Annotated in this window: 39 protein-coding genes; 25 read left to right on the top strand and 14 right to left on the bottom strand. The window is 44.8% G+C overall.

The window, feature by feature from the left end:
- The 4 genes from QUB70_RS12525 to QUB70_RS12510 all read left to right on the top strand — a co-directional run.
- On the top strand, window positions 1-517 hold a 517-nt coding region (locus QUB70_RS12525; protein ID WP_332980678.1), incomplete at its 5' end, for an RNA-guided endonuclease InsQ/TnpB family protein.
- Window positions 518-782: 265 nt separating this feature from the next.
- Window positions 783-1,853, top strand: a complete 1,071-nt coding sequence (locus QUB70_RS12520) for a DUF6745 domain-containing protein (protein ID WP_332980677.1) — start codon at window positions 783-785, stop codon at window positions 1,851-1,853.
- 163 nt (window positions 1,854-2,016) lie between these two features.
- The gene (gene sat / locus QUB70_RS12515; RefSeq protein WP_332980676.1) at window positions 2,017-3,198 is read left to right on the top strand and encodes a sulfate adenylyltransferase; all 1,182 of its coding nucleotides are present in this window, start codon (window positions 2,017-2,019) and stop codon (window positions 3,196-3,198) included.
- 313 nt (window positions 3,199-3,511) lie between these two features.
- Window positions 3,512-5,701: a caspase family protein gene (locus tag QUB70_RS12510; RefSeq protein WP_332980675.1), complete on the top strand. Its 2,190-nt coding sequence runs from the start codon at window positions 3,512-3,514 to the stop codon at window positions 5,699-5,701.
- 301 nt (window positions 5,702-6,002) lie between these two features.
- On the opposite strand, the gene QUB70_RS12505 is transcribed toward QUB70_RS12510, so the two are convergent.
- From QUB70_RS12505 to QUB70_RS12495, 3 genes are all read right to left on the bottom strand, one after another.
- Window positions 6,003-6,212 carry a Uma2 family endonuclease gene (locus tag QUB70_RS12505; RefSeq protein WP_332980679.1) on the bottom strand — a complete coding sequence of 70 codons (210 nt, stop codon included), beginning with the start codon at window positions 6,210-6,212 and terminating at the stop codon, window positions 6,003-6,005.
- A gap of 175 nt (window positions 6,213-6,387) precedes the next feature.
- Window positions 6,388-7,920: a right-handed parallel beta-helix repeat-containing protein gene (locus QUB70_RS12500; protein WP_332980674.1), complete on the bottom strand. Its 1,533-nt coding sequence runs from the start codon at window positions 7,918-7,920 to the stop codon at window positions 6,388-6,390.
- Window positions 7,921-8,486: 566 nt separating this feature from the next.
- Window positions 8,487-9,827, bottom strand: a complete 1,341-nt coding sequence (locus QUB70_RS12495) for a valine--pyruvate transaminase (protein ID WP_332980673.1) — start codon at window positions 9,825-9,827, stop codon at window positions 8,487-8,489.
- A 474-nt stretch (window positions 9,828-10,301) separates the two neighbouring features.
- Between QUB70_RS12495 and QUB70_RS12490 the strand changes: the two genes are divergently transcribed.
- Window positions 10,302-11,141, top strand: a complete 840-nt coding sequence (locus QUB70_RS12490; RefSeq protein ID WP_332980672.1) for a Tab2/Atab2 family RNA-binding protein — start codon at window positions 10,302-10,304, stop codon at window positions 11,139-11,141.
- A 121-nt stretch (window positions 11,142-11,262) separates the two neighbouring features.
- On the opposite strand, the gene QUB70_RS12485 is transcribed toward QUB70_RS12490, so the two are convergent.
- Window positions 11,263-11,463, bottom strand: a complete 201-nt coding sequence (locus QUB70_RS12485; protein WP_332980670.1) for a hypothetical protein — start codon at window positions 11,461-11,463, stop codon at window positions 11,263-11,265.
- Window positions 11,464-11,983: 520 nt separating this feature from the next.
- Here QUB70_RS12485 and QUB70_RS12480 point away from each other — a divergent pair.
- On the top strand, window positions 11,984-12,856 hold the full coding sequence (locus QUB70_RS12480) for an S-methyl-5'-thioadenosine phosphorylase (protein WP_332980668.1): 873 nt from the start codon (window positions 11,984-11,986) through the stop codon (window positions 12,854-12,856).
- 79 nt (window positions 12,857-12,935) lie between these two features.
- On the opposite strand, the gene QUB70_RS12475 is transcribed toward QUB70_RS12480, so the two are convergent.
- Window positions 12,936-14,162 carry a tetratricopeptide repeat protein gene (locus QUB70_RS12475; RefSeq protein ID WP_332980666.1) on the bottom strand — a complete coding sequence of 409 codons (1,227 nt, stop codon included), beginning with the start codon at window positions 14,160-14,162 and terminating at the stop codon, window positions 12,936-12,938.
- A gap of 76 nt (window positions 14,163-14,238) precedes the next feature.
- Here QUB70_RS12475 and QUB70_RS12470 point away from each other — a divergent pair, with 76 nt between their 5' ends.
- Window positions 14,239-14,730: a WbuC family cupin fold metalloprotein gene (locus QUB70_RS12470; protein WP_332980665.1), complete on the top strand. Its 492-nt coding sequence runs from the start codon at window positions 14,239-14,241 to the stop codon at window positions 14,728-14,730.
- 94 nt (window positions 14,731-14,824) lie between these two features.
- On the opposite strand, the gene QUB70_RS12465 is transcribed toward QUB70_RS12470, so the two are convergent.
- The 4 genes from QUB70_RS12465 to QUB70_RS12450 all read right to left on the bottom strand — a co-directional run bounded on the left by QUB70_RS12465 (window position 14,825) and on the right by QUB70_RS12450 (window position 22,419).
- Window positions 14,825-15,328, bottom strand: a complete 504-nt coding sequence (locus QUB70_RS12465; RefSeq protein ID WP_332980664.1) for a hypothetical protein — start codon at window positions 15,326-15,328, stop codon at window positions 14,825-14,827.
- A gap of 222 nt (window positions 15,329-15,550) precedes the next feature.
- On the bottom strand, window positions 15,551-17,338 hold the full coding sequence (locus QUB70_RS12460; protein ID WP_332980663.1) for a PAS domain-containing sensor histidine kinase: 1,788 nt from the start codon (window positions 17,336-17,338) through the stop codon (window positions 15,551-15,553).
- Between the two features lie 27 nt (window positions 17,339-17,365).
- On the bottom strand, window positions 17,366-20,536 hold the full coding sequence (locus tag QUB70_RS12455; protein WP_332980662.1) for a sensor histidine kinase: 3,171 nt from the start codon (window positions 20,534-20,536) through the stop codon (window positions 17,366-17,368).
- 251 nt (window positions 20,537-20,787) lie between these two features.
- The gene (locus QUB70_RS12450; protein WP_332980660.1) at window positions 20,788-22,419 is read right to left on the bottom strand and encodes a serine/threonine-protein kinase; all 1,632 of its coding nucleotides are present in this window, start codon (window positions 22,417-22,419) and stop codon (window positions 20,788-20,790) included.
- Window positions 22,420-23,491: 1,072 nt separating this feature from the next.
- Here QUB70_RS12450 and pheT point away from each other — a divergent pair.
- A complete protein-coding gene (pheT, locus tag QUB70_RS12445; RefSeq protein WP_332980659.1) occupies window positions 23,492-25,954 on the top strand; it encodes a phenylalanine--tRNA ligase subunit beta in 2,463 nt (820 codons plus the stop codon).
- 164 nt (window positions 25,955-26,118) lie between these two features.
- Here the strand turns inward: pheT and QUB70_RS12440 are convergent, their stop codons facing one another.
- Window positions 26,119-26,346, bottom strand: coding sequence for a hypothetical protein (locus QUB70_RS12440; protein ID WP_332980658.1), 228 nt, complete (start codon window positions 26,344-26,346; stop codon window positions 26,119-26,121).
- A 161-nt stretch (window positions 26,347-26,507) separates the two neighbouring features.
- On the opposite strand from QUB70_RS12440, the gene QUB70_RS12435 reads away from it, so the two are divergent.
- From QUB70_RS12435 to QUB70_RS12395, 10 genes are all read left to right on the top strand, one after another.
- Window positions 26,508-26,777 (top strand): YciI family protein, encoded by a 270-nt coding sequence (locus QUB70_RS12435; protein WP_332980655.1) that lies wholly within the window; start codon window positions 26,508-26,510, stop codon window positions 26,775-26,777.
- Window positions 26,778-26,790: 13 nt separating this feature from the next.
- Entirely contained in the window at window positions 26,791-29,820 is a 3,030-nt protein-coding gene (locus QUB70_RS12430) for a hypothetical protein (RefSeq protein ID WP_332980653.1), read from the top strand.
- On the top strand, window positions 29,820-33,482 hold the full coding sequence (locus tag QUB70_RS12425) for a helicase-related protein (RefSeq protein ID WP_332980651.1): 3,663 nt from the start codon (window positions 29,820-29,822) through the stop codon (window positions 33,480-33,482). Before QUB70_RS12430 ends, QUB70_RS12425 begins: the two co-directional genes overlap by 1 nt.
- Before the next feature lie 228 nt (window positions 33,483-33,710).
- Complete coding sequence (locus QUB70_RS12420) at window positions 33,711-34,169, top strand: peroxiredoxin (RefSeq protein ID WP_332980648.1); 459 nt, start codon at window positions 33,711-33,713, stop codon at window positions 34,167-34,169.
- A gap of 293 nt (window positions 34,170-34,462) precedes the next feature.
- Entirely contained in the window at window positions 34,463-34,933 is a 471-nt protein-coding gene (locus QUB70_RS12415; protein WP_332980647.1) for a DNA phosphorothioation-associated protein 4, read from the top strand.
- Window positions 34,934-34,943: 10 nt separating this feature from the next.
- Window positions 34,944-35,999, top strand: coding sequence for an endonuclease/exonuclease/phosphatase family protein (locus QUB70_RS12410; protein ID WP_332980646.1), 1,056 nt, complete (start codon window positions 34,944-34,946; stop codon window positions 35,997-35,999).
- A gap of 145 nt (window positions 36,000-36,144) precedes the next feature.
- Entirely contained in the window at window positions 36,145-36,333 is a 189-nt protein-coding gene (locus QUB70_RS32695) for a DUF6888 family protein (RefSeq protein WP_442927778.1), read from the top strand.
- Complete coding sequence (locus QUB70_RS12405; protein ID WP_332980644.1) at window positions 36,320-36,535, top strand: DUF6887 family protein; 216 nt, start codon at window positions 36,320-36,322, stop codon at window positions 36,533-36,535. Before QUB70_RS32695 ends, QUB70_RS12405 begins: the two co-directional genes overlap by 14 nt.
- A gap of 61 nt (window positions 36,536-36,596) precedes the next feature.
- Window positions 36,597-36,833, top strand: a complete 237-nt coding sequence (locus QUB70_RS12400; RefSeq protein WP_332980643.1) for a hypothetical protein — start codon at window positions 36,597-36,599, stop codon at window positions 36,831-36,833.
- A complete protein-coding gene (locus tag QUB70_RS12395) occupies window positions 36,826-37,185 on the top strand; it encodes a type II toxin-antitoxin system RelE family toxin (protein ID WP_242723688.1) in 360 nt (119 codons plus the stop codon). The genes QUB70_RS12400 and QUB70_RS12395 overlap by 8 nt, the downstream gene beginning before the upstream one ends.
- A gap of 66 nt (window positions 37,186-37,251) precedes the next feature.
- On the opposite strand, the gene QUB70_RS12390 is transcribed toward QUB70_RS12395, so the two are convergent.
- On the bottom strand, window positions 37,252-38,844 hold the full coding sequence (locus tag QUB70_RS12390; protein WP_332980639.1) for a DGQHR domain-containing protein: 1,593 nt from the start codon (window positions 38,842-38,844) through the stop codon (window positions 37,252-37,254).
- Window positions 38,845-39,091: 247 nt separating this feature from the next.
- Here QUB70_RS12390 and dndB point away from each other — a divergent pair, with 247 nt between their 5' ends.
- On the top strand, window positions 39,092-40,213 hold the full coding sequence (gene dndB, locus QUB70_RS12385) for a DNA sulfur modification protein DndB (RefSeq protein ID WP_332980638.1): 1,122 nt from the start codon (window positions 39,092-39,094) through the stop codon (window positions 40,211-40,213).
- A gap of 19 nt (window positions 40,214-40,232) precedes the next feature.
- Here the strand turns inward: dndB and QUB70_RS12380 are convergent, their stop codons facing one another.
- Window positions 40,233-40,844, bottom strand: a complete 612-nt coding sequence (locus QUB70_RS12380) for a hypothetical protein (RefSeq protein WP_006632975.1) — start codon at window positions 40,842-40,844, stop codon at window positions 40,233-40,235.
- Window positions 40,845-41,064: 220 nt separating this feature from the next.
- Between QUB70_RS12380 and QUB70_RS12375 the strand changes: the two genes are divergently transcribed.
- The 3 genes from QUB70_RS12375 (at window position 41,065) to QUB70_RS12365 (ending at window position 44,462) form a co-directional block, all read left to right on the top strand.
- Complete coding sequence (locus QUB70_RS12375; RefSeq protein ID WP_332980636.1) at window positions 41,065-42,033, top strand: HNH endonuclease; 969 nt, start codon at window positions 41,065-41,067, stop codon at window positions 42,031-42,033.
- Window positions 42,034-42,055: 22 nt separating this feature from the next.
- Complete coding sequence (dndC, locus tag QUB70_RS12370; RefSeq protein ID WP_332980635.1) at window positions 42,056-43,771, top strand: DNA phosphorothioation system sulfurtransferase DndC; 1,716 nt, start codon at window positions 42,056-42,058, stop codon at window positions 43,769-43,771.
- 127 nt (window positions 43,772-43,898) lie between these two features.
- The gene (locus QUB70_RS12365) at window positions 43,899-44,462 is read left to right on the top strand and encodes a GxxExxY protein (RefSeq protein WP_332980634.1); all 564 of its coding nucleotides are present in this window, start codon (window positions 43,899-43,901) and stop codon (window positions 44,460-44,462) included.
- 109 nt (window positions 44,463-44,571) lie between these two features.
- Here QUB70_RS12365 and QUB70_RS12360 read toward each other — a convergent pair whose 3' ends face one another.
- The gene (locus tag QUB70_RS12360) at window positions 44,572-44,817 is read right to left on the bottom strand and encodes a hypothetical protein (RefSeq protein ID WP_332980633.1); all 246 of its coding nucleotides are present in this window, start codon (window positions 44,815-44,817) and stop codon (window positions 44,572-44,574) included.
- Here QUB70_RS12360 and dndD point away from each other — a divergent pair.
- From dndD to dndE, 3 genes are all read left to right on the top strand, one after another.
- Entirely contained in the window at window positions 44,792-46,789 is a 1,998-nt protein-coding gene (gene dndD, locus QUB70_RS12355; protein WP_332980631.1) for a DNA sulfur modification protein DndD, read from the top strand. The genes QUB70_RS12360 and dndD overlap by 26 nt on opposite strands.
- A 310-nt stretch (window positions 46,790-47,099) precedes the next feature.
- Entirely contained in the window at window positions 47,100-47,489 is a 390-nt protein-coding gene (locus tag QUB70_RS12350; RefSeq protein ID WP_332980629.1) for a GxxExxY protein, read from the top strand.
- Window positions 47,490-47,569: 80 nt separating this feature from the next.
- A complete protein-coding gene (dndE, locus tag QUB70_RS12345) occupies window positions 47,570-47,971 on the top strand; it encodes a DNA sulfur modification protein DndE (RefSeq protein ID WP_332980626.1) in 402 nt (133 codons plus the stop codon).
- A gap of 62 nt (window positions 47,972-48,033) precedes the next feature.
- Here the strand turns inward: dndE and thiD are convergent, their stop codons facing one another.
- Window positions 48,034-48,843: a bifunctional hydroxymethylpyrimidine kinase/phosphomethylpyrimidine kinase gene (thiD, locus tag QUB70_RS12340; RefSeq protein WP_332980624.1), complete on the bottom strand. Its 810-nt coding sequence runs from the start codon at window positions 48,841-48,843 to the stop codon at window positions 48,034-48,036.
- Window positions 48,844-48,963 lie beyond the last annotated feature (120 nt).

The following is a 48,963-nucleotide window of genomic DNA, read 5'->3' as shown; positions in this document are numbered from 1 at the left end:
TCATCAAAAGATTGGTAATAAACGCCAAGCGTATCAATGGAAAGTTGCTAACAAGATTGTGTCTCGCAACACCGATGCGATCGCCCTAGAAAATTTAAACATCTCTGGGATGATGCGCCGATGTAAGGTGAAAACTAATGAAAAAACTGGGAGATTCCTGAAAAATGGACAATCTAGAAAGAAGGGTTTGAATCGTTCTATCTGTGATGCAGGTTGGGGTGAATTGATTTTGAAGATTGAGTATCTTGCTGTGAAGCAAGGAAAAATTACTATTAAAATCAATCCCAAACACTCTAGCCAAGAATGCAGAAATTGCGGTCATATTGACAAGTCGAATAGAGATGGAGAAAAGTTCATCTGTGTCGAATGTGGCTATCACGAACACGCCGATATTGGTGCTGCAAAAACTATCAGAGATAGAGCTTTTTTAATGGTACGCGGGGACTCCGCGAAACCTGGTACTATGTACCTAAACGCCCAAAAGATATCACCGCGCTCACGCGAGCAAACGCGGTGAGTTTGGGAACCTGAGTAATCAGGATATTAAGGTTGCAAAATCTTAAGAATCTCAGTCGCTGTCTTCGCTGAGAGTGTCAAACAATCGTATTTAGGATTCCTCAACTCGCTTTCTATCTCGACGCGATGTTTGTTTCCACCGACTTAATGGTTCTATCCGCCCCAAGTAGGGTAAGGTGCGCAGTTCGCACCCTACAGATAGAGTGTGTGCGTAAGTCCTGTTAATTAATTTTTGTCACTCCAAATCAAATAATATAGCTGTACCAATGATTGCAATTACTCCCGAACAAACAGCGCTAATTCCGATTTATCGCGAGAAGTGGCGGCAAATTGGACTTTCGATCGCACCGATCGATCGCCCGCAAGCGACAGCCGCCATCCACACCGCCTACAACTTCATCGGCTGTCCCGCACCGGAAATTATTTTCTGTGACAGCCCTTACATAGCTTTGCAAGCAGTTGAACCGCTAAGGATACGCGATTCCGGTCTGGAAACAGGCAGCGAAATCAGAAACAAAATTCACAATGAATTGTACGATATATTAAGGAGTCAACTGGGCAGGGAACTGGAAAATAAGATTTACAGCAAACTCTACAACCCGCTGTACGCTCAACTGATGAATCAACTGCACGTTCATGTTAAAGATGAACTTTACATCAAATTAGCAAGGAAGTTGGGCGGGAGATTTCAGAGATTTTTTATCGATCAGACTTATCATAATAACAGCATAGTTTCCGAACTTTCAGCCTGTCACGGAAGTTGGGTTGAATTTTGTATAGACGTGTTAAATTTGGAGATCGATCGCTCTTTGTATGCAGCCTTTAAATCCCTAACCGAAAACTGCGGCAGGATTTACCCGTTTGAGAAAATGTGCTTTGTGTGCGATCGCCCGATTCAAATTCATTTTGACAGCGAATATTTGCTCCACGCAGAAGGTCAACCAGCGGTTGAATTTGCTGACAAGTTCAGCGTATACTCTTATCGCGGCGTCCTGCTGCCGGCAACAATCGGTCAAGTTCCGCCGCAGTCTTGGCAAGCTTCATGGCTGCTAACAGAAAAGAATGCCGAAGTGCGGCGAGTTTTGATTCAGGCGATCGGCTATCCGAGAATTTGTCAAGAATTGCAAGCAATAGAATTGGATACTTGGCAAGAATATACTTTGTTAAAAATTGATAATAATATTGACATAGAGCCAATTTATTTGTTAAAGATGACTTGTCCGAGTACGGGACACATTCACGTTTTGCGAGTGCCGCCAAAAGTCCGATCGGCTAAAGAAGCGATTAGCTGGGTAAATTGGGGAATAGATCCAGAAGAATTTCAAGTGCAGACTTGAAGGGAAAGTTGAGAGTTTTTAGTGCGCGAGTTTACAGTTAAAGAATTACAGCGCCACAAAAGCAGCGTTCTGTACAATTCCATAAGAATTAAAAAATGTAGAATTGCAGCCACCGCTTGATACTATGTACTCTGGCAGCTAAAACCAAATAATTCAAATCGACATGAGCCAGCATCCAGACCGCATTGCGCCTCACGGCGGCATCCTGGTCAACCGCATTGCCACACTAGACCAAAGACAAGAATTTTTCGACAAAGCAGAGTCCCTGCCGCGAGTCCAGTTGTCGGATCGATCGATCTCCGACCTGCAAATGATCGCCATCGGCGCCCTGAGTCCCCTCAAAGGGTTCATGAACGAAGCTGATTATCGATCGGTCGTCAAACAAATGCGCCTCTCCAACGGCCTCCCTTGGTCGGTGCCCATCACCCTCTCGGTAACAGAAGCAGTCGCTGCCCCCCTGAAAGCAGGAACTTTAGTGCGCCTCGACTCCCCCGCAGGCGAATTTGTCGGGCTCTTGGAGCTCGCAGAAAAATACCATTACAGCAAAGAAGAAGAAGCCCTCAACGTCTACCGCACCGACGACCTCAAACACCCGGGCGTCCAAGTAGTAGACAAATCCGGGCCAGTTAACCTCGCAGGCGACGTTTGGCTGCTGGAACGCGAACTAGACCCCCGGTTTCCCCAATACCAAATTGACCCGGCGAAATCGAGAATGCTGTTCAAAGAAAAAGGATGGAAAACCATAGTCGGTTTCCAAACCCGAAACCCCATCCACCGGGCACACGAATACATCCAAAAATGCGCCTTAGAAACAGTAGATGGCTTGTTCCTGCACCCGCTAGTGGGGACGACAAAAGATGACGACATCCCCGCTGACGTGCGGATGCGCTGCTACGAAATTCTGCTAGAAAAATACTATCCAAAAGACCGCGTAATTTTGGCAATTAATCCGGCGGCGATGCGCTACGCCGGGCCGCGAGAAGCCATTTTTCACGCTTTAATCCGCAAAAACTACGGCTGCACTCACTTTATCGTGGGGCGCGATCACGCTGGAGTTGGGGATTATTACGGCACTTACGATGCCCAATACATTTTTGACGAATTTGAGCCGGGAGAATTGGGAATTGTGCCGATGAAATTCGAGCACGCTTTCTATTGCACGCTGACGGAACAAATGGCTACAACTAAAACCAGTCCCAGCACTCCCGAACAGCGGGTGCATTTGTCTGGAACCAAAGTTCGGGAAATGCTGCGGGCTGGAAAATTGCCGCCGCCGCAGTTTTCCCGGCCGGAAGTCGCCGCTGAATTAGCCAAGGCAATGAATATTTTCAATTACGAGATTTAAATCTTGAACCTTGGTGTTGGCGGCATTCTGAATAGTTTTGAATTTTGAGTTTTGAGTTTTAAATTTTAAAGTTTAAACTTACAGCGTATTCCAGGTTTGTGAAGTGTAGGGACACCGCGAATGCCTGAGCCCCTACGGGGAAGCTCGCGATAGGCGGTGTACTTCATAAATGTGGAATCTGCTGTAAAACTCAAAAGTTAAAAAATAAAAAACATTTTAATACTAAACACTCATAATCTAATTAAATCCCCGAAAATTAGTGAGGGGAATTTAACTTAAAAATTGACAACTAAAAATCCAAAGCTATTTAAAAATGGGACTGAAGCGGCGGGAATTTTTGCAGCAAGCTGGCCGGATGCTGGGCGCGATCGGAATCAGCGAGATCCTGTGGCTGCGGTTGGGCGATCGCTACCTCCAAGCTTTAGCCCAGCCGACAGCCCGCAAATTGGCTTTGTTGGTTGGCGTTGACAAATATCCAGACTCGCCCCTGCGCGGCTGCGTCACGGATGTGGAATTGCAGCGGGAACTGCTGAGATATCGGTTTGGATTTGCGCCGTCGGACATTCTGACTTTGACTGACGCTCAAGCTACGAGGGAAAATATCGAGACGGCTTTTGTGACTCACTTGACTCAACAAGCAAAACCTGGCGACGCGGTAGTTTTTCACTTTAGCGGCTGCGGTAGCCGAGTCAGTTCGATCGAGTCTCCCGGAAAAATGCAAAACAGTTTGGTGCCGGCGGATGACGTTTTGCCGCTGTTGGCCAACGGGGCGGTGAACGATATTTTAGAGGAAACGCTGCTGCTGTTGGTGCGATCGCTCGCGACAGAAAATGCGATCGCCATCCTCGACACCAGCTACTCCTATCCGGGTTTCCCCAAAAACGGCAACTTTCGCATTCGCTCCCGCCCCCGCCCCACCGTCGGGCAGCCAAGCCTCGCAGAATTAACGTTCGCCGAAGGTCTCAAATCCCGTCCAAATCTCCGTCCGACGGCCACCGTACTTGCTGCGGCGGCCAATTCCCAAATCGCGGCCGAACAAGAGTGGAACGGATTTAGTGCAGGTTTGTTTACCTACGCCCTGACTCAAACTCTGTGGTGGGCAACTCCCGCCAGCAGCTTCAGCGTCAGTTTCAGCCGCGCCGCGGGTACAGTCGAGCAAATCACGGGGTTATCGCAGCAACCGCAAATTCCCCCTCACGATTTAACAGCACCGCCGGCGGTTAATTTTGCAAATTTAATGTTGAATTCCCCTGCTGATGGGGCTGTGACGGCGGTGGAAGAGGGCGGCAAAACTGTGCAGTTGTGGCTGGGCGGGTTGTCGTCGGGAGTTTTGGAGTCGGCAGCGGGTTCTGTGTTTGCTGTGGATTCCTCCGAGGGCGCGAGGCTTTTGCTGCGGGGACGCACGGGCCTTTCTGCTAAAGCTCAAATTTTAGATAAGCCCGATCGAACAAACAGCCAATTAACAGTCGGCGAACTGGTGAGGGAAGAAATTCGGGTATTGCCGCGAAACATCGGTTTGACAGTAGCTTTGGACTCGGGTTTGGAACGCATCGAGCGGGTGGACGCCACCAGTGCTTTCTCGACTGTGCCGCAAGTTTCGGCTGTCTTGAGCGAGCAACCGGCTGACTTTCGGTTCGGCAGAGTCCCGGAAACGGCTGTCGCTCAAACTTCTTCGGCCTATGAGCCTGCTTTGGATCGAGGCCGCTACGGTTTGTTTTCTTTGGGCCAAATGCCGATTCCCGACACTCAGGGCGACGGGGGAGAAGCAGTTAAGGTGGCGGTGCAGCGGTTGACTCCGCAGTTGAAAGCGCTGCTGGCTCTTAAGTTGCTGCGGCTGACTGCAAATGAGGGGTCTTCGCGCCTGAAGGTGCGGGCGGTTCTGGCAACTCTGGCGCCGCAAGCGCGGGCGGTGGCGCAGCGGGAGCCTGTGCGGGCCGATCGCACTTACCGCCTCGAACCCCTGAGCGCGGAAAGCGAGAAATCGGCAAGCAATTATATACCAAACATAAAAACCGGCAGCCGAATTCAGTACAGATTGTATAACGACGGCGATCGCCCGGTTTACTTTGCGGTGTTTTGCTCGGACAGCGCGGGACGGCTGTCAGTGTTCGGCGCTGAGGGCAAAGACCCTGTGGGGGAGAGGTCGCGGGCGATCGCTCCGGGGGAGAATTCGATCGTGCCTGCGGCTGGGTCGATCCTCTTCGAGGGCTTCGCTAACGGGTGGGCGGTATCTGGGGCGATCGGGCTTGCGGAAACTTTTTTTATATTTAGTGAGAGTCCGTTCGATCGAACTCTTGCTGCAATAGAAGCCGAAATGCAGCAAACGAGGGATGCTTTACCAATTCGAGTATTGTTGAATCCTTTAAATGTGGCGCGGGCGGTGCTCGAAGATTTGCACGCGGCTAGCATTCCGGGGGTGCAGAAAGTGGGGATATCGACGGATGATTTGGCTTTGGATGTGAGTGTTTGGGCGACTCTGAGTTTTGTTTATCGGGTGGTTTAATTTGGGAATCGGGACTTGGGAATGTTTTCTATAACTCACATTTTGCACCATTGTCAAGAACAGGCTTTCCGGCCTGTTCCACAATAGACCTCTTGCAAAAATCCTTTTAATCAAATTCTGGAACGGGATCTGGGGCCCATTCCACAAGAAAAAAAATTTTGTGGGACGGGCCGGAGAGCCCGTCCTAGTTATTTTTGCAAGAGGTCTAATAAAATTTATCTCTTGTGGAACAGGCATCTTGCCTGTTCCTAAGCAAGTAATTGAGAATGGTGCAAAATATCAGATAACCTATAATCCGAATCTATCCGAGTACAAAATCGATATTCATTTCCACATCAGGAAAGGCGAGCGACGCAACTTGTTGACCCCGCCAAAACTTTTGGATTAAACTGTAACCATTAGGAGTTGGCTGGCGGTAAACTTCTAAGCATTGTGCCTCTATATCTAAGAGCCAGACTTCTTGAATGAGCGATCGAGCGTAAATAAGCTGTGTTGCATCTAGATTGCCTATGGTATTAGAGAGGGAGAGGGTCCGATGGGGATCGGGGGAGAGGATTTGACGATTGTTCGATCGAGACTCGAAATATACAATTTAAATGCACAACAGCTTAATTAATTTTGTTTAGGTACTTAATACAACTATTAACAATTAATTATTACAGACACAACTTATTTTAATGAAGGGTTTATTGGGGTAAATCAGGAAATTGAGGTGGGAACTTACCCTGCCACCAAAAATGGGGTTTTTCTCCATTGGGAAAAGCTCCAACTGTCATCTGAGATGTTTTAGAATTAGCAGTTAATGGGGTTGGGTTACTGACGGGAGATTTTAAGTAAAAATTCCCTTCTTCAGGATTAACAAATAGAGGTTCTTCTCTGACCGCAGCAGTTCCATTCGTTCCATAGATATTCGCATAGTTATCAGGAAGCCATCCAGCATAAATCGGACGGGTGGTGTTATGTTCTCCAAAGATTAAGTTGTGGCTAATCTCAATATCTTTTTGACGAAAAATCTTTTCGATGTCAGAGTTAGCCGCCAAATAGCGATCGCTATAACCGATTTGAAATCCCCTATTATTGCTAAAAATATTATTCTTGATTTCAACATTTTGAAGATTATCAGAAAATAAATATAACCCTCCAGTAATCCAAAAAAAGCTTTCTCCTGGGTTCGGTTTACCATAACCATTATGATGAACCGTATTATTATAAATTTTAATATTATGCCGTAACCCATCATTTCCCCATCGGGCAAAGAGAATTCCGGTTCCCCAGTTATCATAAATTAAGTTATGGTGAAATCGAATATTTTTTGCTTCTGAACCTCCTTCTACTGCTAAAGCAAACCCTGCCCCATTACAATCATGAACAACATTATTAAAGACCTCAACATCTTCTAAGACTCCCAACCAACTATCAACATATAATCCTTGTCGTGCCATGTGGTGAATATAGTTATGATGGACGGTTCCATATTTACTCTTTTCTTTAACATCAATCCCTTCTTTTTTCCCATCCTTAACTAAGTTATAAGCAACTTCAAAATTTTCAACCCCACCGATTGAAATTGCTTCATGGGGAGCTTCTGAAAAATCATTTAAAAAGTCAGCCATCTTCAGGTCGTTTGCATTAATAACCGTATTTCCCATTACTTTATAGTGATCGCCCCACCAAACACCAATACCTGGAGAAAACGTATTTTCTGTTTTATTATTATAAAGGTTAATAAAATGGCTATTTCTAACTGTAATCCCAGAATTATGAGAATTAATAACTTCTAAATCTTCGACTTGAATATAACTAACATTTTGTAACAAAAATGCACCTTGATCGTGAGGATAATGGGATTTATTAGCAGAGGGAGGCTCTACTTTAACTGCATCCGCATCAATAATAACCCGTTCTTCAGGATAAGTTCGATAAGTAATCCAAGCCTTTTCTGTACCTGAATTTTTAGCTTGAATTTGTTCGGTGAGGCGATAAGTTCCAGCCCGAATATAAACTGTTTCACCCGCTTTTAATACCCACGCTGCGTGATTAATTGTTGACCAAGGATGCTCGTGTGAACCGTTATTTGTATCGCTGCCATTTGGTGCAACATAAAAAACATGAGGATGGGTTGGTGCTAAAGTTTGCGATGTCCAGCACTCACCACTAATCGCCAATAGAAATACTGCTAATACTAACGTGATGAACTTATGAACGGTTTTTCTAATCATGAAGTTTTTTTAGGTAGCATTTAATCATCACTGTTTAAACATTAAAGCACTTTCGTAATTTTGTAAATCTAGTAAGTAGATAGGCGCTGTAAAACACAATTATGTTAAAAATTGTAAGGTCTCCAAATGCCTTAAGCGTGGCTAAGTTAGCCCTGTTTACATATTGTTACATAGCTCGGTTTAATCCCGCTTACCTACTTACCCGATCGCCCTCGGACAGAATACCAGCTTTGCCCATTAAATGATATTCTTCTACGGTCAACAACCTTTTGAGTAATTGCACTGCCATAACCCACCGCGCTGCTAATTGTTATTTCAATTGTAGTCGATCTGCAAAGGAATAAGTCAATCGATTTTAGATTTTAGATTTTAGATTTTAGAATTGAAGCATTGAGCCACAGATAAATTCGGGGGGCAAGTTTCATCTGATACAGGTTTTGTATTTCTCCACGGATGAATTCGGGGGCTTGTATCCTAGATGCTTTCGGTCATTGTAATCGGTAACTGATAATTGTAATGGGTAATTGGTTGCCACTAAGAAATAACCAATTACCATTACCAATAATTCATGACTGATAAACTTTTTCTACCATTTGAGCCAAGCGTTTCATTGCAGTTTCAATCTCATCATTTGTCGCCGTCAAACTAATTCGCAAACACTCGTGCTTGTGCTGCCAATCTTCCCGCAAACCGGGGAAGAAAGAACTTCCCGGCACGACAATTACGCCGACTTGCTTCAATTTTTGATAAAGTTCCCAATCAGTCATGGGCAAATCTTTCAGCCACAACCACGCAAAAATTGCTCCTTCGCCCCGGTGCAAAAACCACGGCAAATTCTTCGGCATTGCTTGTTCTAAAGTTTCTTCAACTACTGCAAATTTATTTTGATAGTACGGGCGAATTACGTTGATGGAAATATCGGCAAGAGCGCCGGAAGCAATGGCACGAGTTGCGATCGCCTGTCCGTATCTCGGCGAATGAATGCACGTATTGGTTTGAAAACATTCTAATATTTGAATGAGTTTTTCATCGCCGATCGCAATTCCGATTCTTTCACCCGGCAATCCGGCTTTCGACAAACTCATGCAGTGTACGATATTGCCGCCAAAAATCGGCGTCATCTCGGTAAAATTCAAGGAGGGGAAGGGAGGGCCGTAGGCGGAATCGACGAACACCGGCACGTCGAAAGCGGCCGCTAAATCGGCAATTTTCTTAACTTCGTCGTCGGTGAGAACGTTTCCTGTGGGGTTGCAGGGACGGGAAAAAATGACGCAACCGGTGGTTTCGTCGATCGACAGTTGGCTGAAATCCGGGCGGTATTTGAACCTGTGAGCGGCTGCATCAATATCGAGGGTTGGTTTGCAAGCGACTACCGCTTCGGGAATCAAGCTGACGCCGCCGTAACCGGTGTAGTCTGGGCTCAGCGGTAAAACAATTTTTTTAAGGCTACCCCCCCTAGCCCCCCCTTGGTAAGGGGGGGATTGATTGGCCGTTGCCCCCCCTTGGTAAGGGGGGGATGGGGGGGGTGCGGTGTAGCCGCCGAAAGCGTTGGCTGCGTAGAAGTAGATCGATTGACTGCCGGGGGTAATTACGATATTGCGATCGGTCAAACTCAGTCCGTAACGCCGATTAAAATCCTCCCGCACCGCATCGATAAACGGCTGATAGCCTTGACTGGAACCGTAGCGACAAACCACCTCGCCGTATTCCGGGCTGGCCAAAAGTTCCGCAGTGCAGTCGCGCCACAACTGCTCGACTTCCGGCAAAATCACCGGATTTCCGGCGCTCAAATTAATAAACTCCTGCCCGCTGCCAGCTCTGAGAGTTTCAATAATGTCTTTCATAATCGCTCGCACTCCCGTGAGGTGGGACATCTGAGTGCCAAATTGAGTCAGGGCAGGGTTCATAGCAAATGCAGCGACAATGATAGAAGTTTACAGTTTATCTATAATAACCTCGTTTGCTCGCAGGAGAGGGGAAATTTGAGGGCGCGGATCGTGTGATATTGGTCGATCGACCAATATTTTTTGTTTCAAAATGCGGAATTACGTGTTAAAGTCGGGATTTGAAATTTTTTGGCTGTAATAATAGACCTGTTGCAAAAATAGCTGGGACGGGCAAGATGCCCATCCCACAAAAAGTTTTTTTCTTGTGGAATGGGCATCTTGCCCGTTCCAAAATTTGATTAAAAGGACTTTTGCAAGAGGTCTAATGTAGATTTGAATTAGTCAATTTTTTTTTTGAATGCGAACACAGAGGTAAAATTCCTGCTAAAAACAAGGGGGAACTCGATATGTATTTAGTTCGCCATCTTAAATGACATTATTGTTGCAGAATTAGATTAAAATAATACAGTTGTTGAGTTTATTTTTTAATTGCTTATGGAAATTTGGCAAGCCGATTTTTACCGCCGCCCTCTCCAAGACGAAACTGGCAAACCACTGTGGGAACTTTTAATTTGCGACTCGGAACGCAGTTTTCAATTTAGCGCTGTTTGCCGCCAGGGTGCCGCTAATTCAACTTGGCTAGCCTCCCAGTTGCAGCAGGAAGCTCAAACTCATAATTTGCCTGATTTAATTCAAGTATTTAGACCTCAATCTCTCAGCTTAATCGAAGCTGCGGGCAAAGTTTTGGGAGTCAAAGTAGAAGCAACTCGGCGCACGGCGGCTCTTAAATTGCTGCTGCAAGAACGGGCAAAAGAATATTCGATTATGCCTAATTATACAGGCGAAACCTACAGTGCGATCGCCCTTGAGTCACCTCCGCCCGTCCCCTTACCGGAAAACCTCTGGGGCGATGGCTGGCGTTTTGCTTCCCTACCCGCCGGCGACATTGAAGATGCTTTCCAAGGGCGTCCCCTCCCCATATTGCAAATGCCAGAATTCCTGTTACCGCTGAATTTGGGCTTGGCCTCAACAGTGCCCGTACCGGGAGTTGTAATTGACGGCGGGCGCCAGTCTATGCGGTTGGCGAGATGGCTTCAGGATGCCAAACCTTTTGCTTTGAATTATATCGCTGGAGCTCCCGACGGATTGATTTTGGAAGCTGGGTTAGCAGATAGGTGGGTTGTTGCTACTTTTGAAGATAGCGAGGTGAAAGCGGCGGCGAAAATTTACCAACAGCGGAAGCAATTAAGTCAAGGATTGCATTTTTTATTAGTGCAGCCGGATGATAGTGGCATGACTTATACAGGCTTTTGGCTGTTGAATTTTGAGGGATAAGATGTAAATAATATTATTATTTGTGATGTCGATCGCGATCGCCCGAACCGCAAACAAAAAAAATACCGCCAGAACTGTGTTCAAGCAGATGCAGACTCAATCACAAATTTTCAAACACTTTCTATTCCACAACTAAAATCAATCCGTTTTGGATACCCTGACACACTCGGTTGAGGTGAGCATGATCCTTGTCGTCGAGTCCGTCAAGGACTGCTGACTTGATCAGCCGTCTATCGAGGGGGGTAATTTGACGAAAAGCAAAGATTCGCTGGACGATCGCCTCGATCGAGATTTTGGGGAGGTTAGCAGAACTGACTGTCATGGTTTTAACACACTAAAAATATATAACAGAACTCTGTACCTTTATTTTTAAAGATTTCGTGAAGTTATATTGTGATTGAAATCACATCTGTTTTGTGACAATATAGTGTATGCCGGGTGACTGTTTTGACACTCCCCAACCTAAAGGTGTGGGGATTCTTGCTTCATCCGTCCTCTCTAGGATTATTGCTAATCCCCTGTTTGGATACGTCCACAAGCGCACACGGACTGCCCGACCGCATTTGAAATGATTTACTTAATTGTTTGTTCCTCTTTCCTACACTATGTCGCACGTAGCTGAGCATTGTAGACGGGGAGAACCCAATATTGGCTATCTAGGCGTTTTATCGCGTTGCCATTTCTCTCATAACATAGTATTCCAGAATGTGTCAAGAGAAAGCCGTCATAAAATGACGGGGCTTGTACCCAAAATTTTGGTTACGAAATCTTCAACGATCTTTACCCCAACTTAACGATGGCCCGATAGAATCACTGTGGTAAAACTCAAGCAGAAAGTAAAAATGGCACAAGCAAAAATCGGAATTATCGGCGGCAGCGGTTTGTATAAAATGGAGGCCCTCAAAGATATTGAAGAGGTGAAAATTGATACACCTTTCGGTTCGCCGTCGGACGCCGCAATTGTGGGAACATTGGACGGTACGCCGGTAGCATTTCTGGCTAGACACGGCCGCAACCACACTTTTTTGCCCTCAGAAGTGCCGTATCGGGCAAATATTTATGCAATGAAGAGTTTGGGAGTTGAGTATTTAATCTCAGCGTCGGCGGTTGGTTCCCTGAAAGCTGAGGCGAAACCTTTAGATATGGTAGTGCCGGATCAGTTTATCGATCGCACAAAAAATCGAGTTTCTACCTTTTTTGGAGAAGGAATTGTCGGTCACATCACATTCGGCGATCCGGTTTGCGGCGAATTGGCTAAAGTGTTGGCAAGTGCGATCGAATCCTTGAACCTCGCCGACGTTACCCTGCATCGCGGCGGCACTTACGTCTGCATGGAAGGCCCCGCATTTTCAACAAAAGCAGAATCCCACCTGTACCGCAGTTGGGGGGCGACAGTCATCGGGATGACAAATTTGCCCGAAGCAAAATTAGCCAGAGAAGCAGAAATTGCCTACGCAACTTTAGCATTAGTTACCGATTACGACTGCTGGCACGAAGATCACGACAGCGTAACCGTAGAAATGGTAGTTGCCAACTTGCACCGCAATGCAGCAAATGCCCAAAAAGCCATTCAAGAAACAGTGCGGAGGTTAACAGAAAATCCCCCCGTTTCCGACTCGCATTCAGCTTTGAAATATGCAATTCTAACTCAACTGGATCGAGTGCCGGCGGCCACTAAGGAAAAAATGGGTTTGCTGTTGCAGAAGTATTTGTAGTTGAAATTAAGCGGCAATCATGAGGTTGTGCGTGATTCCAGATTAGTAAGGTGCGCATTGCGCACCTAAATATTTTCGCTCAATTAATCAACTGCTTAAATGCCTCGTGTTCGCGAATCTTCTCCAAATCAGCTTCAGTTTGTGCCAAGTGTTTACACACATTAGGATTGAGATTGAGGGCGCGCTTTAAATTTTCAATTGCTAATTCAATTTTACCTTGCAGTGCATAACATCGGGCTTTATTGTACCAAATTCTGTAAAAATCAGGTCGAATTTTAGCAGCATTTTCATAAGAATCAATCGCCGCTTCGTATTTTTGCAATTTTGAGAGTGCAACGCCTCGATTGTTCCAAGCGTCAGTATAATCATTTTTAACTTGTAGGGCTTGATTGTAAGAAATTACTGCCTGTTCGTACTCCTGCATTTTGGAAAAGGCAACGCCTCGGTTGTTCCAAGCATCGGCATAATCGGGTTTGGCTTGAATTGCTTGTTCGTAACAGCCGATCGCCTCTTGGTACTTCTGCAACTCCAACAATACCACGCCTCGATTGTTCCAAGCGTCGGGATAATTCGGGCGAATTGTGGTAGCTTGTTCGTAAGAGGCGATCGCCTCTGGATACCGCTGCATTCTGGTGAGCACTACTCCCCGGTTGTTCCAAGTATCGGCTAAATCCGGCTGAATTTTCAGGGCCAGATCGTAAGCTGCGATCGCATCTTGATAGCGGTTTTCAAAGAAACAAGCATCTCCCTGTTTGGCATAGTCGCCGGCGGTCAATAGCTGTTGGTAATTGCCGTAATTAACCGGAGCAAATTCTTGAATTTGGGCGTCGGGAAATAACAAGTCTGTGTCTGCATCCGCCGGGTGACTTTGGTGTTGAATTTCGCCTAAGATACTTTCTGCATCGGAAATTAATAGTTTTAATTGAGAGATTGTATCGTAATGGAGACTTTCAATTTCTTGGCGAGCAATTGTTGTCTGCTTGGACAATTTACTAAACAGAAACCAAACACCGACTCCGGCTGCTGTCGGAAACAAAGTTAAGGCAATTACCAGCCCGTTCAGCAGCAGGGCAGTGCGCCCGAAAGCAATGTCAACTTCTTCTTGAACTCGATCGCGGATCTCTTCTTTAAGTTGCTGCTGTGGCAATTGCTGCTGAACCAAAAGTGCCGCCGCTCTCGGTTCAGATGCAAAAACGGTATTGGCGCAGAGTAGAATAGTCGAAAGGGCGATCGGGCTAATACTTGTTCTAAAAATACTTGACAAACGCATTGCCTTAGTGATACGCACCTGATTTGCGATTTTCATCTTTCAAGAAATGCTGGTAAAGATGATCCCAGACTAGCTTATTTGTTCAAAAACTCTTAAATACAGGATATCTGTTGTGCAGTCCCCTCCGATCAAATTGTTGACGCAAGAATTGCTAGACGAAGTTGCAGCTTCCTCCCGCAGCAGTCCCCGCCAGCGACAAAACTACAATTTCCACGATTTGTCAGAAAAGGTGCAGCGGTTTGTCAACGTGCTGCAACGCGGCACTTACGTGCGCCCTCACCGACACCTGCGCCCGCCGGCAGTTAACGGTTTTGAGTTTTTTGTAGTGATTCAAGGAGAAGTCGGTATTGTTATTTTGAACGAAAACGGTCAAATCCTGCGATCGTTGCGAGTCAGCGCTGCTGGCCCGACTCGCGCTGTCGAACTACCAGAGGGCACTATCCACACGTTGGTAGCTTTGGCACCGGATACTGTGATTTTGGAGTTCAAGGAAGGGCCTTATGACGTGGCGGCGGATAAAGATTTTTTGGCAGGTTTTCCTGCTGAGGGAACTGCGGCGGCGCGGGAATTAGTTTTGGTTTGGGAAGCGGAATTTAACAGTTGAATGTTGACTGCTGACTGCTGACTGTTGACTAATGACTGTTGACTAATGACTAATGACTAATGACTAATGACTAATGACTGACTACTGTCAACTGTCAACTGTCAACTGTCAACTGACTGATGAATCTAATTGTCGTCATCCGATTGTATAAATCCGGCGCGGTGCGAATGATTTTTCTCAGAAGTTCATCCGTTACCCAAAAGACGACGGGAAAGGAAAATGTTTTGCTGAATTCGCTGCATAGTAGGTTGGTAGAAACGAGCAATCGATCGATCGACTCTACTGATTCCAAACCTAGTAGCATTAAAGCTGGAGGCTGTTCGCCGTCTAGTTCTGCTGCGATTGTCGTGTAGAGAGTTGTCGCCGATGCGGGCAAAAACAGTTGCTGTGGCTTCTGGACACAAGTTGCTTGCAGTCGATCGACTATTTCCTGCCGCAAAGCCAGCGAGTTGCAGTTGACTAAAACGAAAGAAAAGTAACCTTGGGAAAGACGAAGCGCCCGCATTAAAGTTGAGAACGACCGCTCGTTATATTTAGCTGAGTCGTACTTAGCTCCATCGTCTTTAGCTGTATTTTCTGAGCTTTGATGGACAAACATAAATTGCAGATTTTTTATCTAGTTTTAGATATTTTCTAGATTCAATGCTATTTCTCAAGAAAATGTGAAAATTGGATATTTTTTCTTAAAAATATTGTGTTAACTATAGCACGGTTTTAAATTAATATCAATAGTGCGATCGACCAACTCGGCTTCAGCCACTCTTGCGCCACCTGCGGCGGTACAACCAAAATATAAAATGTAGTTAAACAGACCAAAAAATCACCTACAATTCTCAGCTAGGGGCAAAGTAAACCAAAAAATTGCCCCAGCACCGGGGGCGCTAATTACCCCAATTTCCCCGCCGTGAGCGCCAATAATTTGCCGACAAAGATATAGACCCAAACCCAAACCAACGGAGTGTCGGGCTCGATCGCCCCTAACGTAAAGATCAAAAAGATGTTCGCACTGTTCCGGCAATATTCCTACCCCGTCATCTTCAACTGTACAGTAAATCATACTACTTGGGGAATTGGCAATTGGGAATTGGTAATTGGTAATTGGTAATTTTTCCATATCCTGTTTCGCTTCGCTGTGATTTATAATTAATTTTTTCGCGTTGATTACTTTAGCCGAAACCGTTAAATTCAGTCCGGGCAGATTGTGTTTCAAAGCATTAGCAATTAAATTAGAAAATACGCGCCACAACTGAGTATTGTCCGCATTCACGGCTGGCAAATCATCCGGGACTAAATTTTTAAAAGTAGCTTTACCCTCATTCATTAAAGGCTCCAAATCGGTCGCCGCCGCTTCAACTATTGCCCTCAAATCTACCCGCTCGCAGTGCAGAACCAAACCGCGCAATTCCCCGGCGTGAACTTCCAACAGCGAATTTATCAACCGCAATTGCTGCTCGCTACCTTGAATCATCCGCTCCAAAATAGAACGGGGAATTGCGATCGAATCCCCTGTTTTCGCCTGCCAATTTTTCAGCACCATTAACATTCCCGCCACCGGGTTTCGCAAGTCGTGAGAAAGAGCGTGAATAAACAGCCGCAGCGATTCTTGTGCCTGTTTGCGCTGCGTGATATCCTCAATTAAACCCTCATAATAAAGCAGGGAGCCGCTACTGTCCCGTACCGCCCGCGCCTTCTCGGAAATCCAGACAATACTGCCGTCTGAGCGGTAAATTTGAGACTCAAAATCCGACACTGTGCCGCTTTCCTCGATCGCTCGCAAAAACTCATTTCTGCGAGCCGGATCGACGTACAACTGCCGCTCGATATCAGTAAACTTTGCCGTCACTTCTTCCGGGGAATCGCAGCCGTAAATCCGCGCCAAAGCTGGATTTGCAGTAATGTAACGGCCGTCGGGAGTGCTTTGAAAAATTCCCTCGCCGGCATTCTCAACAATGCTGCGGTACTTCGCCTCCGCCACCTCCAACTGCTGGTAAGCAGATTCCAACTCGCGCCTCGTACTAAACTCTTTCCGTTGCAGACATTCGTACCAATAAACCGACAAATCGCAAATCAAACAAAACCAAAACAAATATAAGTAAAACCCGGTCAGCTTAAAAGCAGTATACTTAGCAAAACTTAGATTTAAAACCAAATTGATCCCGACGTGGCAGCACAAAACACCGAGTTGAGAAATCAGGTGGAGGCGCCAGCGGACGGGCATCAGCGTAGCTTGGATCAGAAATGCTAAACTCCAGGTAAAAATTGGTAATTCCCCGGCTTGTGCGACAGCTAACCCAAGCTGCACAACCACCGTCAGCGACCACGAAAAACCCAAAAATAGCAAACCGGGATAGCGGTGTCCGATCGAGGTTTTTTGCAGCACAAAACAGGTCAGCAAACCCAATTCTACAGCAGCGCTCGTGTACAAATAAACACTTTTAAACTCCTGGTGAGCGAAGAATCTTTCGCCCAGAAAATAGACAGTTATTGTGAAGGCAAAAAAGATGGCAATTGCGACAGCAGGGCGCAGCCGATCTCGGAGGAAGCGATCGCGCCACACCTCGTAAACCGTTAACGCCTGAACTGATTTTGCATTGCCCAAATAGCTCATACCATTTTAGATTTTAGATTTTAGATTTTAGATTGGGAAAGAGCGATCGTCCGAGTTGAGTGCAGGTAGCGAAAACCAGAAAGTCGAGCCGACTCCGGGAGTGCTTTCGACGCCGATTTCGCCGCCGTGAGCTTTGATAATTTGCTTGGAGAGGTACAATCCCAAACCCAGCCCTGTTAATTGTCGGCTATTAGGGTCTTGAACGTAAAGTTCAAACAGAGATTCCCGCTGTTTGGCGCTGATTCCCACTCCATTATCTGTTACAGTACAGCGAACCATTTTTACGGTGACTCCGGGCAATTTGCCGCCAGTATTGCCAATTTGACCCTGATAGCGGGGCATTTGGCAACTGCCGTCGAGGTTAAATTTGGCCAGGGTTTCCTGATTTTTCTGGGTGGTGTCGATCGTCCCAGGACGATCGCCCCAAGCAGATATCCGGTTAGCTATACAGCGAGCGAGCGGAGTATTTTGGGATGTTAACATCTGTGAATTTCCTTCAAAATTTAGCGTCTTTTCAACTTCAATCACATCGGCTTTTAAAGTGATATTGACTCCCGGATGATTGTGTTTGATAGCATTAGTCAGCAGATTTTCCAGCACCCGCTGCAAGTGTTTGCTGTCGGCATTGACTCGCGGCAAATCCGGCGGTATTTCCTGAGTCAAAGTTGCTTGATTTTTTGCCAGCATCGGTTCTAAATCGCCAACAATTGCTGAAGTTAAAGACTGCAAGTGCAGCGGTACAGTATTGAGAACAATACCTTTCACCTCGCTAGCGTGAGCGTCGAGCAGGGCATTAACCATAGTCAACTGGTGTTCGCTGGCCTGAACTATCCGCTGCAAAATCGATCGAGAAACCGGAACATCCTGTAGAGAGTCAGAGGGCGATTTGTTGAGCAAATTTTTCAGCAGTATTAACATTCCCATAACAGGAGTGCGGAGATTGTGAGAAACTGCGTGCAAAAATAAATCTTTCAGGCAGTTGCTTTCTTGCAGTTCGTGCATTTTTTGCTGTAGTTGGCGGGTGCGTTCCTCCACTTGAGATTCTAAGTTGGCATTGAGAGCTTTTACCTGCTGCAAAAGTTGGGCTTGCTGGAGAGCGATCGCCACTTGGGTAGCGAGTTTTTCCAACAAATCAATTTCAAATTCCTGCCAGTGGCGGGGCCCCGAGCACTGGTTGACGGCCAAGATCCCGAACAACTTTTCCCCGAGGACGATCGGCACATTTAACGTCGCTCGAATTTGATAGTCGCTGTATAATTTGGCAACTGTATCGCTGACGGGCACGTTAGCAGTATCGGAGACAACTCGGACGCGGTTGTTAGCATAAAAAGTTTTCTGGTTTTCCAGGTGATTCTCGTCAGCGAGTACCCACCCCAAAAGAGAACGGCATTGGGCACCGACAGACTCAGCCACAACCTTACCGTACATCGGGCTAGCAAGATTTACCCCGTCCGCGTCCACAATACCGATGAAAGCGCGGTCTGCCTTGAAAAATTGCCGGACTTCGGCAACAGTAGTGTTGAGAATTTCTTCAAGGTCGAGGGAGTTGCGAATTCGCAGGGCGATTTCTGAGAGCAAGCGATCGCGCTCGGACGACGCTCGCAAAGCCGCTTCCGCGCAGTGGCGCTCGGTAACGTCTTGGACTGTGGCGGAAATGACGTTTGAGTTAATTGCCGACTGTTCGCAGACAGTACGCACTCCGCCGTCTGGAAGCACGATCCGGTAATCAATGCAATAGGGTTTGCGCTCAAACATAGCTTGACACTGCGATCGCGCCACCAATTCTCGGTCTTCTGGATGTACGGCCTGCAAAAAAACTTCTGGGGTCGGTTTGACAGTTGGAGCCAAACCCAAGAGGCGGTAAAGTTCGTCCGACCACTGCAATTCGATATTAGATATATGATGTTCTGCGGATTCTTCGCAGTTGTCAGTTGCTTTGACCGCGGCGCAATTTAAATCCCAATTTCCCAACTGAGCGATGCGCTGAGCGTTGGCTAAACTAGCTTCGCGATCGCGCAGCACGGCCGCCGTGCGGCGCACCTCCACCAGCGCTTGCTGGCGTTCTGCGACGGCGGCCGCCAACATCATGGCCACAAGGGCGATCGTACCGGTAAAAGCTTGTAAAAATAACACCGCCTGTTTGAGATTATCGCTTTTGGCCAAAAACGGGCCGCCTCCCTGCACTGCTCCCCAAATCGCGATCCAAGAGACGATCGAATAAGCAAAAATCGCTCCCGGCGGTTGAAACCGCAGGGCAGCCCAAACTATCAGAGGAAAAGGCAAATACTCCAGCGGATACTGAGCGATCGCCGTCTGTGTTTTCGAGCAAAAAAACATCCAGCTAACGCTCAGCAATAAAGTCAGCCAGAGTGCTATTTCTGAATAATTAACAATTAAAAATAAAAGCTTAGAGCGGTTTTTAGTTGCAGAAAATGTGTTCGGATAATTTTTATTTTGTAATCTGTAATTTTCCCAGTTAAAAAATGCTTTTAAAGTTGAAATAATCCCAGGTTCGATCTCACATTTTACACCATTGTCAAGAACAGGCAAGCTGCCTGTTCCACAAGAGATGAATTTTATTGTGGAACAGGCATCTTGCCTGTTCCCAAACAAGTAATTGAGAATAATGAAACATCTCAGTTTTAGTGGAAATTTAAAACTATTAACGGCGCGGTTCAAAGTCAGCAGCACTGGCGTCACAATCAAAATTCCCATCCCGTCTCCGAGCCACATCGTCCACCAATTCTGCGAAAAATTGCTCCACTGATCCCAACCAAAAATGCACGCGCCCAAGTTGCCGAGGGTAGCACCCACAAAAGTAGACCCGATGACAGCGCCCGCCACTAAAGCCAGAACATCACGCAATCGATCGAGCGAAGTCGAAAATCCGCTCCGCCTCAGCACCGATTCCCCCACTAAAGCTTGCACGGTGACGCTAAAAGCCGATGTGACAATGACGGCGGAGGGTATACCGGCGGTAGAGTTTAACAGCACCGAACCGAGGGCAATTCCCGGCCACATCCGCCGCCCTAGCAGCAGCATTGCCGCCAGAGCAATACCGGCGGGCGGCCACACGGGGGAGGCTTCGGCTTTCACCAGTCCCAGCATCGACGCTGCGAGTTGTCCGGTAACAAAGTAGGCCACGGCCAGGATGCCGGCGTGCAGAAGCGGTCGAGTGCGGCGGTTGAGCAGTTTCATGTTTAGGTGCGATCGAATCCTCCATTGCTAGTTTTTAATTTAGGCCGCCGATGGGCGATCGAACTTCCTCCTGGGGAATCACCTGACTGGGGGAGAGGGGGGAGGGGGAGAGGGGGAGAGGGGGGAGGGAGAGGGGGAGAGGGGGGGAGGGGGAGAGGGGGAGAGGGGGAGAGGGGGAGAGGGGGAGCATTTTTGTTCTTCCCTCGGACTAATGACCAATGACTAATGACCAATGACTAATGACTAATGTCTTAAAATCCAAAACCCCGCTTGCCATCCGGCTTAACAGTGAGCCAATTTGTCTTCGCGGTTGCGAGTTGTTCCTCACTAACTGTAGCGTCAGTCAAATTCGCACCGCACAAATTCGCCCCTCGCAAATTCGCCTTGCTCAAATAAGCGCCCGTCAAGTCAGCACCTCGGAAATCCGCGCCTTCAAAATTGGCAGTGCTGCAATAAGCTTCTGTCAAATTTGCTCCTCGCAAATTTGCCTGAATTAACCTCGCATGGCCCAAGTTCGCCCCCGACAAATCCGCTGTTTGCAAATTTGCCTTCACGAACCTAGCCTGATAAAAATTCCCCCCCGCCAACAGCGCTTTTTGCAGTTGCAAACCCGAGAATTCGCAGTCAGCAAAATCGCGCTTGCCTTTAAAATATGCCGCTCGCAAGCTGTTCGTGTCCCACTTAACAACAGCTTTCGTTACCTTTTGCCCTGCTAAATTGTCGCTGGAAGGTGCAACCGTTCCGAAAGTTCTGCCGGACTCAGCCAGAGTCCGGGAAACTCTCGGCTGCATCCCCGTGTTCCCAGATTGGGTGAAGGAAGTTCTACCAGCGCGAGTGTGGTTCGATCGCAAATCTTGATTGATTTTGCTCTGGGGCGCTGACCACGCAGTAGCCTCACCGTTAAATATCGTCGGTTCTTCAACTGTGCGGCTAGAGCCATTGAATTGAGTTGCCAAGCCCTCAACAAGACTTGGGTCTTCAAATTCGCCGGAAAGAGCTCTGATCACATCTCCTGCCGATTGGAAGCGATGCCCAACCATCGGCTTGAGCATTTTTCCGAGAATCCGCGCAAAATTTGGACTCACCTGAACGTGCGGCTGCCAAACAATTTCGCCGGTTACTGCATCGAAATCTAAATCCTTGGGCGACTTTCCTGTCAGCAAGTACAAGCAAGTCATGCCCACGGCGTAGATGTCGCTGGCAAATATCGGCCGCAGCGCCATTTGTTCCGGGGGAGCAAAACTAAATGTGCCGACTGAAAATTTCGTGTTGGCGGTTTGGTCGGCGGGGTCTAATAATATTGTTTGGCTAACTTGGTCTTTTACCGCTCCGAAGTCAATCAGAACTAAGTGGCTGTCTTGAACTCGGCGAATAATATTTGCAGGTTTGATGTCTCTGTGAATTACTCCTTGGCTGTGAATATATTGCACTACTGGCAGAATTTCTAATAGAAAATTTTTAACGTCCGATTCGTTGAAACGGCCTGAGTGCTTTACTTCTTGTTTCAAAGTCGAGCCTTTAACATACTCTTGAACTAAGTAAAATTGCTGTTCGGTTTCAAAATAGTCTAGCAGCCTCGGTACTTGCGGGTGGTCGCCGAGTTGACCGAGGGTTTTCGCCTCTCGCTTGAATAATTCCCGCGCCATCTCTAAAACTCGCGGCGACGAACTACTGGGTCGCAGTTGCTTGACCACGCAACTCGGTTGACCGGGCAAAGAGATGTCTTTTGCCAGAAATGTAGCTCCAAAACCTCCTTGTCCTAACGGTTCAATCACTCGGTAGCGAGCGCGCAGCAATAACCGCGCACCGCACGTCTGACACTGGAGAATAGAGTCAGCAGGGTTTTGAGGATGGGGACAGCCCGGATTTACGCAGTAGCTCATCGGAAAATTGGGTTTGAAACCCCGTCCTAAAAGGACGGCTTTACATTAATTTGAATCCCCTTCCGGGGTGGAGGGGTATGGTTGCCCCTCCGTCGGGATATGGTTGTCCCGTTCTCCTTTCGGAGTAAAGTTAGCTTCGCCAATGTTTTAAGAGCTTGTTAGGCTGAAAGCACTATCTCAGTGACCTTAAGATTGTTTAACTCTCAGCGACAGAGCAGGGGACTAGCTACGCATCCCAAGGTGTCGTGACTCAAAAAACGTAGTCCGCGAAGGACTTAAGCTGGTCAGGATGGCTTTTTAGATTTCTCTTTCAAGCCTTATGCCTTTAGGCTAAGGTTCCTGACATTGATTGAGTTTGCCTATGTTTTTCTGATTTTGCTCTGGCGAGCGCTCGATCGCACAAATTCCCTGTTCCTGCTTCTGCTAGAAATACTTATCTATCAGTTGCCGGGGGGCCGTGCCTTCGATTGCGAATTGGAATTGCACCTAAGTCTATTAGGCCGATATCTTTCCCTATTTTGATTATGTCGCTGCTGTGAGTTTTTTCGGTAGATTATCCCTGAAGATAGTTTAAAGACTTGCTAAAGTTGTCCTTTTTTGTGTAAAGTCTTTCTAAAATAGATGCTTTTTGCGCTGTTAGATGTCTCTAGCATACCTCATTTTCTGATTGAGAATGTTACTCATCCCCCAACAGCCATCTGTCTTTGGGACAAATTATCATTTTTGCTTATGTATCACACAACAGTCTTGACAATATTCAAAAAATGTGATACAAAAGCCCAGAATTGATTCTGGGGCTACACAGTCATCAAACGGCATTCGCCAGAAGGTAGAATGCAGAAGGCATTGGTCAGAAGGCATCGGTCAGAATTTTTGATTTTTCCTAATGACTAATGACTGCTGACTAATGACTAATGACTAATAACTAATGACTAAGCTGTGTTGCATCTAGATTGCCTATGGTATTAGAGAGGGAGAGGGTCCGATGGGGATCGGGGGAGAGGATTTGACGATTGTTCGATCGGGACTCGAAATATACAATTTAAATGCACAACAGCTTACTGACTAAACTATGCGTATTTCTCTAAACTGGCTGCGGGAATTGGTGGATGTGTCGATATCCCCGGAAGAATTAGCCGAAACTCTGACAATGGCCGGGTTTGAAGTCGAAGATATCGAAGACCGCCGCCCGTGGGCAAACGGCGTAGTTTTGGGCAAAATCATCGCCTGCGAACAGCATCCGAATGCAGACAAATTGAGAGTTTGTCAAGTGGATGTGGGTTCTGGTGAAGCTTTGAATATTGTTTGCGGCGCACCCAACGCTAGGGCAGACATTTACGTGCCTGTCGCTGTTGTCGGAACTTTTCTGCCGACTATTGATTTAAAGATTAAACCTGCTAAACTGCGGGGCGTTCCTTCCGAAGGAATGATTTGCTCTCTGGCAGAATTGGGCCTATCTAAAGAGTCGGCCGGCATTCACATTTTCGAGTTAGAAAATCCAGAATTGGGCAGCGATATTCGCCCGCTTTTGGGTTTAGATGATGTCATTTTAGATTTGACAGCAACTGCCAATCGGGCTGACGCTTTGAGCATGGTGGGCGTAGCGCGGGAAGTGGCGGCGCTGACTGGGGCGAGTTTGAGAATTCCCGAAGCGAATGGTGTTGCGATTGAGGGCAAAGAAAGTCCTAGTTTGGCAGTAGAAATATCGGAACCGCAAGGATGCCCGATTTACATCGGCACGGCAATTGAAGGTGTGAAAATTGCTGCTTCTCCAGCTTGGTTGCAGCAGCGGTTGCAGGCGGCGGGAGTGCGGCCTATTAATAATGTGGTTGACGTAACTAATTACATTTTGCTGGAATGGGGACAACCGCTGCACGCTTTCGATCGCGATCGCCTGCAATCTTTCACGGGTACTCAAGATATCAGCATCGGCGTCCGCTTTGCTTCATCAGGCGAATCCTTCAAAACTTTGGACGGACAAAACCGCAATTTGCAAGCTCAAAATCTGTTAATTACTGCTAGCGACAAGCCTGTTGCCTTAGCTGGAGTAATGGGCGGCGAAGATACGGAAGTTCACGAAGGAACGCAAAATTTAGTCTTAGAAGCAGCGATTTTTGACCAGGCAACGATTCGCCGTTCTGCGCGCGCTCAAGGCCTGCGGAGCGAGGCATCGATCCGCTACGAGCGGGGGGTGAATCAGGCGGCTTTGACGACGGCTTGCAACCGCGCTGTAGCCCTGATTGTGGAATTGGCTGGAGGCGCTGCGACGGTGCAGAAAACGGCGAGTTCCGGCGAAGATTTGAGTTTTTCGCGATCGCTCGAATTGCGTTTAGACCGAGTAAATCTGGTTTTGGGACAGTTGAAAAGAGGACAAACGGGCGGTTCTAAATATCTGGAACCGGAAGAGGTAAAAAACATTCTGACAGCTTTGGGCTGCGAAGTTGTTGCGACGGAAAAAGAACGGGTGTTTGGGATAACTGTTCCTCCTTACCGCTACCGCGATTTAGAAAGGGAAATTGATTTAATTGAAGAAGTTGCCAGACTCCACGGTTATGACAATTTCTGCGATACTTTGCCCAGCAAAACGGAACCCGGTTATCTGTCACCGGAATACGCGGCAATTCGGAATGTGCGATCGGCTTTTCGGGCGGCCGGTTTGACGGAGTTGATGCACTATTCTTTGGTGAAAACTGAGGGAGAAAATCAGGTTGTGCTGGCGAATCCCCTGTTTGTGGAGTATTCGGCTTTGCGGACTGAGATGCTGTCGGGTTTGATTGATGCTTTCGGGTACAATTTGGAACAGGGAAATGGGGCGCTAAACGGTTTTGAAGTCGGCCGCATTTTCTGGAAGGAAGATGGCGGGCAGGATGCCCACCCCACAATGAAGGAAGCCGATGCAGTTGCGGGGATTATTGGCGGCGATCCGACTGTGTGGAAATGGCAGCAGGGAGGGCGCGATCGACCTTTGACTTGGTTTGAGGCAAAAGGTATTTTGGAAAGCGCATTTCAAGAGTTGGGTTTGTCGGTGGAATATCAAAGCGATTCCTCGAATACACGCTTGCATCCGGGCCGCACCGCTGCGTTATCGTTAAACGGGAAACATTTAGGAGTATTCGGACAGTTGCACCCGCAATTGCAGCAGGAAAAGGGTTTGCCGGAGCAGGTTTACGTGTTTCAATTAGATTTAGCGGTGCTGTTGGGTGAATTAGGGCGATGCAGCAACTCGACTCGCAAATTCGCGGGTTATTCGAGTTTCCCCGCTTCTGACAGAGACATTGCATTTTTCGCACCGATTGAAGTTCCGGTGGTTGAGATGCAGAGTGCGATGAAAAAGGCAGCGGGTAGTTTGCTGGATTCGGTGGAACTGTTCGACGAGTATCGGGGCGACAACGTACCGGCGGGACAGCGGAGTTTGGCTTTTCGGTTAATTTACCGCGCGGGCGATCGAACTTTGAGCGAAACCGATGTCGAACCGGCACAACAAAAAGTTCGCGATGTTTTAGTTGAGAAATTCGGCGTTAGTTTGAGAAGCTAACCGTAGGGTGCGTCGCTCTCGAAAATCCCTGAGAAATATCGACAATACCATAGCGACGCACCTGTACCATAACGAATTCAGCCAACAAACCCAAGAATTATTTGGTAACAAGATTTTTTTAAACATGGTTCAAGGTGCGTCGCTATGACATTTTCCATATTTAGTTAGGGATTTTTCAGGGCGACGCACCCTACGACTACTAACCCCCATAAAAGGTTCTGCAATAGTTCTACAGTCCGTTTCAGCGCCGCACCGCGGGCTGTTCCTTTTGCTGCCATCCTTACTATCTGTCCTGCCAATAATTCTACTCGTTCGTCTTCGTCAAGAATTCCAATTTCTGCCATGCGGTGATATTCTGCAACTGTCAAAAGGCGAATGTCTAATAAAGTCATAAATTTCTCCTCCTATCCAACAAACATCTCTTTTTCCCCTCTTCCTCTGCGCCCTCTGCGCCCTCTGCGGTTAATTAATCTTAATCCTTAAAATTTTCGTTAAATCCTGTTACTCCTATTGTACAATAATTTTTAAACAAATTCATCTAAGGCTCAAAAGCGTGACCAAATATGTGATGTGGGGAAGTTACTGCGAAAATGTTATCGAAAAACGCGCTCCGTTTCGGGACGCTCATTTAGCAGGATTGGCTAAGCAAAAGGAATCGGGAGTATTAAGTACGATCGGGCCAACAAAAGACTTAACTAAAGTTTTTGCAATTTACGAAGCAGAAGATGAGGCGGCTGTGCGACAATTGGTGGAAGCCGATCCTTATTGGGTAAATGGGGTTTGGACTGAGTACGACGTGAAAGAATGGATTCAAGCTTTTTGAAGGGGTTAACAGGGTGAACAGCTTAAGATTGGATGACAGCGACTTAGTTCCAGTAGACTATGGCGATTTGCTGGACAAGATTTTAGAAGTTTTGCAGGGGAAAAACCCGTTTAGCGTTTCGGGCGATCGGCGCCGTTTGTTAATAGATATTGACGCGGTAGCTGCTCAAATATCGAGTATGAGCGTGCGACATCCTTTGGGTGGTTTTGAACGTTTAGCACATTCTGCTACAGTCAATTTCACTCCCGAACTTGAAACTCAATTTAGCAGTCAAATTCGACAAATTCGACAATATTTGCGACAACATATAGCATCACTCGTGGGAGGGAATGATGCTATTGCAGATTTCGTGGCTAGCTTAATTGAGCCTTTAGAATCACGGTGTTTTCAAGGAAATGGTACCGACTTAGGTTTCAAATACGATTTTGCCAAACCCTCTCCTACTTTAGCAAAAAAGAAGCTAACTTTGCAGCGCCCAAATAGTGTTGGGACAAAAGCAATTTTGAAGCTGCATAAATTGACTATTGCTGTGCGAGATTCAGACATCTTTCAGCAACAACTGAAGGAGGGTTTAGAGAATTACATTAATGAAAATGCTGAGAATGAAAGCGAAAAGCAAGAACTGCATCATCGGCTTGATGAGCTGGTTAAAGATGAAAATTCTGATTTCCACAAGTTGCTCAAACTTGTAGACAAAGAAACTCTAGGTAAGCTGAATAAAGAAGCTAAAATCACCTATTTGGAGTATCTGCTAGAAAATATTCGCAATAGCAGCACAGATAGTGTTGGGATCGTCTATTTAGAAGACTCGATCCGGCGTCTCAGGTTGCTCGAAGCATACATTGGCGATCGCACAAAAGAAGATGGCTATTATAATGTCAATTATGCCGGTGTCTCAGTTAATTATCAAGATATGTTTTCCAGAGCGGAAGTTTTAGATGCACTTCCCATCATTCCGATTGTAGCAGGTTACTTGGGAGAAACCACAGACAGCCATTTGAATGAACGTAAATATATTTTTGGTTTAAAACTGAAATTTGGCAACGAAGTTCAAGCACGCGGCGGTGAACCTGTATTTGATTATAACCTGAATTTGCTCAATCCTGAGAGTGAGGAACACAAAGCAGAATTAGCCGATAGTTACACTAGCGAAAGCTTCATTCGCAAAGTATTAAAAATAGCGTTGTTGTACTATTTTGTGTTTGCTTCTCGCAGCAATCCTTTAGCAACTGATTACAACCCTGATTCTGAACTAACTTACGATCCGATACAAAGCTTTGAATCCGCCGTAATGCCGGTGTTGCAGGGTTCTGATGAACAGGCGAAAATGCGGATATTTAAAGGTATCATCAGAGGGCTGAATGAATATAATGTTGAAGTTAAAATAAACCGTCTCAAGCAACTATTAAAAAACTTTCTAGATAGGCAGACAATTTTGCCAACTCGCACAGAACCGCGACATATCAGCGTCAAAAGAGGTATTTTAGAAGACATCGATAACGCTTTAACGACTGGTAGATTTTTTAATGATGTTCTGCAACGAAATCCCAAACAATCACTCCAGTATATCGCCGTCGAACAATCGAGCATCAACGAAACAGCTATCTGTCAGCTACCAGTCACTATCACCATCGAAGATGTCCGCTATTTTTCTACTGATGAGTTCCAAAATTTCAGCATGGAATATAACATTAAGGACATCGATACTTTGCCTATACTTTTGGTTCCTGAAAGTCTGATGAATGTATATAACAGCAGTTTTTTCAAGGAGTATAAATTGCTGTTGTTTCGTTATAATAATAAACGTTTAGATAGCAAGGACGGTTTGAAATCAGATGCAGCATTTGTTTACAAATTTTCTGTTTCACTGCTGTCTTATATTTGCCTGCAAATCTTGTTACACAATCAGAAAAAGAATTTGTTTATTCCGATGGTGAGACTTCACGAAGGCGACCACAATAACCCTTCGCCGTCGGAAAAATTTATGGCTAACGTTTCCAAAACATTGTCTCATCTGTTTAGTGAAAAATACCGATCGACTTCTCAAGGGTTTCGCATCAAGGGAAAACCAAATGGCTACAGTATCCGCAACGGTTTAAGTTCCCTTTATTCAATCCTTCCTAAAAAATTTAAGTTTAGGAATGTTCCACTATCTCCAGAGTTGGATAATTTAGCAATTATTGTCGTATCAAGTTGCGAAAGCGATGCAAGAAAAGGTAATAGCGATCGATTTCAGAGAAAAACCTGTTTGTTAGGCGAAGTTGCGGGAATCAAACGCCTGTCAGAGGATACAATTCAAGTCGGAATGCTGAAAACTTTGTCAGAAAATTACAGCGTTCAACACCTTTACAGTCAGCCATCAATTCTTGAAGATACTGTCAGCCAGCTATATAAATATGGATATCGCAATTTCCTGTATATTGCACAAGCACCTTACACAAGCACGCTGCACATTACCCAGACTGATGAAGATGAGGAATTGTTTTTTATGTCTAAAAAGCTCCTCCAAACTTTGAAAGGAGAGCGCCAAGATATCAGGATTTATCCCGTATTTTTTGATAAATATTACGTCCGCAGTCCTAAAGAACACAAAGGAGAATCTTTCTACATTCAGAATACGACGGAACTTGAAAGTTTATCAAAAGATCCTAATCAACAAGCTGTAATGTTTTTCAATCTATTTAATGGTATCAGAGTAGAGCAAGGGGAAAAGAACTTTTACTATGGTGTTATTTCCTACTCGACACTGTTGAATATATACGAAGGCATTCTCGATGACCAAGATATTCGCCAAGGTTTGATGTACGATGGTGAAATTAAAGATACTTTACTGCACTATTTAACAATCTTCCACTTTTCTCGGTATGAAGCTCGTCAAAATATTAGCTTGAAACTCGATCCCTACGCTCATATTATCGGCGATGATTCAGTTGGTGCTTTATCTGTATTTAGTCATGCTGGCGGGAGTGCCGATTTTAACTCGCTGGCTTTTTTGAATAAGGTAAGAGAAGTATTGAGCGTAACTGAGGGAGGTACAAAATAATGATAAGTGAAGATTTTGGACGGCTATTTGAAGTAGGCTTCAATATCGGGATTCTGGCATATATTCAGCGGGAAAATTTAAGTCACAATTTTGGTGATTCCTACCGTCTGGATTTGCAGAGGCTCAAATTGCCAAAGATGACGGCGGAAATCGTCAGAGAAGCTAATCTGCTGGCTAGTTTAGATGCTGAAATCGTTGAAAAATGGAGTTTGTTCTTTGTCCAAAAAGGCTTTTTGGGTGGGTTAAATTTTTTCCGGGAGTACGTGAAATCTAGTGGCTGGAAGAATTTGCAGCGGTTGGAAATTGTGTATTGTCAGTGCAGTTTTAGTGATGCTAACAGTATCAGAACCTATAACAAGGGTGAGAAAGAAGCGTTTAAAGAGTTATTGTCTCAGTTGACAACTGCCAAACTTAGTTTATCAGATGATGAGATTAACTCGTACATCCGCCGCTACTCGAAAAAGGGTGAGTTTTTGCAGGCTGATACGCTGATGCTGTTACAGTATGGGGATGATTTTAGAATTCTGTGCGTTGATTTGTCTGTGTTTTCTCCGACGCTAGCTCCAAAACCGGAGGATATCAATGAAATAGAGGTGATACGGAAATATTTGATGAGAGAAATTAGCTATTTGCGATCGAAAAGTGTGTTTTCTAATCTGCGGATGGATACCAGCACTTTAGGTGTAGATTTCTCGGAGGATTTAAAACGCTTTTTTACAGCTTTTAAGTATAAGGATAAGGAAAGCGCTAAGTTAATTCAGGCTGGTAGCTACGCTCACAGTTTCTATGGATTTCTGCAACAAACGGGTATAATTTCAAGTGATGCTGAGGTTTTGTTTAATGTGGTGGGTTATGGCGATCGCAATATCAGTGCTATTTCCCTACGCCAGGACAAAATTAAGTTATTAGCAACTTGCGCTCAGATTTACCAGAATGAAGCGAAAGGTAAAGAGATTAGCGACGCTCGCCGCGAAGTTTTAGATGTTATTCAACTCAACGCGGCTCGCAGTTTTAAAGAAGGCAGAAAGTTTGTTGATTCTTTGTTAGGAATTGGAAAAAATGTCACTGAACCTGTATGTCATACTGAACGGATAGACAATTTTGTTAATTCCATTGATATTATATCAGATAAACTCGCAGATGAATTGCAAATTGATCGCGGTTTGCATTTGAGAAATGCTCACGCCCAATTGATTGTGAAAGCGCTTCAGTCTGATGAAACTTATATCTTTTTGACTGGCAATCCGGGAATAGGTAAAACAACTGCGATCGCCAATTTCCTCAAAACCCATATCGACGACGGTTTCTTATTCCTTTACGTCAGTCCCCGCAAGCAAGTAAACTTAGATATCATCGAAAAATTCAAAGATAAAAATACTGGTTTGCTGTGTGATGATCGATTATTCTGTATTAACACAAACTCAGACATTATTGCAAGTAATGCTGGCCGACGTACTGTCAAGTACGCCTCCAATAGCCGTAGCGAAAACTTTACAGAAAAAACGGTTCATTTTCTCAAAGACAATCCCGAAGTTCAGGCAAAAGAATACCACCAGCGACAAATTGAAAGAAAAAATGAAACCGTAATTAAACCAGCTAGCCTCAAAACTATGGGAGTGCTAAATAGCATTTGCAATGGAATTTATAGCCTGATTAACTGTAAAACTTCAAATAATATTGTAGCTACGGTTTCCATCCAATCTTTAAGGATGAAAGAAAATCGACAAAGTACCCTTGATTATTTAGAACAGATATTTCAAGATACTTATAATAAACGGGATAACCAAGTCATCTCCGCTAAGATGCAAGAAATATCCAGCCGCATCAAACACATCTTCATTATGATCGATGAAATCACCGGAGATGACGGTGGCGTTGAGTTCTTAGACGGAATTGCCAAGATGGTTAAAAATCATGAGTTGCACAAGCTGGAACATGGTTTTAATACTAAAATTATTGTAGCAGATGCTTCGATTGTGGACTGCGATGTAATTAAACAACACCTTGAGAACACGTCACCGGAACCGGATAAAATCTACTTTAAAAAATTACCAAAAAATTCGGATGTCATTGAACCTTTACAAGTCACTCCTTTTGAATTCAAACGGCTACCTGCAACAGTAATCAATGCAAACTCCTACCCAGCCCGCAGTTTAGATATAACTTATAAGGTATTTGTAGAAGCTGTCAAATACAAAGAAGATACTTCTTTAAAGCCCAATAATGATTTAGTTAAATCAGTACAATCGGAAATAGTTGCAGACATCGATCGCATATTGGCACAGCCTGGTGTCGAACAAATTATAGTATACATTCAGAACAAGCAAAGATTAACTGAATTAATTAATAAAATTAAAGATAGTCGCGACACGTTTGAGCAGTTTACCGATTATCTAGAAATTCACGCGAATATCTCGGAAGAGGAGAAAGAAAAAATACAGGAATATAAAAATACAGCTAAAGTAATCTTCATGACTGCATCGGGAAGTCGCGGCTTGTCTTTCCCGAAAACTAAGCATATTTTAGTGGATATTCCCCGCTTTCAGATTGAGAAAAATCTGATGGAGGTGATTCAGGTGATTTATCGCGGGCGCGGGGAAGATGAACACGGTAATACGCTGGATGGTGAAGCTAAAGAGTTGGTTTTTTACTTGTCTGATACAGCAGTTTACTATGCTGATGATGCGGAACTTTCCCTGCAAGAAAGCAAGTTGAGTTTGTTGAATTTATTGCTAATTCTGAAGACTGCGGTGATGACGCGAATTTCGGGATACGGTTATTTAGGTAGGGATAAGTTTTTGATGATTCCGATTGGCGGTAAGTCGGTTTCCGCAGTCGGGGATACTTTTAGCAGCAAAATGGCTGCTCTAATTAAGACATTAAAGAGCGAGAGCCAGCGAGGAAATATGTTGTTTAAGGAGGTTTATACGAGTCTGGAACAGCTTTTGGGTCGCGGGGAGTTTCTTTTAAAAAATTCTGATAAGTCTCGTCAAAAGGGCGATTTCTATCTGGAAATGCGGGACGATTTTAATCGTAAATTTTCGGAAAAGTGCAATCCTCTTGATGGTTTGTTGAGGTATGATAATTTAGAACTCGGTCATGTTTGCGGTAGTTTGTTGCTCGTACCTCTAGCTAAGCAAAATTTGGTAGAAATATACCAGATGTCGCTGCATCGAGAAATTAAGGAATGTCTAGAGAAGAAGTTGCTGGACAAAATGCGTCTAATTAGGGATAGCGATTCGTCCCCGGAGAATGTAATATCGGCAATTAGAGGAGGTGCGATCGAGCTTTTGCAGTTTCTCAACGGCGATGTGGAGAAAACTCAGTATTTTGAAGAGCAGAGTCAGCAGTTCGATCGCTATTATGCTATACCTTTGTTTGCTTTTGTCAGCGGGGAGGAAATGCAGGAGTATTTTGCTGACAGTAAGCTGGAAGAACCGGAAGACAGGCGGTTTCGGGATATTTTGTCGGCTTGTGTGCGAGAAATGTATCCTGTAGATAGTGTAATGCCGATCGGGCACAAATATCAAGACTTCCCATTTATCGTGTTTAGAAGCTACAGTTTAGAACAAAGTCGATCCAAAATTTTTACTGATAAGTATCTGTTGAGTTCCAACGAGTTGAACGTGCTCAATTTGATTTTATCCAAAGATGCACAATAAATAGTTGGAAATTATACTAATTTTAATAATTTTTGCTACTGTTGATTTATGAAATAGATTTTTTTAATGAACCGCAGAGGACGCAGAGGACGCAGAGGAGAGAGAAGCAAGTAAAGAGGACTGAAGTCTTTACTACAAACTTAGTTATAATTCTCGATCGGGAGTTCATTTAACTGCTACAATAGCAAAGGTTAACATCTACCGAAGCCAAATCGTTAAACAAAAAACATGACAGTCAAAGTAGGAGATATCGCACCGGATTTCACTTTACCATCTCAAACTGGTACATCAGTCAGTCTCAAGGATTTTCAAGGTAAAAAAAATGTCATCGTCTATTTTTACCCCAAAGACGACACACCGGGATGCACAACCCAAGCTTGCGCTTTTCGAGATAGTTACGAAGTCTTCAAAGACGCAGGTGCAGAAGTCATCGGAATTAGCGAAGATTCGCAGCAGTCTCACGAGAAATTCGCCGCTAAATATCAGTTACCTTTTACACTTTTGAGCGATACTGGCAATAAAGTTCGGCAATTGTACGGCGTTCCAGCTACACTGTGGATTATGCCGGGTAGAGTAACTTATGTGATTGATAAACAAGGTGTTGTCAAGCATATTTTTGACTCGATGTTGGACTTTAAGGCACACGTTGCAGAAGCGCTCAAAACTTTAGAAACTATTAAGATTTAGAGGGATTAGAAACCCTCTCGATCAAACTCGGTGGTTTCAACCGCTTTTTTTGACCTGTTATATCAATTCCGTTAGCATCGGAATGATATAAACGGAGGACACGGCACTGCCGTGTCTCTACCACCGCCTGACTGACGGCGCGATCCGCTTGCCTCTTTAAAGATACAAGGGGCGGGTTGAGCGCGCAATACAAGATATCCAGCCAACAATTTAGATACAAAACCCGCCGGGTGGCGAATAGAATTAGATTCTTGCCAGATGTATAATTGTTAAAAATTAGATATTAATTTGCAATGGGTGCTAACAGAATTAGAATTGCTAAAGATAAAGCTGATTTAGTCAAATCCTTAACTTTATCGGATAACAACTCCGGGCCTTTTCAGACTTACGCCGATGTCATCGCGTTTGCCGCAGCGTTGGGAAATCAGCGGAAAAAACGCTTGCCTTTGGGGGAAATTTCTAAACGAGAACCGGGGGCGATCGATGTTGATATCTTTGTATCGAGGGGTTACGATATGGCGATTAAGTTAATTGCGATCGCCGAAACCAAAAATCCTCAAATTCTCTCCCATATCGACGAACAATTGGAAGCAGAACGCTTGCAAATTTTTGAAGAATATGCTAATGGTGGACTGGAAATTTTGCGCGAAGAGTTGCGGGGTGCGGCGGATTATACCGATCGCCTTTTGTTGGTTTTGATTTCACAAAGAGACAATCAACATCGGTCAAATGAAGAATTCGATTTAAGCAAGTTCTTATTCTAATAGGTTCCCAATGAAGCACATCCCAAAAGATATAATCCAGAGATGCTTAAAGCAAGCTGCAATATTTCTCGCTTACAGTTACTCAGCATTTATTATATCCTATTTGGTTCTCAAACTAATCTTTTGGGATCGACTGTGGATTATTGCCTTAATTAGCACTTTTAGCCCCTTAATTTTCTTCCCTGCTTTCCTGCTTCCCATCATCGGCTTGTTAATTATCAAAAAAAGATGGTTCACTATTATTTCGGCGATCGCCTGCATTCTTCTAATAAGTTGGCTGCACATTAAATACTTTTCTCCCGCACCCATTAACATCACAGATTCGCACCCCAGAATCAAAATTCTATCTCATAACCTGAGTTGGCATAAAACTCAGTCACCTACTTTATTTAAACTGATTGACCAGCAAAAACCCGATCTTATATTTTTACAAGAAATCGTTCCGGAAAATACCAAAAGAGTTTTTACCTGGTTAAAAGCAGACTACCCCTATCAAATTGGCATTCACCCTGTAGGAATTCTCAGTAAATATCCAATTGTATCGAGCGAAATACTGCACTTAGCCGGCCATCCAGAAACGCAGCAGCGGGCCATTATTAAATTTAACGAACAAGAAGTAGTGATTTATAATATGCAAGCTACGGGGCCGTGGTTGAAACTATCTAAAAAATGGGGTTTTCTAAAAATTCCAGTTTACAAATATGACAAACGATCGCCTGAAATTCAAGACTTAGTGCAGCGAGTTGAGCGAGAAACTCTGCCAGTAATTGTCGCGGGCGATTTTAATATGACAGACGAAACTCAAGACTATGACAGGGTGCAGAAAGTCATGCAAGATTCTTTCCGAAAATCGGGATGGGGGTTTGGTTTTACCTGGCCTCACGGTTGGGAACTTAAATTCTTGGTAAAAAAATCGAATTGGAGATTAAATTATCCGGTTTTCCGGATTGATTATATTTGGTATTCAAAGCATTGGGGTGCTAAATCTAGTTCGGTTTTGGAGGCAACTGAGTCGGATCATTTGCCTGTAGGAGCAGAATTAATTTTGTTAAAGGAAGCGGTATAATGTATATAAATTGAGATGTAAACTTTGGTGCGATCGCGCTCTGTACTATTGTTCTAGCGACAAAAATTGCTAAAAGTGATAATATAAATATACAATTTTCCTTGAACTATATGTTAAAATAAGTATTAGGTTGAGTGATTGACAAATGCCTACTGCTGCCCAGCTAAAGAGTTTATATCGCATCAGTTATCAACTGACCTACACCATGCTTCAGCCGATACATCTTATTTGTGTTGACGATCGCACTCGTAACGTATACATATTGGCTGGGTACGATGAAGAGCTTGAGTTCCAGATTTTACCCAATGGGGAGTTTGCTGATGAGCCAAGTTAACTATAATGCAATGTCGAATACTGAATTAAAACAGTATTTTCTTAAACATCGTGGAAATCGAGCCGCTTTTCAGGCGTACTTAGACAGAATCAATCAGCATCCGCTGAGGATTATTGCAAGTCCCGGCGATCCTGATTTTGATGAGAAAGTTCAAGCCGCAATTCGCCGAAAATTAGAAGCGGCAAGAAATCGCAGTAGTTAGCTATCTAACAAGTCAAATACAGTCGGCGCTTGAAAGTTTGTGATAACGAGAGGAACACCCCATGCAAATTACCCTCACCATCCCCGATCAGTTAGAACAGCAGCTTCTTCAGAAAGCTAGCCAACTCAACTTGCCGATCGAAACCCTGATTTTGGAATCCCTGGGTCAACTATTTCAAGAAGACGAAGACGAGCTATCTAAAGAAGATATCCTCAACAGCCTCCGGATTGCGCTTCAGGAAGTAGAAGACGGCAAAGTTCACCCGATCGCAGAACTTTGGGATGGTATTGATGTCTGAACCACCCAGCATCCAGGTTCTGTTTGCAGATCAATTCAAGCGCCAACTCCGAACCCTCGCCAAACGCTATCGCCAAATTCAAACCGACTTGCAACCTCTCCTACAGCAGTTGCAAGCAGGCGAATGTCCAGGCGATCGCATTTCCGGTACGGGCTACACCGTATTCAAAGTAAGAGCCAAAAACAGCGACATCAGTAAAGGAAAAAGTGGAGGCTATCGCATTATTTATCAAGTCACATCAACCACTTGTTTCATCTTGCTCATCATCTATGCCAAATCTGACCAAGAAACGGTCGCCGTTGAAGAAATCAATGACATTATCGATAGCTTCCGCAATCAGCAACAATCATAATCAAGAAATAACCTTAACTCCGCTCGAAAGTAGTCGTTCTCTGACTGCTACCATCAGAATAAAAATTTAGGTAAGCACCGGCGGCAATCCTACCTCTTGCGGCTGCACAAATCTGCCATTAAAACTAACAGCTTTATCCTCAAAAGTCCTCGCTTGGGCCACCGCTTGCCGCAAATGAGCTCGATCCATATCGTCCTCAATTCCTGCAACCAAATACACAATTAACTTCGTCGCTAAATCCTTTCCAGAAACTAGCATTCGCTTTTTATTCGGATCGTACAAAATCCCGTACCAGGCAGACTCAGGATTGTCCATGTGGCTAAATCCTTCATCGACATCGAATCTGCGGAGTTTGTCGAAAATAGATTTCAGGGAAAGTTTCTTTCTAAATACTAGAATTCCCAAAGCATTAGCTAAAGCAACTTGACCGACTGGACGGAACAAAATATTTCCCTCGCCCCCTGGCTTTTCAAAACTAAATCGGCGCAATTCAGTCGTTTCTTCGCCACTTTCAATTCTTTGATAGCTGGGTAAAGTTGCTAAATGATCGAACAATTTTTTAAACTCTTCAATTCCCTCTTTCAGTTCGTCATCTTCCGGGCGCATGGGAATTAAACCTTTTCGTTCCGGCTTCCAATGGGGGAATTTGTATTCTAAATACCGTTCGGACATATCTTGCAGCGCTTGCAATGTGGTTAAGACAGTTGATTTTGCTGCCACTGTCGCGCTGTCCCAATTGACGCGGGGATTTCTGTCTTCTTGCTCTTTTAATAAGGGATGGGTGACGGCAATTTTTCGGGCGGCGATCGCAAATCCGTTGTCCTCGTTCAATAATGCTAGCTGGCCCTGACTCAGCGTTACCGCCATGAGGTTAACGTGCACAAAGATCGATCGCACGCGCCGTTGTGCTTGCTGTCGCGTTTCCCCCGCTACCGCCGCCGGGATAAACTCAATCCCGATTTTTTCGTGAGCTAATTTATACACTGTTTCGGGATCGATTTGATACTCTTCTGCTAAATCTTCCAGAGTAATTGCAGCGCCGACAGGTTTTTTATTTTTGTTGTATCTTTGCAGGATTCCGGTTTTTATTAAACTCATTAAACCTTGAACTCCCATCAGCCGATGCTGGCCGTCTAAGGCAAAAATTGAGACTTTTTGAGAGACATTCAAAAGCCCTAAGTTCTCGTTTTTATCAAAGGATGTAAATTCAGCAGCAGATTTGGTTGCTACGCCATTTTTATCCCATTCCTCGGCGTGAGGATTGTCTACCCACGGGGGACTGACAACTACTAAAACTGCGGGAAATTTGTGCGATTTTCGGGCTGCTAAATATTGAGTGAGGGCGGCTTGGCGCGACCAATCTAAGGGACGCTGGATAATTTCGTCAATGGTTTCGTCGTCGCGGACGATGTTGTTCGTTTGTAGGTCGAATTTTTGGCGGAAAAGCGGCATTTGCGAAGCGAAACGGACGCGAGAATCTAACCATTCTAGGGTGACTGAACCGATGTATGCTTCAGTGTTTCCCATCTGGGTTTTTTGTACGAAAATGCGATCGTCCTTTCCTAAATAATTATCTAATAAAAGTGCGATTTCTTGTCTGTCGCTATTTTCTTTTTCTAAAATTTTGCTAGCGAGGTCATCCGCTGGATTGGTACTCATTGGCATTTTTTATATAATTAGGCTATTTTTTTTAAAATATCATGAGTTAAACTTTATGTCAACTCTTGTTTTTTAAAAAGTTTTGTGAAATACTTGAGTAATGGAAAACAGTCCCCAGACTTCATACCATATTTATTGCACGATGTCAATCATTTATTTATTTAAACCGCAGATGAACGCAGATAAACGCAGATAAGAGTTATTCCTTTGCGTTTGTCGGCGTGTATTTGCGGTTTCACAAAAAAATATGTCTACTCCTTCCTTTGAATACATTTTGCCGGTAATTCGGGGAATTCAAGCGGGCCGCGAATATTACGTGTCGATGTGTCCGGTGCGTTTTTTGCCGAAATTGTTTCCTTTTGAATCTGAAGATTTGCCGCCGTCTATGCGGGCGAAACGCGCACTTAACAAAGCTAGGATTCCCGAAATTGCTGATTATTTTGTCAAGAATCCTACAAATTATACTTGTGGGGCTATTGCTGCTTCGATTGATGCGGATATTACTTTTGAAGCTGTGGGAAATGAGGCGGAGGAAAGGAAAATCGGTCGCTTGCGAGTGCCGATGGATGCTAAGTTTACTATTAATGACGGACAGCATCGGCAGGCGGCTTTTGAGATGGCTTTGAGGGAAAATCCGCAGTTGGGATATGAGACGGTGGCGCTGATTTTGTTTCTCGATGTTGGGTTGGAAAAATCGCAGCAGATGTTTGCTGATTTGAACGGTTTTCAAGTTCCTTTGGAGGCGTCGCTAAGTCTACTTTACAACCACCGGGACGATCGCGCTTTTGTGGTGAAGGCGGTTGTTAAGCAGGTTGAGGTTTTCCGGTGTTTGACTGAGATGGAGAGGGGGAGTTTGAACGGGCGATCGCACAAATTGTTTGCGCTGAGTGCGATCGATCGCGCTATGATAGCTTTCCTGTCCAACATCCACAGCAACAAACACGCGAAACCCTCTCGTTACCGCGCCACAAAACAGGAAAAAGAGGAAGAACTTACTCAGCAAATACAACAGGCGGTTAATTATTGGAATGCGGTTAGCAGTTTTATTCCCGATTGGCAATTAGTTCTGCACAAACAAGTTGCGGCGGGGGAAATGCGCCGGGATTGCGTGCACTGTCACAGTGTTGTGTTGGAGAGTTTGGGGGAAGTTGGGGCTGCTTTGCTGTCGGTTTTTCCTGAGAGTTGGGAGGAACGTTTGAGCTTTTTGCGGCAGGTTGATTGGTCGATTTCTAATCCTGATTGGGAGGGTGGGATTTTGTTGAAAGGGGGGATTTCTAAGTCGAGGGCGAGTGTTAGTTGGATGACTGATTATTTGAAAAAGCGGTTGGGCTTGGAAACCGCAGGTGTACCACAGGCGCGACGCCCGTGACACGCTAAAATCTGTGACTTTAATTAAAATAGCGTCGAAACGGTTCTGCAAGAATGCCCAAGATTTGGTCTAGCTGAGTAATAAAATATTCAGTCAAATCAATTTTTAACAACTGATTTTCTAGAATTAAGAATTTCCAGTTTGTACCCGTTGAAACTGCTCCATAAATTGCAGATTGTTCTTGCCCTTTCCGGGCATTAAATATTTGAGCTGCTGCCATCTGAGCCGCACACTGTCCCAATCCTATTCTAATATCGTTGTCTTTGGCTTCCACTAATGTCAAGACTGGGGCTGTAACTAATGATTGATTGCTGGACGCACTGAGGAGAAAGTCACACGCCCCGGTTAATCCTTTGCTCTCTTCTACGTTAAATGTGTTGCCGGAAAAGTAGCCAATTTTGTTGTTGAAAGTGCGCCGTATTTCGAGTAGAATGGGAGTGATGATTAATTCCGATCGAGCTTTTTCGGTGCTGATACTGGATGCTAGGTCTAAGGTTTCGTCTAGGGTTTGCTTGAGGCGTTCTGAAGGTGCGATCGGGGTGATTTGGCTGAATAAGTGGGGAATGTCTTCAACGGTTAGATCCAGGGTTGAGACGGCTTGGTCGATCGTTTTGAAGTCGCTGTAGGACATATTTGATTCGGGGGATGGGATGGATTTTGGAAGCGCAGATGCACGCGGACAGTGATATAATTATCACCAGTTTAGGCTAGAAAATTACTTTTTAGTCTGCTGATACTGCTTAAATTGTCTGGTTTCTTCGTTATGGTTTTGCAATCCGGTGCTTAACCGTCTGTTCCAAATAGTGTAAAATTTTAGGTCTGATTGTATTTAATCATAGCTGGAGGAGAAAATGACTACAGGAGAAGTGTCCGAAAATAAGAATCTAGCGTACTATCGACAACGTTTTGCCGCTCTTAATGTAAGTAATACACGCCAACGTGGTAAAGCTAATCATAAACCCATATTACTATTATCAATCATCGACCTAATTTCTCAAGGAATAATTAGGGATAATCGAATTTATGTTTCAGATGATTTGATTAAAACATTTAACAAGTATTGGGATGTCTTAGGTTCTGACTCTCACCTCCGTGGTTTGCACTATCCATTTTGGCATTTGGAAAGCGATGGATTCTGGCATAACACGCTTAAGTCTGGATTTAATGGTTCAAAACCTAAAACGACTAACAAGCTAAGAGAAGCTGTAGAATACGCGAGTTGGGATCGTGAATTATTCAATTTACTCCAAGACCAAAACTCTCGTTCGGAATTAATAGATACACTGGTAGCTGTATGGTTTTCATCAAATAGGGATGATCTCGGAGATATTTTGCAAGTTAATCAAGACTTTGAAAATGTTGCTCAGACAGAAACTGAAATATCAGAGACAGCAGGGAATATTGATACAGAACCGAGGTTCTATTTAACAAGGTCGGCTGTTAGAAATGCTGTCTTCAGGAAGGCAGTAGTACATACATATGATTACAAATGTGCATTTTGTCGATTAAAAGTCATCAGGAACATAACTCAAAATATTGTAGATGGCTCACATATTAAGCCATTTTCAAAGTTTTATGACAATCAAATTAATAATGGGATATCTTTGTGTAAAAATCATCATTGGGCTTTTGACCAGGGTTGGTTTGCTATAGATGACAATTACAGAATTATCGTCGCTAATGACTTAGAAGAGGAATCCCCCAATGCCAGAACTATGAAAGATTTTCATAGTGAAACTATTCTCCTGCCAACTTCAGACCAATATCTACCAAGACTTGAATCCCTAGAGTGGCATCGGCTGAATGTATTTAGAGCTTAATTACTTAACTGAGGTTGAAGACATGACAGAAACAATGCTACCACTTTTTCCACCCCGTACCGTTAGGGACTTAGTGGAAGAAATAAAAAAATTAAGTCAAGAAATTAGAGATTTATATTGTTTAGATGATATTCCCTGGGTGGTAGGATATTCAGGAGGAAAAGATAGCACTACTGTAGTGCAGCTTATCTGGTATGCAATAGCAGAATTACCACCCGAAAAAAGAACGAAAAAAATATATGTAATCACAACAGATACACTGGTAGAAAACCCGATTGTTTCTACTTGGGTACGTCAGTCATTAAAACAGATGAAGTCTGCTGCTATAGAGCAGCAGCTCCCAATAGAACCTTATATGCTTTATCCCGATGTCAAAGATACTTTCTGGGTAAACTTGATGGGAAAAGGCTACCCAGCACCGAGACATGGATTTCGCTGGTGTACTGAACGCCTGAAAATCCTTCCTTCTAATCGGTTTGTTCGTGATATGGTGAGAATCAATGGAGAAGTAATTCTTATATTGGGTACTCGCAAAGCTGAAAGCATTAAACGCGCTGTTTCAATGGAGAAACATGAAATAGGTCGAATGAGTGACCGTCTAAATGATAATTCTAGTTCCATTAAATCTCTGCTTTATCAGAGTCCTAGTCTCCCTAATTCCCTAATTTATAGTCCGATTGAAGATTGGCGAACTGATGAAGTCTGGATTTATCTGAATCAGTGGCCTAATCCTTGGGACAATAGCAACAAAGATTTATTTACCATGTATCGAGGTGCAACGGCAGATAATGAATGTCCTTTAGTTGTCGATACTTCTACCCCTAGCTGCGGCAGTTCTCGCTTTGGCTGCTGGGTTTGCACAATGGTAAGCCAAGACAAATCAATGGAGGCAATGATTCAAAACGATGAGGAAAAAGAATGGATGCAGCCTCTCCTCGATATTCGCAACGAATTAGACATTAAAAACGATCGCCCAAAAAGAGACTTCCGCCGCATTTACGGTAGAGTAGAACTGTTTGAACGCAACATGGGCGACGACACAACCTCCGTCGAACCCATCCCAGGGCCCTACACCAAATTTTGGCGAGAACACTGGCTGAGACGAGTCTTGGAAGCACAAACCCAAATCCGCAAAACCGCACCCCTAGAAATGCGCGACATCACCTTAATTACCCCGGAAGAACTTAGCGAAATCCGCCGCATTTGGCTGGAAGACAAACACGAATTCGACGACTCTTTGCCCCGGATTTACGAAGAAGTCACGGGCGAACCTTTTGAAGATTCCCGTCCCGCCGCCGAAAGAAAACTCCTCGGTAGCGATGAATGGACTGCGATCGAAGAAATTTGCAGCGAGGACAAAATGCACCTCGAATTGATGGCCAAACTCCTCGACACAGAACGCCAATACTACACGAAACCCCGTCGTACAGGCATTTACGCGGATTTGGACAAATGCTTTGAAACCAGTTCGCGATCGAGGGATGAAGCGATTGGCAACGCCCACTATCAACGCAATTTAAAAAAAGCGGTGGAAGATATTAAAGCCAATCCGACGGAAAACATTCAGCAATTCAAAGATGCGATCGCCCAAACCAACAGTTCCGCAAAAAACGATACCGTTGATATTGCCAAACTTAAAGAAGAACTCGAAAGCAATAGCAATCAAGGGAAGCAGCTATCTTGGGCGGATATCAAATATTCTACTCCAGATGTAGGAGACGAAAATAGCAAAGATTAGCACGCAACCGCCTGCGGTTAAACCCCAAACTTGTTGACAGCCACTCCGCGCGATCGCATATAATGGTTGTCAACTAACCGCAGCATTACCAAACCCTCATCGTTTAAATTACCAAATTTTTACGACCATGATAGATCCTAATATTCCCCATCAGGATATGACATACATCATCATCGGCTGTGCAATGAGAGTACACCGGAGGACGCAAAAAGGTTTAAGAGAAAAACATTACCAAAGAGCCTTTGATGCAGAAATGATAGAATCTGGAATTACCACAGAAATGGAATATCCCAAACAAATTTACGACGGTCAAGTTTGGATGGGAATCCTCTATCTAGACCATTGGGTGAATCAAGGTATTGTAGTAGAGGATAAAGCCGTAAATTATCCAATGACCGATAAAGATAAAGCTCAAATAATAGCTTACCTAGCAGCGACAGGAGCACAAGTAGGTTTATTTATAAACTTTGGACGCAGCAAACTAGAATATCACCGCATCCTCCCACCAAAATCTGTACAAGGTTGGCAGAAACACATTCAACCATACTTGTGGCGGCCCAGAACAAGTGGCAGAGGCTGGATGAGGGGAAGTTCACGATCGTATGAAGAAACAGATGCCGAACTCCCCTTACCTCCCAGCATTCCGCCCCAAAACCATGAGGAAGATTCAACAGATGTAATTGATTGGTAGCAAGGGGGGGAAATATTAGCAACGGATTTTGTAACGGATGTAACGGATGATTAGCAACGTATTTTATAAGGGATGTAACGGATGATTAGTCACTAATTAATTATCAAATCTAATTCCTTCCTAATATTTTCCCACCAACCAACAACCCATCCGTTAAATCCGTTACAAAATCCGCTGCCGAACCGCCCCCCACCAACCACCCATCCGTTAAATCCGTTACAAAATCCGCTGCCGAACCGCCCCCCCCACCAACCACCCATCCGTTAAATCCGCTACCAAATCCGCTGCCGAACCGCCCCCCCCACCAACCAACAACATATACATCTACAATGCAATTCCTCGAACTCGTCCTCAAAAACTTCGGCCCCTATGCAGGCACCCAAACCATCAATCTCCGCCCCGAAAAAGACGGAAATCCCTGCCCAGTTATCCTATTTGGCGGCATGAATGGCGGCGGCAAAACCACCCTCATGGACGCCATTCGCCTCGCCCTCTACGGTGGCCGCGCCCAATGTTCCACCAGAGGCAATTTAAGCTACAGCGACTTTCTCAATCAATGCGTCAACCGCCACACTCCCCCATTAGAAGATACCCGCGTAGAACTAACATTTGAACAAGTTCAAGATGACAAATTAGCTCAATTCAAAATAGTTAGATACTGGAAAAAATTAGATATCAAAGATAACTTAAGCATTCTCATATACAGCGAAATTGTCAGCGATTGGTGGTCGGACAAAGCAATTACCAACACCTGGGACGAATACATCGAAACCCTTTTGCCCGTCGGAATATCCAACCTATTTCTGTTTGACGGCGAACAAGTAAAAGAACTCGCCGAACTCGAAACACCGCCGGAGTTTGTCGTCGGGGCGATTAAATCTCTTTTAGGTTTAGAATTAGCAGAACGCCTCGCCGTCGATTTAGAAATATTAGCCGGCCGCAAGCGGAAAGAAATTGCTGGCAAAAAAGACTTGGCTGCTTTAGAGAAAATAGAACAAACTTTTAAGAAAATTACTGATGAAATAGACTCAGCTAAGCAAGAACAAGCCAGCTTTAAAAACGAATTAGATAAATCTCAAAAAAATCAGCAACAAGCATCAGACAAATTTATTTCTGAAGGCGGGAAAATTGCAGCCGATCGCAGTCAGCTAGACAGACAGCTAAACGACTACAGAAATCAGGCAGAAAAAACCCGTCAATCCATGATGGAATTAGCCTCAAATACGCTCCCACTAGCCCTAATTTCGCCCTTACTAAGTGAAGCCAAAATTCAAGCAGAAACAGAAGCCAGCCAGCAGCAAGCAAAGATTGCCCAAAATGTTATCAAACAAAGAAGCGATCGCCTTCTCAACTACATCGCGGAAATCTCGTTAAATCCCCAACAGCTAGATAAGATTCAAGACTTCATCCGCCAAGAAAACCAAGAACTCGAACAGCAAGCGGGAACAGACACTCCGCCCTGGATGAACGCCGACAACAACAGCATCCAGCAACTCGAAAACCTCCTTAGCTACCAAATCAAAGCCCAGCAAATTCTAGCCAACGACCAAATAGAAGAAATCAAAAGCATCGAAGCAGAAATCGACTTTACAGATAGACAACTCGCAGCCGCCGCTTCCCCCGAAGCCTACGAAAAACTAGAAGAAGAAGTTAGGAAAGCCCAAAAAGCAGTCGCTATCGCAGCCGCAGCCTTGGAATCAGCAAACCGCCGCGTCGATGAATTAGAGAGAGAGTTAGGCAAAAACCAAAAAGAACTAGAAAGCTACAGCAGCGAATTCATCACCATCAGAAACAGCCAACACGTCATCGCCTCCATCGCCAAAGCCCAAGCCACCCTGAAACTCTTTAAAGAAAAACTCACCCTCAAAAAACTCAACAAACTCGAAATAGAAATTACCGACTGTTTCCGCTACCTGTTGCACAAAACCGACCTCGTGCACAGAGTTGCGATCGACACTCAAACATTTAGCCTCTCCATTTACGATCCAGAAGGCAAACCAGTACCCAAACACCGACTTTCAGCCGGGGAAAAACAATTGCTGGCGATCGCCTTTTTGTGGGGATTGGCCCGAGTCTCTGGGAGACAGTTACCAGTCGCGATCGACACTCCCCTCGGCCGCCTCGACTCCTCCCACAGAAACAACCTAGTCGAACGCTATTTCCCCTCGGCCAGCCACCAAGTCATCCTGCTTTCTACAGACACGGAAATTAGCAAAGTAGAATACGAAAAACTCCAAGAATTAGAGGCGATCGCCCACAGCTACCTCCTCAAATACGACTCCGCCAAACACCAAACCACCGTCGAACCGGGCTATTTTTGGGAATAAAAATTCAGGCTAAAAAATAGCCGCAACCCCCTTGACTTTGCTGGGCAGTTGCGGTAGTATATAGGATAATGGGATGGTGGCGAAAATTTTATTTTTGCCACCATCCCATTATTAAGGATAAATCCTACTAGAAATACAATACCAAAAACAGCAGATTTAATCAAGCCCGCGCCGTGTAAAAATTTGTTAATGAACCGCAGATGATGGCAGATGAGCGCTGATGAACGCAGATTGGATTTTATATTGTAGCAGAAGGTGATTTTTGGTAGAGTTTTGGATGTGGGATTTTTTGAACCGCAGATGAGGGCAGATGAACACGGATGAACGCAGATTGGAACTTAATGAGATTACGGAAAAAATTATTGGTTGTGCTTTTAAGGTAGGAAATACTTTAGGTTGTGGATTTTTGGAGCAAGTTTATCAGAATTCTTTGGTTTATGAACTTCGGAAAACAGGAATGTTGGTTGAACCTCAGTTTACAATTTATGTCCATTATGAAGATATAATCGTTGGCAAATTCATCCCAGATGTGTTGGTGGAAAGAGCCGTGCTTGTAGAACTAAAAGCTATTAAATCAATCGGTGAAAGAGAAATGGCACAGTGTCTCAATGCTATAAAAGCTACAAAACTAACCGTCTGCTTGCTCATCAATTTCGGCAACCCTAAAGTAGAAATTAAACGAATAGTCAATAACTTCTAAACCGCAGATACAATCTCATGCTATCATCTGCGTTAATCCGTGTTAATCTGCCCTCATCTGCGGTAACAAATCATCAACCTATGGAACCACCAGTCGATCGCATCCTTTTATCCCAAACAGCCAAAGACCAACTGTCAAAACTCAAAAGATCGACTAAAATCGATCGCTGGAACGTGCTGTGCAGGTGGGGATTTTGCCGATCGCTCGCCGAACCCAGCATCCCATCCCCAGTACCAATTCCCAGCGACAGCAACGTCGAATTAAGCTGGGATGTCTTCGGCGGCGACATGGCTGATATCTTGATAATGGCCCTCAAACAGCGGTGTTATCAAGACAATTTAGGCACAGAAAAAGAAACTCTAGCCAAACAATTTCGCCTGCACTTGCACCGAGGGATTGGTTATTTGGCCGGCGATCCGAATATTAAGAAAATTGAAGACTTGGTGGCGATCGCTTTATCGCCTGAGAAATTAAGAAATTAAACGAACCGCGAAGACGCAAAGGACGCGAAGGAAGAAGGGAAAAGAAGGGATGAGTTCACAATTTACTTCATTAAAAGCGGGAAAAAATGACCTACTGGCCCTTGACCTTCCCCAATATCCAAAGCATATTTGAGAGCATTAGTCACATATTCCTTAGCCAAGGTCACCGCTGTAAATAAATCTTTACCTAATGCTAAATTAGCGGCGATCGCAGCACTCAAAGTACAACCAGTCCCGTGAGTATTGGGAGTATCAACATTTTCAGTCTTCAACACATCCAACCGCGTACCGTCAAACCAAACATCAATTCCCCGCAAATCTCCCGCCATCCCGCCGCCCTTCACCAAAACCGCCTTCGCCCCTAAACTGTGAATTCTCTCCGCCGCCACCCGCATATCATCCACAGCATCAATCTCCAAACCGCTCAAAATAGTCGCCTCAAACCGATTCGGAGTCACGACAGCAGCCATTGGAATCAAAACATCCTGCAAAAATGCGATCGCCCCATCATCAATCAATCGATCGCCCGATCGTGAAACCATCACCGGATCGACAACCAAATTCCCTATTCCCAAAGCCTCAACCTGTGAAGCCACCGCCGCCATAATTTCCCGGTTCAACAGCATCCCAGTCTTCACAGCATCCACCCCAATATCCCCAACCACCGCCTCAATTTGAGCCGCCACAGCCTCCGCAGACAAAGCATCAACTCGCATCACCCCCAAAGTATTTTGAGCCGTCACGCAAGTCAAAGCACTCGTACCGTGCACGCAGTGAAACGCAAAAGTCCGCAAATCCGCCTGAATCCCGGCCCCGCCGCCACTATCGGAACCAGCCACAGTCAAAGCCACAGGAATCTTAGATTTAATCATCTTTTTTGCAACCGCAGATAAACGCAAACAAACGCAGATAAATCCCATCATATCCGCGTTCATCAGCGCTCATCCGCCCTCATCTGCGGTTAAAATTCCCCAATCAAATTAGCTATGATT

The organism is Microcoleus sp. A003_D6, assembly GCF_036702825.1.
In the GTDB taxonomy this organism is placed as follows: Bacteria; Cyanobacteriota; Cyanobacteriia; order Cyanobacteriales; family Microcoleaceae; genus Microcoleus.
This window is presented reverse-complemented; position numbering and strand designations above follow the sequence as displayed.

Excerpts from the sequence above, each read along its gene's own strand:
- QUB70_RS12395 (WP_242723688.1), top strand. The coding sequence starts at position 36,826 with ATGTCTGAACCACCCAGCATCCAGGTTCTGTTTGCAGATCAATTCAAG.
- pheT (WP_332980659.1), top strand. The coding sequence starts at position 23,492 with ATGCGTATTTCTCTAAACTGGCTGCGGGAATTGGTGGATGTGTCGATA.
- dndD (WP_332980631.1), top strand. The coding sequence starts at position 44,792 with ATGCAATTCCTCGAACTCGTCCTCAAAAACTTCGGCCCCTATGCAGGC.
- QUB70_RS12520 (WP_332980677.1), top strand. The coding sequence starts at position 783 with ATGATTGCAATTACTCCCGAACAAACAGCGCTAATTCCGATTTATCGC.
- QUB70_RS12465 (WP_332980664.1), bottom strand. The coding sequence starts at position 15,328 with ATGTTTGTCCATCAAAGCTCAGAAAATACAGCTAAAGACGATGGAGCT.
- QUB70_RS12410 (WP_332980646.1), top strand. The coding sequence starts at position 34,944 with ATGAAGCACATCCCAAAAGATATAATCCAGAGATGCTTAAAGCAAGCT.
- sat (WP_332980676.1), top strand. The coding sequence starts at position 2,017 with ATGAGCCAGCATCCAGACCGCATTGCGCCTCACGGCGGCATCCTGGTC.
- QUB70_RS12400 (WP_332980643.1), top strand. The coding sequence starts at position 36,597 with ATGCAAATTACCCTCACCATCCCCGATCAGTTAGAACAGCAGCTTCTT.
- QUB70_RS12480 (WP_332980668.1), top strand. The coding sequence starts at position 11,984 with ATGGCACAAGCAAAAATCGGAATTATCGGCGGCAGCGGTTTGTATAAA.
- QUB70_RS12350 (WP_332980629.1), top strand. The coding sequence starts at position 47,100 with ATGAACACGGATGAACGCAGATTGGAACTTAATGAGATTACGGAAAAA.
- dndE (WP_332980626.1), top strand. The coding sequence starts at position 47,570 with ATGGAACCACCAGTCGATCGCATCCTTTTATCCCAAACAGCCAAAGAC.
- QUB70_RS12440 (WP_332980658.1), bottom strand. The coding sequence starts at position 26,346 with ATGACTTTATTAGACATTCGCCTTTTGACAGTTGCAGAATATCACCGC.
- QUB70_RS12455 (WP_332980662.1), bottom strand. The coding sequence starts at position 20,536 with ATGAAACTGCTCAACCGCCGCACTCGACCGCTTCTGCACGCCGGCATC.
- QUB70_RS12405 (WP_332980644.1), top strand. The coding sequence starts at position 36,320 with ATGAGCCAAGTTAACTATAATGCAATGTCGAATACTGAATTAAAACAG.
- QUB70_RS12475 (WP_332980666.1), bottom strand. The coding sequence starts at position 14,162 with ATGAAAATCGCAAATCAGGTGCGTATCACTAAGGCAATGCGTTTGTCA.
- QUB70_RS12510 (WP_332980675.1), top strand. The coding sequence starts at position 3,512 with ATGGGACTGAAGCGGCGGGAATTTTTGCAGCAAGCTGGCCGGATGCTG.
- QUB70_RS12390 (WP_332980639.1), bottom strand. The coding sequence starts at position 38,844 with ATGAGTACCAATCCAGCGGATGACCTCGCTAGCAAAATTTTAGAAAAA.
- QUB70_RS12420 (WP_332980648.1), top strand. The coding sequence starts at position 33,711 with ATGACAGTCAAAGTAGGAGATATCGCACCGGATTTCACTTTACCATCT.
- QUB70_RS12460 (WP_332980663.1), bottom strand. The coding sequence starts at position 17,338 with ATGAGCTATTTGGGCAATGCAAAATCAGTTCAGGCGTTAACGGTTTAC.
- QUB70_RS12490 (WP_332980672.1), top strand. The coding sequence starts at position 10,302 with ATGGAAATTTGGCAAGCCGATTTTTACCGCCGCCCTCTCCAAGACGAA.
- QUB70_RS12425 (WP_332980651.1), top strand. The coding sequence starts at position 29,820 with ATGATAAGTGAAGATTTTGGACGGCTATTTGAAGTAGGCTTCAATATC.
- QUB70_RS32695 (WP_442927778.1), top strand. The coding sequence starts at position 36,145 with ATGCCTACTGCTGCCCAGCTAAAGAGTTTATATCGCATCAGTTATCAA.
- dndB (WP_332980638.1), top strand. The coding sequence starts at position 39,092 with ATGTCTACTCCTTCCTTTGAATACATTTTGCCGGTAATTCGGGGAATT.
- QUB70_RS12450 (WP_332980660.1), bottom strand. The coding sequence starts at position 22,419 with ATGAGCTACTGCGTAAATCCGGGCTGTCCCCATCCTCAAAACCCTGCT.
- QUB70_RS12365 (WP_332980634.1), top strand. The coding sequence starts at position 43,899 with ATGATAGATCCTAATATTCCCCATCAGGATATGACATACATCATCATC.
- QUB70_RS12500 (WP_332980674.1), bottom strand. The coding sequence starts at position 7,920 with ATGATTAGAAAAACCGTTCATAAGTTCATCACGTTAGTATTAGCAGTA.
- thiD (WP_332980624.1), bottom strand. The coding sequence starts at position 48,843 with ATGATTAAATCTAAGATTCCTGTGGCTTTGACTGTGGCTGGTTCCGAT.
- QUB70_RS12495 (WP_332980673.1), bottom strand. The coding sequence starts at position 9,827 with ATGAACCCTGCCCTGACTCAATTTGGCACTCAGATGTCCCACCTCACG.
- QUB70_RS12485 (WP_332980670.1), bottom strand. The coding sequence starts at position 11,463 with ATGACAGTCAGTTCTGCTAACCTCCCCAAAATCTCGATCGAGGCGATC.
- QUB70_RS12375 (WP_332980636.1), top strand. The coding sequence starts at position 41,065 with ATGACTACAGGAGAAGTGTCCGAAAATAAGAATCTAGCGTACTATCGA.
- QUB70_RS12380 (WP_006632975.1), bottom strand. The coding sequence starts at position 40,844 with ATGTCCTACAGCGACTTCAAAACGATCGACCAAGCCGTCTCAACCCTG.
- QUB70_RS12415 (WP_332980647.1), top strand. The coding sequence starts at position 34,463 with ATGGGTGCTAACAGAATTAGAATTGCTAAAGATAAAGCTGATTTAGTC.
- dndC (WP_332980635.1), top strand. The coding sequence starts at position 42,056 with ATGACAGAAACAATGCTACCACTTTTTCCACCCCGTACCGTTAGGGAC.